This is a genomic window from Rhizobium sp. BE258 (genome assembly GCF_031457345.1).
In the GTDB taxonomy this organism is placed as follows: Bacteria; Pseudomonadota; Alphaproteobacteria; order Rhizobiales; family Rhizobiaceae; genus Rhizobium.
On the sequence record NZ_JAVDWL010000009.1, the window covers coordinates 166,892 to 224,562 of the forward strand.

The 57,671-nt window shown below is 62.0% G+C and carries 49 protein-coding genes and 1 riboswitch (2 of these 50 running past the window's edge); of the genes, 21 read left to right on the plus strand and 28 right to left on the minus strand.

From position 1 onward, the window contains the following. The 3 genes from J2X43_RS27305 to J2X43_RS27315 all read right to left on the minus strand — a co-directional run. On the minus strand, positions 1–257 hold the start of the coding sequence (locus J2X43_RS27305) for an RNA methyltransferase (RefSeq protein ID WP_310300050.1). 574 nt of this gene lie to the left of the window's left edge; 257 of the gene's 831 nt are visible here — the first part of the coding sequence; its start codon is at positions 255–257; the stop codon falls past the left edge of the window. A 56-nt stretch (positions 258–313) separates the two neighbouring features. After that, positions 314–2,308, minus strand: coding sequence for an FUSC family protein (locus J2X43_RS27310; protein ID WP_310300053.1), 1,995 nt, complete (start codon positions 2,306–2,308; stop codon positions 314–316). Between the two features lie 73 nt (positions 2,309–2,381). Continuing rightward, positions 2,382–2,906, minus strand: a complete 525-nt coding sequence (locus J2X43_RS27315) for a hypothetical protein (protein ID WP_310300056.1) — start codon at positions 2,904–2,906, stop codon at positions 2,382–2,384. Between the two features lie 189 nt (positions 2,907–3,095). On the opposite strand from J2X43_RS27315, the gene J2X43_RS27320 reads away from it, so the two are divergent. The 3 genes from J2X43_RS27320 to J2X43_RS27330 all read left to right on the plus strand — a co-directional run bounded on the left by J2X43_RS27320 (position 3,096) and on the right by J2X43_RS27330 (position 5,556). Then, a complete protein-coding gene (locus J2X43_RS27320; protein ID WP_112387238.1) occupies positions 3,096–4,310 on the plus strand; it encodes an NADP-dependent isocitrate dehydrogenase in 1,215 nt (404 codons plus the stop codon). A 75-nt stretch (positions 4,311–4,385) separates the two neighbouring features. Beyond that, positions 4,386–4,829 (plus strand): GNAT family N-acetyltransferase, encoded by a 444-nt coding sequence (locus J2X43_RS27325; RefSeq protein WP_310300063.1) that lies wholly within the window; start codon positions 4,386–4,388, stop codon positions 4,827–4,829. A gap of 88 nt (positions 4,830–4,917) precedes the next feature. Further along, positions 4,918–5,556: a glutathione S-transferase family protein gene (locus J2X43_RS27330; RefSeq protein WP_310300066.1), complete on the plus strand. Its 639-nt coding sequence runs from the start codon at positions 4,918–4,920 to the stop codon at positions 5,554–5,556. Here the strand turns inward: J2X43_RS27330 and J2X43_RS27335 are convergent. The 3 genes from J2X43_RS27335 to recA form a co-directional block, all read right to left on the minus strand. Continuing rightward, positions 5,548–6,399, minus strand: a complete 852-nt coding sequence (locus tag J2X43_RS27335; RefSeq protein WP_310300069.1) for an AraC family transcriptional regulator — start codon at positions 6,397–6,399, stop codon at positions 5,548–5,550. The genes J2X43_RS27330 and J2X43_RS27335 overlap by 9 nt on opposite strands. A gap of 132 nt (positions 6,400–6,531) precedes the next feature. After that, complete coding sequence (alaS, locus tag J2X43_RS27340) at positions 6,532–9,195, minus strand: alanine--tRNA ligase (RefSeq protein ID WP_310300072.1); 2,664 nt, start codon at positions 9,193–9,195, stop codon at positions 6,532–6,534. A 160-nt stretch (positions 9,196–9,355) separates the two neighbouring features. Continuing rightward, complete coding sequence (gene recA, locus J2X43_RS27345) at positions 9,356–10,441, minus strand: recombinase RecA (RefSeq protein ID WP_112387234.1); 1,086 nt, start codon at positions 10,439–10,441, stop codon at positions 9,356–9,358. Positions 10,442–10,682: 241 nt separating this feature from the next. Here recA and J2X43_RS27350 point away from each other — a divergent pair, with 241 nt between their 5' ends. After that, positions 10,683–11,627 carry a carbohydrate kinase family protein gene (locus tag J2X43_RS27350; RefSeq protein ID WP_310300076.1) on the plus strand — a complete coding sequence of 315 codons (945 nt, stop codon included), beginning with the start codon at positions 10,683–10,685 and terminating at the stop codon, positions 11,625–11,627. A 30-nt stretch (positions 11,628–11,657) separates the two neighbouring features. Further along, positions 11,658–12,584 carry a pseudouridine-5'-phosphate glycosidase gene (locus J2X43_RS27355; RefSeq protein ID WP_310300080.1) on the plus strand — a complete coding sequence of 309 codons (927 nt, stop codon included), beginning with the start codon at positions 11,658–11,660 and terminating at the stop codon, positions 12,582–12,584. 36 nt (positions 12,585–12,620) lie between these two features. Here the strand turns inward: J2X43_RS27355 and cckA are convergent, their stop codons facing one another. Further along, positions 12,621–15,227, minus strand: a complete 2,607-nt coding sequence (gene cckA / locus J2X43_RS27360) for a cell cycle histidine kinase CckA (protein ID WP_310300083.1) — start codon at positions 15,225–15,227, stop codon at positions 12,621–12,623. A gap of 277 nt (positions 15,228–15,504) precedes the next feature. Between cckA and J2X43_RS27365 the strand changes: the two genes are divergently transcribed. After that, positions 15,505–16,611: a flagellar biosynthetic protein FliO gene (locus J2X43_RS27365; RefSeq protein WP_310300086.1), complete on the plus strand. Its 1,107-nt coding sequence runs from the start codon at positions 15,505–15,507 to the stop codon at positions 16,609–16,611. Between the two features lie 76 nt (positions 16,612–16,687). Here J2X43_RS27365 and dksA read toward each other — a convergent pair whose 3' ends face one another. Then, positions 16,688–17,107 (minus strand): RNA polymerase-binding protein DksA, encoded by a 420-nt coding sequence (gene dksA / locus J2X43_RS27370; protein ID WP_112387229.1) that lies wholly within the window; start codon positions 17,105–17,107, stop codon positions 16,688–16,690. Between the two features lie 275 nt (positions 17,108–17,382). Here dksA and J2X43_RS27375 point away from each other — a divergent pair, with 275 nt between their 5' ends. The 4 genes from J2X43_RS27375 to J2X43_RS27390 all read left to right on the plus strand — a co-directional run bounded on the left by J2X43_RS27375 (position 17,383) and on the right by J2X43_RS27390 (position 21,269). Then, positions 17,383–17,877, plus strand: a complete 495-nt coding sequence (locus tag J2X43_RS27375) for a histidine phosphatase family protein (RefSeq protein WP_310300089.1) — start codon at positions 17,383–17,385, stop codon at positions 17,875–17,877. A gap of 76 nt (positions 17,878–17,953) precedes the next feature. Further along, positions 17,954–19,429 (plus strand): YcjX family protein, encoded by a 1,476-nt coding sequence (locus J2X43_RS27380; protein WP_310300091.1) that lies wholly within the window; start codon positions 17,954–17,956, stop codon positions 19,427–19,429. Continuing rightward, positions 19,426–20,508: a TIGR01620 family protein gene (locus tag J2X43_RS27385; protein ID WP_310300094.1), complete on the plus strand. Its 1,083-nt coding sequence runs from the start codon at positions 19,426–19,428 to the stop codon at positions 20,506–20,508. Before J2X43_RS27380 ends, J2X43_RS27385 begins: the two co-directional genes overlap by 4 nt. A 212-nt stretch (positions 20,509–20,720) precedes the next feature. Further along, complete coding sequence (locus J2X43_RS27390) at positions 20,721–21,269, plus strand: hypothetical protein (protein WP_310300096.1); 549 nt, start codon at positions 20,721–20,723, stop codon at positions 21,267–21,269. A gap of 54 nt (positions 21,270–21,323) precedes the next feature. Here the strand turns inward: J2X43_RS27390 and folK are convergent, their stop codons facing one another. Genes folK through folP form a run of 3 tightly spaced genes read right to left on the minus strand, consistent with a single transcriptional unit; the run spans position 21,324 to position 23,069 of the window. After that, a complete protein-coding gene (gene folK / locus J2X43_RS27395; protein ID WP_310300099.1) occupies positions 21,324–21,842 on the minus strand; it encodes a 2-amino-4-hydroxy-6-hydroxymethyldihydropteridine diphosphokinase in 519 nt (172 codons plus the stop codon). Continuing rightward, positions 21,832–22,203, minus strand: coding sequence for a dihydroneopterin aldolase (folB, locus tag J2X43_RS27400; RefSeq protein ID WP_112387225.1), 372 nt, complete (start codon positions 22,201–22,203; stop codon positions 21,832–21,834). The genes folK and folB overlap by 11 nt, the downstream gene beginning before the upstream one ends. Beyond that, entirely contained in the window at positions 22,200–23,069 is an 870-nt protein-coding gene (folP, locus tag J2X43_RS27405) for a dihydropteroate synthase (protein ID WP_310300102.1), read from the minus strand. Before folP ends, folB begins: the two co-directional genes overlap by 4 nt. Positions 23,070–23,169: 100 nt before the next feature. Here folP and J2X43_RS27410 point away from each other — a divergent pair, with 100 nt between their 5' ends. Continuing rightward, the gene (locus tag J2X43_RS27410) at positions 23,170–23,796 is read left to right on the plus strand and encodes a DUF922 domain-containing protein (protein WP_310300106.1); all 627 of its coding nucleotides are present in this window, start codon (positions 23,170–23,172) and stop codon (positions 23,794–23,796) included. 291 nt (positions 23,797–24,087) lie between these two features. On the opposite strand, the gene J2X43_RS27415 is transcribed toward J2X43_RS27410, so the two are convergent. From J2X43_RS27415 to J2X43_RS27430, 4 genes are all read right to left on the minus strand, one after another. Then, a complete protein-coding gene (locus J2X43_RS27415; RefSeq protein WP_112516136.1) occupies positions 24,088–24,282 on the minus strand; it encodes a type II toxin-antitoxin system HicA family toxin in 195 nt (64 codons plus the stop codon). Positions 24,283–24,287: 5 nt separating this feature from the next. Beyond that, on the minus strand, positions 24,288–24,530 hold the full coding sequence (locus J2X43_RS27420) for a DUF1902 domain-containing protein (RefSeq protein WP_112516135.1): 243 nt from the start codon (positions 24,528–24,530) through the stop codon (positions 24,288–24,290). A gap of 92 nt (positions 24,531–24,622) precedes the next feature. Continuing rightward, positions 24,623–24,943, minus strand: coding sequence for a 2Fe-2S iron-sulfur cluster-binding protein (locus J2X43_RS27425; protein ID WP_112387222.1), 321 nt, complete (start codon positions 24,941–24,943; stop codon positions 24,623–24,625). A 228-nt stretch (positions 24,944–25,171) separates the two neighbouring features. Continuing rightward, a complete protein-coding gene (locus J2X43_RS27430) occupies positions 25,172–25,540 on the minus strand; it encodes an Hpt domain-containing protein (RefSeq protein WP_310300111.1) in 369 nt (122 codons plus the stop codon). 464 nt (positions 25,541–26,004) lie between these two features. Here J2X43_RS27430 and J2X43_RS27435 point away from each other — a divergent pair, with 464 nt between their 5' ends. Further along, positions 26,005–32,397 carry a hypothetical protein gene (locus J2X43_RS27435; RefSeq protein ID WP_310300113.1) on the plus strand — a complete coding sequence of 2,131 codons (6,393 nt, stop codon included), beginning with the start codon at positions 26,005–26,007 and terminating at the stop codon, positions 32,395–32,397. A gap of 242 nt (positions 32,398–32,639) precedes the next feature. Beyond that, entirely contained in the window at positions 32,640–33,503 is an 864-nt protein-coding gene (locus J2X43_RS27440) for a D-alanyl-D-alanine carboxypeptidase family protein (RefSeq protein ID WP_310300115.1), read from the plus strand. A gap of 3 nt (positions 33,504–33,506) precedes the next feature. Here J2X43_RS27440 and J2X43_RS27445 read toward each other — a convergent pair whose 3' ends face one another. The 5 genes from J2X43_RS27445 to J2X43_RS27465 all read right to left on the minus strand — a co-directional run bounded on the left by J2X43_RS27445 (position 33,507) and on the right by J2X43_RS27465 (position 38,326). Next, positions 33,507–34,160, minus strand: coding sequence for a glutathione S-transferase family protein (locus tag J2X43_RS27445; RefSeq protein WP_310300118.1), 654 nt, complete (start codon positions 34,158–34,160; stop codon positions 33,507–33,509). Between the two features lie 99 nt (positions 34,161–34,259). Further along, entirely contained in the window at positions 34,260–34,874 is a 615-nt protein-coding gene (locus tag J2X43_RS27450) for an ABC-type transport auxiliary lipoprotein family protein (RefSeq protein WP_310300122.1), read from the minus strand. Positions 34,875–34,906: 32 nt separating this feature from the next. Continuing rightward, positions 34,907–36,277, minus strand: coding sequence for an MlaD family protein (locus J2X43_RS27455; protein ID WP_112387216.1), 1,371 nt, complete (start codon positions 36,275–36,277; stop codon positions 34,907–34,909). A gap of 9 nt (positions 36,278–36,286) precedes the next feature. Continuing rightward, entirely contained in the window at positions 36,287–37,135 is an 849-nt protein-coding gene (locus tag J2X43_RS27460; protein ID WP_112387477.1) for an ABC transporter ATP-binding protein, read from the minus strand. Positions 37,136–37,144: 9 nt separating this feature from the next. Next, positions 37,145–38,326, minus strand: a complete 1,182-nt coding sequence (locus J2X43_RS27465; RefSeq protein WP_405049649.1) for an ABC transporter permease — start codon at positions 38,324–38,326, stop codon at positions 37,145–37,147. A gap of 83 nt (positions 38,327–38,409) precedes the next feature. Here J2X43_RS27465 and dgcA point away from each other — a divergent pair, with 83 nt between their 5' ends. After that, the gene (dgcA, locus tag J2X43_RS27470; RefSeq protein WP_310300128.1) at positions 38,410–39,393 is read left to right on the plus strand and encodes an N-acetyl-D-Glu racemase DgcA; all 984 of its coding nucleotides are present in this window, start codon (positions 38,410–38,412) and stop codon (positions 39,391–39,393) included. On the opposite strand, the gene J2X43_RS27475 is transcribed toward dgcA, so the two are convergent. Both J2X43_RS27475 and J2X43_RS27480 read right to left on the minus strand, forming a co-directional pair. After that, positions 39,345–40,565, minus strand: a complete 1,221-nt coding sequence (locus J2X43_RS27475; protein ID WP_310300131.1) for an MFS transporter — start codon at positions 40,563–40,565, stop codon at positions 39,345–39,347. The genes dgcA and J2X43_RS27475 overlap by 49 nt on opposite strands. Before the next feature lie 150 nt (positions 40,566–40,715). Then, positions 40,716–41,519 carry a UDP-2,3-diacylglucosamine diphosphatase gene (locus tag J2X43_RS27480; protein WP_112387475.1) on the minus strand — a complete coding sequence of 268 codons (804 nt, stop codon included), beginning with the start codon at positions 41,517–41,519 and terminating at the stop codon, positions 40,716–40,718. Positions 41,520–41,732: 213 nt separating this feature from the next. Between J2X43_RS27480 and J2X43_RS27485 the strand changes: the two genes are divergently transcribed. After that, positions 41,733–44,045, plus strand: coding sequence for an NADP-dependent malic enzyme (locus tag J2X43_RS27485; protein ID WP_112539269.1), 2,313 nt, complete (start codon positions 41,733–41,735; stop codon positions 44,043–44,045). A gap of 124 nt (positions 44,046–44,169) precedes the next feature. Continuing rightward, on the plus strand, positions 44,170–45,267 hold the full coding sequence (locus J2X43_RS27490; protein ID WP_310300137.1) for a DUF2865 domain-containing protein: 1,098 nt from the start codon (positions 44,170–44,172) through the stop codon (positions 45,265–45,267). Here the strand turns inward: J2X43_RS27490 and bluB are convergent. The 4 genes from bluB to J2X43_RS27510 all read right to left on the minus strand — a co-directional run bounded on the left by bluB (position 45,264) and on the right by J2X43_RS27510 (position 49,527). Beyond that, positions 45,264–45,947, minus strand: a complete 684-nt coding sequence (gene bluB, locus J2X43_RS27495) for a 5,6-dimethylbenzimidazole synthase (protein WP_310300140.1) — start codon at positions 45,945–45,947, stop codon at positions 45,264–45,266. The genes J2X43_RS27490 and bluB overlap by 4 nt on opposite strands. A 42-nt stretch (positions 45,948–45,989) precedes the next feature. Beyond that, a riboswitch (cobalamin riboswitch) is annotated at positions 45,990–46,172 on the minus strand. Between the two features lie 17 nt (positions 46,173–46,189). Beyond that, on the minus strand, positions 46,190–47,020 hold the full coding sequence (locus tag J2X43_RS27500; protein WP_310300143.1) for a hypothetical protein: 831 nt from the start codon (positions 47,018–47,020) through the stop codon (positions 46,190–46,192). 32 nt (positions 47,021–47,052) lie between these two features. Continuing rightward, positions 47,053–47,760 (minus strand): NYN domain-containing protein, encoded by a 708-nt coding sequence (locus tag J2X43_RS27505; RefSeq protein WP_310300146.1) that lies wholly within the window; start codon positions 47,758–47,760, stop codon positions 47,053–47,055. Between the two features lie 84 nt (positions 47,761–47,844). After that, complete coding sequence (locus J2X43_RS27510) at positions 47,845–49,527, minus strand: NAD+ synthase (RefSeq protein WP_112387209.1); 1,683 nt, start codon at positions 49,525–49,527, stop codon at positions 47,845–47,847. A gap of 242 nt (positions 49,528–49,769) precedes the next feature. On the opposite strand from J2X43_RS27510, the gene J2X43_RS27515 reads away from it, so the two are divergent. Together J2X43_RS27515 and J2X43_RS27520 are read left to right on the plus strand one after the other, a co-directional pair. After that, positions 49,770–51,659, plus strand: a complete 1,890-nt coding sequence (locus J2X43_RS27515) for an LTA synthase family protein (RefSeq protein ID WP_310300149.1) — start codon at positions 49,770–49,772, stop codon at positions 51,657–51,659. A gap of 82 nt (positions 51,660–51,741) precedes the next feature. Next, positions 51,742–52,275 (plus strand): DUF1003 domain-containing protein, encoded by a 534-nt coding sequence (locus J2X43_RS27520; protein WP_112387207.1) that lies wholly within the window; start codon positions 51,742–51,744, stop codon positions 52,273–52,275. Here the strand turns inward: J2X43_RS27520 and J2X43_RS27525 are convergent. Then, a complete protein-coding gene (locus J2X43_RS27525) occupies positions 52,272–52,667 on the minus strand; it encodes a GFA family protein (protein ID WP_112539398.1) in 396 nt (131 codons plus the stop codon). The two genes, J2X43_RS27520 and J2X43_RS27525, sit on opposite strands and share 4 nt — an antisense overlap. Positions 52,668–52,967: 300 nt before the next feature. Between J2X43_RS27525 and J2X43_RS27530 the strand changes: the two genes are divergently transcribed. Both J2X43_RS27530 and J2X43_RS27535 read left to right on the plus strand, forming a co-directional pair. Next, on the plus strand, positions 52,968–53,390 hold the full coding sequence (locus tag J2X43_RS27530) for a TadE/TadG family type IV pilus assembly protein (RefSeq protein ID WP_112387206.1): 423 nt from the start codon (positions 52,968–52,970) through the stop codon (positions 53,388–53,390). After that, positions 53,391–55,118, plus strand: coding sequence for a pilus assembly protein TadG-related protein (locus J2X43_RS27535; RefSeq protein ID WP_310300157.1), 1,728 nt, complete (start codon positions 53,391–53,393; stop codon positions 55,116–55,118). A 45-nt stretch (positions 55,119–55,163) separates the two neighbouring features. Here the strand turns inward: J2X43_RS27535 and J2X43_RS27540 are convergent, their stop codons facing one another. After that, positions 55,164–56,537 carry a class II 3-deoxy-7-phosphoheptulonate synthase gene (locus J2X43_RS27540; RefSeq protein WP_112387204.1) on the minus strand — a complete coding sequence of 458 codons (1,374 nt, stop codon included), beginning with the start codon at positions 56,535–56,537 and terminating at the stop codon, positions 55,164–55,166. 315 nt (positions 56,538–56,852) lie between these two features. On the opposite strand from J2X43_RS27540, the gene J2X43_RS27545 reads away from it, so the two are divergent. After that, a protein-coding gene (locus J2X43_RS27545) for a pilus assembly protein TadG-related protein (RefSeq protein ID WP_310300325.1) crosses the window boundary here: on the plus strand, positions 56,853–57,671 show its 5' portion. The gene runs 471 nt beyond the window's last position; 819 of the gene's 1,290 nt are visible here — the first part of the coding sequence; its start codon is at positions 56,853–56,855; its stop codon lies beyond the right edge, outside the window.

The following is a 57,671-nucleotide window of genomic DNA, read 5'->3' on the forward strand; positions in this document are numbered from 1 at the left end:
AAGTTGAGGTCGGCGATCGCCTCCTCCAGCGTGTCGTAGACCTTCGTGCCGGCGATGACGTGATCGGCCTTCGACGCCGTCGCCTGCGCCCTCTCGTTCGGCCAGCCGTCGCGCGGGTTGACGAGCCGCAGCTCCGCAAGGCCGAAATTCGCCATGGCGCGCGCCACCATGCCGATATTTTCGCCCATCTGCGGTTCGACCAGAACGATCGCCGGTCCTTCGGTCAGAAGTTCCCGCTCGCTGTTTGTGCCTGCCATGAATGCCGTCCTTGCTTTCGAGCCGGAATAACCTTGCGCGCGGCAAACGGCAAGACTTATGCGGCCGGATAGAGCCGGTCGAGGACGCCGCCGACCATCTCAACGCCGAGCCTCGCGCCGCTCATCGAGATCGGCAGATGCCGTGCGGCGGAAGCTGCCGACTGGCGCTCGACGAAGAAACACTCCGAACCGCGCGGCGCCACCGCCGAGAGCCGCGTCCGCGCAGCCGCCAGCGCCGCCCTCACCTTTTCACGGTCCGCATCGCTCAGACCCTCGCCATAAGAGCTGGCGACGATCCTGGCCCAATAGGTGCCCGACAGAAAGATCGCCAGCGTCTGCCGGATCCGGCCGGGACGTGTCACCACCGACCAGGCCGACCCGAGAGGCCGTGCGGCGACGGTGACATCGCGATAGGCACCATCGAGCGTCTGAGAAAGCGAGATGAGCTCGTAGCGCGGCTTGCCGTCGAGGATCGCCGAGAGCAGCGCATCGAGCGCGTCGAACCATTTCTGAAGTGCGGCATCCAGTGCGCCACGGGTGCGCGCCGGGAAAACCAGGAAGGCGACCGCCGTCCCGGCCAGAGTGCCGATCAATGTCTCTTCTATGCGCAGCGCCAGCAGATCAACAGTCAACGCACCGGTCATCCCGTAAACGAGACAGAGTACGATCGACACGAAGAAGGTCATCGTCGCATAGGAAATCTGCAGGAAGTAGAAGGCCAGGAAGATGCAGACGACCGCGACGGGGATGGCGATCGCGTCATGGCCGGTCAGCAGCGTCGCAAGCCCGAGGCCCACGACGATGCCGAACAGCGTGCCGAGCGACCTCTGCAGCGCCTTCATCGCCGTGTCGCCGCGGGAATTTGTATTGGTGAAGACCAGAAACGAGGCGAGCACCGCCCAGAACCATCGTTCGCGCGACAGCATCAGCCCGAAGCTCATGGCCAGCGCGGCAGCGAGCGTGATCTGCAAGGCGGATTTGATCAAAGGATTGGCAAAGGAAAAGTCGATCGCCGCAGCGGTCGGCTCGTCATCGGCGGGCTCCACACCGGCGAATGCGGTCATCTGCGCCTGCGCGATTGTCTCCACGAGGTGACGTCTGGCGTCACCGAGCCAGAAAAGCGCCCGCCTGGTCTCGGCTGCCGGGTCGGACGATGTGTCATCCTGTTGAGCAAGGCTTCCTTGCTTGCCTTCGATGACGGCGTGAACGAGCGCGAAATCCGGCAGGCTCTGCTGGCTGAGCACGATGGCGCTTTCCGCGGCGAGATGCAGATCGAAAAGACGGATCGCCAGTTCGGCTGCCGGATCGCCACCCTTGTCGAAGACGCCGCCGGCCGGCCGTGGAATGAAGCTCTCCGCCATCAGCACCACTTCCTTCAGCCGATCTTCCAGCTGGCGCAGTTCCTGCCGGTCGTGCTCCCCGACCTGTCCGTCCGAAGCAAGCGCTGCCAGCTTGAAGAGGATCTGGTTGACCCTGCCCCGCACGCTTTCCAGCGATCGCAGTAGATCGCGGCGCCAGTTATCGGGCAGCAGCATCGCGCGGACGACATGGCCGGTCAGCGCCGAAACCACGGGACCGACCGCGATCAGCGACAACTCGCCGATGTCTGGGTGGAAATAGGCCCCCATGAAATAGGAGGTAAAGGCAAACATGCCGATGGCAAACCCGCGCGGACCGAAGACGCGCGCCGAGGCAGCAAGGCAGATCACCACCAGAAAGACCAGATCGGTCAGCACCCGATGATCTTCCAGCGCCGCGGCGATCGCAACGACGGCAAGACTGGCCAGGCATCCGAGCAGCCGCGTGATCAGCTGGCGCGAATTGCCCTTGTCGCGCACGGCGACGCCCCCCTCGATCGACAGCACGATGCCGAGACCATAGGAGGCGGTCGGTAGCGGCACAGCAAAGAGATGGATCAAGAATAGGATCGCGAACGAGATGACGATCGTCAGCGTCACCCGCGATGCCATGCGAAAGCGTGACAGCGCCGGGTCGTTGGCAAGCAGCCAGTCACGAAGATCGAAGCCCGAAAACAACCGATGAACCCTCATCCGGCGCAGTCACGAAACATGCCCTCTCAGGACATACCGCCAAATCGGGCAAATTCAAACGCCGGGCCGGCCCTCACTGGCCCTTGGCGATCTCGTCCATCGTCGCCTTCAGCGAACTGGTGGCCTTGGTCTCGGGATCCTCGAGCATAATGTCGTCGATCACGGCCTTGCCGCCTTCCGTCGCCATCTCGAACCGCACGGTGGAGACCGCCTGGGCCTCTTCACCCTCGCCGCATGCCATCTTGCGGAACGACGCCACGACCTCATCCTGACCATCGACCGTCTTCTGCGGCGTCAGTTTCAGATCTTCCAACGGGCAGGCATCCTGCCCGTTGACGATGACGTCGTAATCGAAGGGTGAAATGCCGTCGTCCACGGCGGGATGCTTGGCCGCCTCGCGGTACTTGGCGGCGAAATCCTTGCTGTAGCGCGTGTCGAGTTTGCCGGGGTCGAAGATGTCGACCCATTCGATGTCGTCGCCCGACCAGTTGTTGACCGTGGCGTCCATGACCTCCTGAACCGGCGCCGGGATTTCGGCAGCTTTTGCAAGGGTTGGAAGACCGGCGAATACGGTAAAAAGCAAGGCAATCGTCTTCATGATGAAATGTCCGTTAACGAAGCAATTGCCGCGGACACTAATCAAATCCGCGGACTTGGCAATGGCCCCAAAATGCTCTTTCCGGGGTGCTTGCGGCTTTGCGTTCCAAGCACACAATGCTATAGCGCTCGGGATTTCAAAAATCACCCGCCACGGGACCTAGTCCCCACCAGCTTACGAGGCAGATACATGAAAAAGATCAAGGTCGCTAACCCCGTCGCCGATCTCGACGGCGATGAAATGACGCGTATCATCTGGCAGCTTATCAAGGACAAGCTGATCCATCCGTATCTCGACCTCGATATCGACTATTTCGACCTTTCGGTCGAAAACCGCGACGCCACCAACGACCAAGTGACCGTAGACGCCGCCAACGCCATCAAGAAGCACGGCGTCGGCATCAAGTGCGCGACGATCACGCCGGACGAAGACCGCGTCAAGGAATTCAACCTCAAGCAGATGTGGAAGAGCCCGAACGGCACGATCCGCAACATCCTCGGCGGCGTGATCTTCCGCGAGCCGATCATCTGCCAGAACGTTCCGCGCCTCGTTCCCGGCTGGACCAAGCCGATCGTCGTCGGTCGTCACGCTTTCGGCGACCAGTACAAGGCAACCGATTTCAAATTCCCGGGCAAGGGCAAGCTCTCGATCAAGTTCGTCGGTGAAGACGGCGCAGTCATCGAGAAGGACGTTTTCGACGCTCCCGGCGCCGGCGTTGCCATGGCGATGTACAACCTCGACGAGTCGATCCGCGAATTCGCCCGCGCCTCGATGAACTACGGCATCATGCGCGGCTGGCCGGTCTACCTGTCGACTAAGAACACCATCCTGAAGGCCTATGACGGCCGCTTCAAGGACATCTTCGAGGAAGTCTACCAGGCCGAATTCAAGGCCAAGTTCGTCGAGCTCGGCATCACCTATGAACACCGCCTGATCGACGACATGGTCGCCTCGGCGCTGAAGTGGTCCGGCGGTTACGTCTGGGCCTGCAAGAACTACGACGGCGACGTCCAGTCCGACACGGTCGCACAGGGCTTCGGCTCGCTCGGCCTCATGACCTCCGTCCTGCTCTCGCCGGACGGCCGCACGGTCGAAGCGGAAGCCGCGCACGGCACGGTGACCCGCCACTACCGCCAGCACCAGAAGGGCCAGGAAACCTCGACGAACTCGATCGCCTCGATCTTCGCCTGGACCCGCGGCCTCGCACACCGCGCCAAGCTCGACGACAATGCGGAACTCGCAAAGTTCGCGGCAACGCTCGAAAAGGTTTGCGTCGACACTGTTGAGGCTGGCTTCATGACCAAGGACCTGGCGCTGCTCATCGGCCCGGATCAGCCGTGGCTGTCGACGACTGCCTTCCTCGACAAGATCGACGAGAACCTCAAGAAGGCCATGGGCGCCTGAGGCGGCCAGAACCAGAGAACAGCAGAACGGCGGGATCTTCCCGCCGTTTTCATTTCAACAACAAGGGAACAGCACATGACGACGATCCGCCTGCTTGAGCCATCCGACCGCTCGCAATGGGAGCCCTTGTGGAAGGGCTATCAAACCTTTTACGAAGTCGTCATTCCGCCTGAGACCACTGAACTGACCTGGGCGCGCTTCCACGCTGCAAACGAGCCGATGCATGCCTTTGGCGCCTTCGATGACGACGGCAAGCTGAAGGGTATCGTCCACACCATCTTCCATCGCTCCACCTGGCTGCCGAAATGGACCTGCTACCTGCAGGATCTCTATGTCGAGGCGGACCAGCGCGGTCTTGGCACCGGTGCGGCGCTGATCGAGCGCGTTGCCGATCTTGCCCGCGAACAGGGTGCCGGCCGGCTCTACTGGATGACGCACGAGAGCAACGAGCGTGCCCGTCGCCTCTACGATCAGATCGCCGAACGCTCCGGCTTCATCCAGTACCGAAAGCAGCTCTGACTGCTGACAGAAATTGGCAGCATCCTCCCCTAGACGTTGCCGCGTCGCTGGCCTGCGCCAGATATCAGCAATCGATGAGGAGACAATGATGACCGAAGAGCTGGTGTTCTACACAAACCCGATGTCGCGCGGCCGGATCGCGCGCTGGATGCTGGAGGAAACAGGCGTTCCCTACCGCACGGAGATCAAGACGTTCGACGGTACGATCAAGGGAACGGACTATCTCTCGGTCAATCCGATGGGCAAGGTCCCGGCGATCTCGCATCGCGGCACCATCGTCACCGAATGCGCCGCGATCTGCGCCTATCTGGCCGATACCTTTCCGGAGAAGGAGCTGGCGCCGCGCCCTAAAGAGCGCGGCTCCTATTACCGCTGGATGTTCTTCGCCGCCGGTCCGCTGGAATCGGTCGTCACCATCCGTATGCTCGGCTTCGTCACCCCTGCCGACAAGGCCCGAAGCGTCGGATATGGCAGCTTCGGCAATGTCATGGACACGCTGGAAAAAGCCGTGACCGACAACCCCTATATCGCCGGCGACCGCTTCACGGCCGCCGATGTCTATGTTGGTTCGCATATCGGCTGGGGCCTGAATTTCGGTTCGCTCGAGCAGCGGCCGGCATTTGCCGATTATCTCGGCCGTGTCGCCAACCGGGATGCCTACCAGCGGGCCAACGCACTGGATGATGAAGCGATGCAGGACATGCAGCTGAAGGCCCACTCACACTAGCGGCATGTAGATATCCGTCAGCAGCCCGGTCGGCGCTGTGTCGCGCGGGTTGTTCAGATATTCCTCGAACATCAGCCCGTCGCGCAGCTGCCGGCCGGAAACCGGCAGCCATTCAGCATAGAGCCACTGATAGGCCTTGTGCATGTCCGCATAGGGACCCTTGTGGCGCAGCACTGCATACTCGCCGCCGCTGAGAGACTGCCGGACGAAAGGCGGCTCGGCGGCGATGGTCTCATCAGCACTGACGCAGGCGACCGACCGCAGTTTTTCAGCCGGAACAATATCGGGATCGTCAAAATAGACACCGATCATCCGCATGCCGGGTGACGCCAGCCCACGGGCATAGAGCGTTCCGAACAGTGTCTCGAACGCCTTGCTGATCTGCATGTAGGAACCGGTATGCGGCACGCCGATCAATTCGATCGGCTCGATGGTTTTCAATGTCACGTCAAACATGGCTGTCGCCTTTCCTGAAATCGAGGGTTCGAAGACTGTGTGGCTTCCCTCTTTCCGGTAGCGTGCCGGCGGCATGCCGTAGACCGATTTGAAGATGCGGTTGAAGGATTGGAGATTGGGATAGCCCGATCGCTTGGCAATCTCGCTGATATCAAGACCGGTGCGGACGATATCGCCCGCCGCGCGATGCAGCCGCAGCCGCTTGACGGTCGCCGCCAGCGTCTCGCCGTAGATCGCCCGGTAGATCCTGTGCCAGTGATAGCTCGACATGCAGGCGATATCGGCCAGCCGCTCCATATCCAGCTCCTCGTCGAGGTGGTCGTGGATATAGGCCGAAACCCGTCTCAGGCGGTTTTCATAGAGAGACCAAGCCGTTTGCCCGTTCATGTCAGACCTCATGCAAATCGATCACCTGCAGACAACCATAGTCCGGTTTGACAAATCCTGCGGAGTTCAGGCGTAAAACAAAAAAAGCGGAGACCGAAGTCTCCGCCTTTCATTATCACCATCCGGTGACGATCAACCGGCGAGCGCTGCCGCAACGGCTTCGATCGCCTCGTCAGCCTTCGATCCATCCGGACCGCCGGCCTGGGCCATATCGGGACGGCCGCCGCCGCCCTTGCCGCCGAGTGCTGCAGAAGCGATGCGCACCAGATCGACGGCGCTGAAGCGGCCGACAAGATCTTCGGTAACGGCAACCACGGCGCTGGCCTTCCCGTCGTCGGAAACGCCGATCAGCGTCACGACGCCGGAGCCGAGGCTGGCCTTGCCGTCGTCGGCAATGCCCTTCAGATCCTTCGGATCGACGCCGGTAATGGCCTTGCCGAGGAACTTGACGCCTCCGATTTCGCGGGCTGCGTCATCCGCCGAACCGCTTTGGCCGCCGCCCATGGCGAGCTTGCGCTTGGCATCGGCCAGTTCGCGTTCCAGCTTGCGGCGCTCGTCCATCAGCGCTTCGACGCGCGAAACCACATCGCCTGCCTGCACCTTGAGGGCCGACGCCAGCGTCTTCACGCGGTCGTCCTGTTCCGCCAGATAGACACGGGCCGCTTCACCGGTGACTGCTTCGAGACGGCGTACGCCGGAGCTGACGGCACTGTCGCCGAGAATGCGCACCAGCCCGATGTCACCGGTCGCAGACACATGCGTGCCGCCGCAGAGCTCGATCGAATAAGGCTTGCCGGTCTTGGCGCCATGCAGGCCTTGGCCCATGGCGACCACACGAACCTCGTCACCGTATTTCTCGCCGAACAGCGCCATTGCGCCCTCGGCACGGGCATCATCGACGCTCATCAGACGCGTCGTGACAGGCGAATTCTGCAAAATGATTTCATTGGCCATATCCTCGACCACCTTCAGCTCTTCTGAAGACATTGGTTTGGGATGCGACACATCGAAGCGCAGACGATCCGGCGTCACCAGCGAGCCCTTCTGGGCAACATGGTGGCCGAGCACTTCGCGCAGCGCCTCATGCAGCAGATGCGTTGCCGAATGGTTGGCGCGGATCTGCGAGCGGCGGGCGTGATCCACGGTCATCGCAACCGCGTCGCCGGTCTTGATCGTGCCTTCGACGACGGTGCCGATATGCACGAACAGCCCCTCGCCGCGCTTCTGCGTATCGGTGATCTCGATCTTGGCGTTGTCGGAAGAGATGATGCCGGCATCACCCACCTGACCACCGGATTCGCCGTAGAACGGCGTCTGGTTGACGACGATCTGCACCTTGTCGCCGCTGACGGCCTGGGGAGCAGAGGCGCCATCCTTGACGATCGCCTGGACAACGCCTTCGGCGCTTTCCGTGGCATAACCGAGGAATTCGGTTGCGCCATGCGCCTCACGCAGCTCGAACCAGATGGTCTCGGTCGCCTTGTCGCCGGAGCCGGCCCAATGCGAGCGTGCCTCCGCCTTCTGGCGCTCCATGGCATCGGTGAAGCCGGCGAGATCGACGTTGATCTCGCGGGCGCGCAGGGCATCCTGCGTCAGGTCGAGCGGGAAGCCGTAGGTATCGTAGAGCTTGAAGGCGGTCTCGCCGTCGAGCATGTCGCCCTTGGCGAGCGTCGTCGTGGCTTCCGACAGCAGCGACAGGCCGCGCTTCAGCGTTGTGCGGAACTTGGTTTCCTCGAGCTTCAGCGTTTCGGTGATCAGCGCTTCGGCGCGCACCAGTTCCGGATAGGCGCGGCCCATCTGCTGGATCAGCGCCGGCAGCAGCTTCCACATCAGCGGTTCGCGGGCGCCAAGCAACTCTGCATGGCGCATGGCGCGGCGCATGATGCGGCGAAGCACGTAGCCGCGGCCTTCTGCGGACGGTAGAACGCCGTCGGCGATCAGGAATGCGGACGAGCGCAGATGGTCGGCGATGACGCGGTGGCTGGCGCGCTGGTCGCCCTCAGCCTTTACGCCGGTCGCCTCCTCGGAGGCCTCGATCAGCGCGCGGAACAGGTCGATATCGTAATTGTCGTGCTTGCCCTGCAGCAGTGCCGCGACGCGCTCGAGGCCCATGCCGGTATCGATCGACGGGCGCGGAAGATCGACGCGCTCTTCCTTGGTGATCTGCTCGTACTGCATGAAGACGAGGTTCCAGATCTCGATGAAGCGGTCGCCGTCTTCCTCCGGCGAGCCGGGAGGGCCGCCCCAGATATGATCGCCGTGATCGTAGAAGATTTCCGAGCACGGACCGCAGGGACCGGTATCGCCCATCGCCCAGAAATTGTCGCTGGTCGGAATGCGGATGATCCGGTCCTCCGACAGACCGGCGATCTTCTTCCAGAGACCGAAGGCTTCGTCGTCGGTGTGATAGACGGTGACCAGCAGGCGCTTGGCGTCGATGCCGAATTCCTTGGTGATCAGGTTCCAGGCAAGCTCGATCGCCCGTTCCTTGAAATAATCGCCGAAGGAGAAGTTGCCGAGCATCTCGAAGAAGGTGTGGTGGCGCGCGGTGTAACCGACATTGTCGAGGTCGTTATGCTTGCCGCCGGCGCGCACGCATTTCTGCGCCGTCGTCGCCGTCGAATAAGGGCGCTTTTCAAGACCGGTGAAGACGTTCTTGAACTGCACCATGCCGGCGTTGGTGAACATCAGCGTCGGGTCGTTGCGCGGCACGAGCGGGCTCGACGGAACGACTTCGTGGCCGTTGGTCTTGAAATAGTCGAGGAAGGTCGACCGGATATCATTCACACCGCTCATGCTATGCCCTTCAATGCTGCCCACGGCAGGTCAAATCTTAAATCCAGTGGCTTTTATCGTCCGCATTAACCACTGTCCAGCAGGCAAACCCGCCTGCAAAACGAAACGGCCGCATTCCTTGCGAAATGCGGCCGTTTCGAACTCATAACTGCGCTGATGATTAGGGTTCGCCGTCACCATCGCCGTCATTGGCATCGGGACCGCCGTTCTGAAGTTTCTCTGCAAGCAGGCCGGCATTCTGGCGGATCGAAGTCTCGATCTCACGCATCGTATCCGGATTGTCGCGCAGGAAAATCTTGGCGTTCTCACGCCCCTGCCCGAGCCGCTGGCTGTTATAGGAGAACCAGGCACCTGACTTCTCGACGATGCCTGCCTTGACGCCGAGATCGACCAGTTCGCCGGTCTTAGATACGCCTTCGCCATACATGATGTCGAATTCAACCTGCTTGAAGGGAGGCGCCATCTTGTTCTTGACGACCTTGACGCGCGTCTGGTTGCCGATCACCTCTTCACGCTCCTTGACCGCGCCTATACGGCGGATGTCGAGGCGAACCGAGGCGTAGAATTTCAACGCGTTGCCGCCCGTCGTGGTTTCAGGTGAGCCGAACATCACGCCGATCTTCATGCGGATCTGGTTGATGAAGATGACCATGGTCTTCGACTTCGAGATCGATGCGGTCAGCTTGCGCAATGCCTGGCTCATCAGACGCGCCTGGAGACCCGGCAGGCTGTCGCCCATCTCGCCTTCGATTTCAGCGCGCGGCGTCAGTGCAGCGACCGAGTCGACGACGAGAACATCGACGGCACCGGAACGAACCAGCGTATCGGTGATTTCAAGCGCCTGCTCCCCGGTATCCGGCTGCGAGATGAGGAGATTGTGCAGATCGACGCCGAGCTTGCGGGCATAGACCGGATCGAGCGCATGTTCCGCATCGACGAAGGCGCAGATGCCACCCTTCTTCTGGGCTTCCGCAATGGTCTGCAGCGCCAATGTCGTCTTGCCGGAGCTTTCCGGTCCGTAAATCTCGATGATGCGGCCCTTGGGAAGACCGCCAATGCCGAGTGCGATATCCAGTCCGAGAGAGCCCGTCGAAACAGTCTCGATCTCGACCACGCTCTCATTCGAGCCGAGCTTCATGATAGAGCCCTTGCCGAACGACCGCTCGATCTGAGAGAGTGCCGCTTCAAGTGCCTTGCTTTTGTCCACCGATTTGTCCTCTACAAGCCGCAATGTATTCTGTGACATTCGATCCACCTTTAGGTTATTGAAGCCGCTCTAGCAATGTCGCCGCCGATGCCGATTTTGTACGTGATTTGTTCTCATTGTGCAAGTGGCGTTCAAATGATTGAAACGAAAAGGTAAATCAGTACGTGTTCTACATTTGTTTTATTGATGCGGCGCAAGGGCTTAGAAGCGTGACACGGCCTGACGGCGAGCTGCAGCAGATGGCTCGATTCGGCGAAATCGCCCCCTCTGGAGCTCGCGCATGAAGCGCAAGATTCTCGTGCTCGGCGGCGCCCATATCGACCGGCGCGGACGCATATCCGGCGACACCGCGCTGGGATCCAGCAATCCGGGCTCCTGGTTCGAGGAAGCCGGCGGCGGCGGCTTCAATGCGGCGCGCAATCTTGCCCGCCTCGGCTTCGACGTGACGATGATTTCACCGCGCGGCGGTGATCCGACCGGCGAGATGGTGACGGAGGCTGCCTGTGCCGCCGGTGTCAACGACCGCCCGTTCGTCTTCCTCGATCGCAAGACGCCGAGCTACACCGCGATCATCGAGCGCGACGGCAATCTCGTCATCGCGCTCGCCGATATGGACCTCTACCGCTATTTCTCGCCCCGCCGCCTCGCCATCCGCGCAGTGCGCGAGGCCTTTGCCGACAACGATCTGATCCTCTTCGACGCCAACCTGCCGGAAGACACGATTGCGGCCATCGTCACCCGGGCAAACAGCCTCGGCAAACCGGTGGCGGCGATTGCCATTTCGCCGGCCAAGGTGGTCAAGCTGAAGGCCTGCGCCGAAGGCATCGACTTCCTGTTCCTCAACGAGGCGGAAGCCACGGCACTCGCCGGAGGACGCCCCGACGATGCCGCAGGCTGGGTGTCGCTGCTCGGTGACACGGGATTGAAGGGCGGCGTCGTCACCCGCGGACAGCGCGAACTGATCGCCTTTGCCGGCAAGCAGTCAATCGCGCTGCAGCCGCCGGCCGTCGATAGCGTGGCCGACGTCACGGGCGCCGGGGATTCGCTTGCCGCCGGAGTACTATCTGCATTCATGCACGGTTTGCCGCTGGAGGAAGCCGTGCGCCACGGCGCTGCGGCAGCAGCCGTCACCGTCCAATCGCCGCTTGCCGTCAGCGAAAAACTGACGCCGGAGCTCCTCCGCGACACGCTGGCCCTTGTTCCGGCCGCCAGAATTCTGCATTGAAGCGCGCTTATCGATGAACTGGAAACGACAATGACGAAACCGATCTCCCCTCTGCTGCCGATCTCCTATTCGAAGGAAGTTGCCGCCGCCAAGCAGCGCGGTGCACCGCTGGTCGCGCTGGAATCGACCATCATTACTCATGGCATGCCCTACCCTGGCAATATCGAGATGGCCCGCAGCGTCGAGGCGATCATTCGCGAACAGGGCGCCATTCCGGCGACCATCGCGGTCATGCACGGTGTCCTGCATATCGGCCTCGAGCCTGAAGAGCTTGAAAGGCTCGCCAAGGAAAAGGACGTCATGAAGGTGTCGCGCGCCGACCTCGCCTTCTCGATCGCCGAGCGCCGCACCGGCGCCACGACCGTGGCTGCGACAATGATTGCGGCGGCGCGTGCCGGCATCAAGGTCTTCGCCACCGGTGGCATCGGCGGCGTGCATCGCGGCGCCGAAGAGAGCTTCGACATTTCGGCCGACCTGCAGGAGCTCGCCCGCACCGGCGTCATCGTCGTCTGCGCCGGCGCCAAGGCGATCCTCGACATTCCGAAAACACTGGAAGTGCTGGAAACCTCCGGCGTTCCCGTCGTCACCTATGAGAACGAAGAATTCCCGGCCTTCTGGTCGCGCAAGTCGGGCCTCAAGAGCCCTCTGACGCTGAACAGCCCGGCGGCGATCGCCAATTTCCAGACGACGCGCGAACAGCTCGGCATCGACGGCGGCTTGCTGATCGCCAATCCGGTTCCGGAAGCCGACGAGATTCCGCGCGAGGAGATGGAAATCTATATCGAGCGGGCACTCGACAGCGCCGAGCGCGACGAAATCACCGGCAAGGCGGTCACGCCCTACCTGCTCAGCACCATCTTCGACCTGACCGACGGCCAGAGCCTGAAGACCAATATTGCGCTGGTTGAAAACAACGCGCGGCTGGCGGCCGAAATCGCCGTGGCGCTGGACGCCTGAATGAATTGAGAATCCGGGAGGCGGAAACGCCTCCCGTCATTTGCTGTCGAGCGTTTCCTTGACGACGACGGCCAGCTGCTTCAGCGAGAACGGCTTCGGCAGGAAGCCGAATTTCGAGCCCTCCGGCAGGTTGCGCGCAAACGCATCTTCGGCATAACCGGAAACGAAGACAAACTTCATATCAGGATATGTCTTGCGCAGCTCGCGCAGCAGGCTCGGTCCGTCCATCTCCGGCATGACGACATCGGAAACGACGATATCCACCTTGCCGTCGAGCTCTTCCAGAATATCAAGCGCCTCGATGCCCGATCCCGCCTCGTGAACGGTATAGCCGCGGGTCTCAAGCATCCGCTTGCCGCCGCGGCGCACCGCTTCCTCGTCCTCGACAAGCAGAATGACCGCATTGCCGGTCAGGTCTTCCGGCTGCTCCGGCTGCGCCGCGACAGGCATCTGCACGACATTGCTGGCAACAGAGCCGTCCGCGCTCCCCTCGGCAGCGATGACCGGCTCGACGATATGGCGCGGCAGGAACACCCGGAAGGTGGTTCCCTTACCGACTTCTGATTCCGGCTGGATATAGCCGCCGGATTGCTTGACGATGCCATAGACCATCGCCAGCCCGAGGCCTGTCCCCTTGCCCACTTCCTTGGTGGTGAAGAACGGCTCGAAGATCTTGTCCATGATCTCGGGCGCGATACCGGTGCCGGTGTCCTTGACTTCGACCAGAACCATCTCTTCGTTCGGCATATAGGAATAGTTGAAGGCCGCGACTTCGTCCGCTGTCACGTTGCGTGTCCGCACCGTCAACTTGCCGCCCTCGGGCATGGCGTCGCGGGCGTTGACGCAGAGGTTGATCAGCACCTGTTCGAACTGAGAGAGGTCGGTTTTGACGGGCCAGAGATCGCGGCCATATTCGACATCAAGCTTGACGTTGGTGCCCGACAGCAACCGGTCGACCAGCATGCGGAGGTCGCCGACGACATCGGTCAGATTGAGCACCGACGGCCGCATCGTCTGCTTGCGCGAGAAGGCCAGCAGCTGGCGCACCAGCACCGCCGCGCGGTTCGCGTTGCGCTTGATTTCCATCAGATCGGCGAAGCTCGCATCGGCCGGCCTCGCCTGCAGCAGCAGGTGGTCGGAGGATAGCAAGATCGCCGTCAGCACGTTGTTGAAGTCATGTGCGATGCCGCCCGCCAGGGTGCCGACCGCGTTCATCTTCTGCGTCTGCGCCATCTGCGCCTCGAGCGCCTTCTGCTCGGTCACCTCGACGGCATAGACGATCGCCGCCTCTTCCGGCGCCTCGTCGCTCTGGTCGATGACGGCATTGATATAGAAGCGGAAATGGCGCGCATCGTCGTCAGGCGTGCGGGAATCGATCGGCGGAATGTCGCCCTGCCGGTCCTTGGCGGCGTCGAGCGCGCTCTGCAGCCGTTCACGGTCGCTTTGCTGGACGATCGCCTCAAGCCGTGCACCATTGTCCACGTCATCGCGCGATACCAAGCCGGAGAACAGCTTCAGGAACGGCGCATTGGTGCGCAGGATCCGGCCTTCGCCATCGACGGACGCGATCGCCATCGGCGTATTGTTGAAGAAACGGGTAAAGCGCATGACCGCGGCGGAGGCGGATTGCTCGCTCTCGGTGCCCGGCTCGCGCCGCAGCACGATCGTCCGGCTTTCGCCCGGCGCACCGTCGCGCATCGACGTGACGCTGTGGACGATCTGCACCGGCAGGCTCTGTCCGTTCGACTTTTTCAGATCGAGATCCAGCGTATCGGTTTTCTTCAGACCCGGCTCGGCCTGGACGGACTGGATCAATGCCAGCCCCTCGCCCGCCACCACGTCGCCGATGGTCATCGAGCCCGGAATGAATTTCGTCAGGTCGAGACCGAGCCATTCGGCCAGCGTCGCGTTGAGATAGAAAATCTCGCCCTTGCGCCCGGCGGAAAAGAAGCCGGCCGGTGCATGGTCGAGATAGTCGATGGCGTTCTGCAATTCCTTGAAGAAGCGCTCCTGATCGTCGCGCTCCGAAGTGATGTCGCTGATCTGCCAGATATGCAGCGGCTTGCTGCCGCTCTCTTCGGTCTTCAGCGTCCGCGCCTTCAGGCGGTACCAGTGCGCCCCGGAACCATTCGGCGATGGTCCGAGCGCCCGCAGCAGCCGGAACTCTTCCTGCCCCTCGCGGCCCTCGCGCAGCCCGTTCGACAGACGGTAGAGCGCCTCATTGGACTCGCGGTGACGGGACAGCAGCGCTTCCAGCGTCTGCACCTCGGTTGCCTTGCGCGCGCCGGTCAGCTTTCCGTAGGCGCCGTTGGCATAGATGATCCGGCCCTTGTCGTCTGTAATCAGCGAACCATCCGGGTGACTGTTGAGAAACGAGCGGGCCAGGCTGTCGGACTGGCGCTGCGGCATCACTTCTATGAAGCCGATCACCGAAGACACCAGAAAGAAGATGCCGACCATGGCCAGCACGCCGAGAACGCCGAGCACCATCTCGTTGTCGAGCGAACTCTTGAACACCACGAAGGCGGCGGCCGCCGCAATCAGCACCAGCGCCAGGAGGATGATGCGGATAGCCGTGCCGGAACGTCCTCCTCGATCCACGATCGGGGAATTGTAGTCGTCAGCCTGACGCGGTGTCGTCATCTAGTCCTCGCATGCGCCGATCCGGCATGGCGCTTTGTCACCGGAAGACAAAGCAGGAATCAGGCGTTCGTTCCTTCTTAGCAATTTGTAGGCCTTGCAAAAACAGTGCCGTACCGCCGGAACGCTTGAATTCACAAGGAACAGCGCCAGTTTCGCAAGCCATCGGGCTTCTGAGGCGATCTTCTCGCACGGGCGTGACTGGACAAGCACACAGCCTATTGCCTAAGGAACTGAAAAGCCTTCATGATGCGGCCTGCGTATAGGGGAGTTTAAGATCATGTTTGACAGCGTAGTGAGCGACTACGGCAGCCGTTTCCTCCTAGCAGCAGGTGGCGTCGGCCTTGGCCTGATCGTCCTGATCGGCGTACTCTGGCTGATGCGCAACCGCGCACCCTCGCCTTTCGTGCGCGGCGGCAAGAACCGCCAGCCGCGTCTGCAGGTTCTGGACGCCGCTGCCGTCGACACCCGCCGCCGCCTCGTGCTGGTGCGCCGCGACGACGTCGAGCACCTGATCATGATCGGCGGCCCCAGCGATATCGTCATCGAAAGCCGCATCCTGCCTGAGGGCGCCGAACAGGCGAAACCGTCGTCGGAGCTCCGCCCGGCGCCGGTTGCACCACCGGCAGCTCCCGTAATCGAACGGCGCCCGGCCGTGGCCGAACGCCCTGCACTCCGCGCCGTCCCCGAACAGCGGCCGGAGCCCCGGGTTGAACCGAAGCCGGAACCGGTGGCCATCTTCGAAGAGGAAGAGGCCGAGCCCTACATCCCTGCCCCTGCGCCCGCTCCGGCACCTTTCATCGAGCCCCGCCGCCCGCAACCCATCGCACCCGCCGCCGCAGCACCCGCCTTCGTTCCTGCTCCCCCTGCACCGGCTCCCACTCCGGCCATCACCGTTCCTCCGGTCATTGCCGCGGCAGAAAACCGTGTCCCGCCGACGATCACCATCCGCCCGATGGAGCAGCCGCAACCGGCACCGTCGCTCGAAACCACCAATGCCGCCGATATCCTGGATGCCGCTCGCGCCCGCGTCCTGCCGCAAAAGGCGCGTATCGAACCCGAAGTGCTGACGCCGCCGGCACAAAGCCTTCCGACGGTTTCGGAGGGCCATCCGGTGGTGACCGCCGACGCGGGAGCGCCGCCACAGCAGCCGAAAGGCGATTTTCAGCGCATTCTCGAAGAAGAGATGAACACCACGCTGGCCGCCGAACGCGTCGTCCAGCCGGTGCAATCCATTCAGAGCGCGCCGATCCGCACCATTGCGCCGCAGCCGGTCAACCTGCAGCGCCGCGACCCGGAAGCACCGCCGGTCACCGGCGCCGATGCCGAACTGCAGAAAGAAGTCGCGCGCATCTTTGGCGAGATGAGCGTCAACCGAGACAAGTAATCGGTCAGCCGGAGCACCAAAACGAAAAAGGCACCGCAATGCGGTGCCTTTTATTTTATGCCTGCTCCCAGGACGCTTATTCGTCGCGGTAAACCTTTTCGCGGCGCTCGTGGCGTTCCTGCGCTTCGATCGACAGTGTGGCGATCGGGCGGGCGTCGAGACGCTTGAGGCCGATCGGCTCGCCGGTTTCTTCGCAGTAGCCGTAAGTGCCTTCCTCGATCCGCTGCAGGGCAGCATCGATCTTGGAAATCAGTTTTCTCTGACGGTCGCGCGCCCGAAGTTCGATAGCGCGGTCTGTTTCGGAAGATGCCCGATCCGCGAGGTCGGGATGGTTGGCGCTTTCTTCAGCGAGATGATCCAGTGTCTCGCGCGCTTCTCTAAGGATGTCATTTCGCCATGCGACCAGCTTCGTGCGGAAGTATGCTCGCTGGTTTACGTTCATGAACTCCTCGTCTTCCGAGGGAACGTAGCTGCTAAGATCGATCTTCTCACTCAACGCGATTCTCCTGAAGAACATCTCATGTGGCGGGCTGTATATCTCATGCGCCAATATCGATTCAAGCCAAATACGACATGTAAACAGATTTTTAAATCTGTCATATTTTTAGGCTAACAGTCTATTTTCTCACCACTATTCCAGATTCGCTTTCTCACCCCGCCTTCAACAAGCCGTGTAGGCCCAGCGCTTTTGCACCACCACGGCACGTCACCGGTTGACGCCGGCAATACCCGGCGGCTACTGAAAAGGCTCCTTCGCACGTGGATTTTTCTATGGCCGCAACCTTGCATACGCCTTCACGAATCTACCTGTTGCGGCATGCCGAAGCCGCGTGGGCGCAGTCCGGAGAACGCGATTTCGACCGCGCGCTGAGCGAAAAGGGATACGGCGATGCCGAGATGCTCGCCGACCGCGCAGCGGACAAGGGCTACCGTCCGGACATTATCCTGAGCTCGACGGCGAAGCGCTGCCGCCAGACGGCCGATGCCGTCCATCGCGCCATGGGCCTGTCTCTGGAGCTGCGTTATATCGACGAACTCTATAACGCTGCCCCCAATGTCTATCTCGAGCTCCTCGATACGCAGGAAAGCAATGCGGTGATGCTGGTCGGCCATAATCCGACGATCGAGCAGACGCTGGAGGCGCTGATCGGCCACGAACAGCTGCTGCGCGCCCTGCCCGGCGGCTTTCCCGCAGGCGGCCTCGCGGTTCTGGATTTCGACGCCGCGGCGGCAGCGTGGAAGCTGCGTGAATTTCTGAGCGGCTGACGCCATTGCATGCCGGTTCTTTTTCCGGCGGCCTCGCCATCCTATATGCTTGAGCAATGACAACCGGGACACCGCCTTGCCGCCAAGCTTGACCTCCTTCGCTGACGATGCCCGCATCGCACTCGATAACCTCACCGACCGCGCCACGGGTCTGGTCAATCCGACCGTCCGTCTCGGCGTCACCGGTCTATCCCGTTCCGGCAAGACGGTCTTCATCTCCTCCCTGGTCCATAACCTCCTCCATGGCGGCCGCCTGCCGCTATTCGAACCGGTGCAATCGGGCCGTGTTTCGGCGATACGCCTCGAAGAGCAGCCTGATGACGGCGTTCCGCGCTTTCAGTACGAAGATCACATCCGCGCGCTGGTGAAGGATCGCGTCTGGCCGGATTCCACCCGCGCCATCTCAGAACTGCGGGTCACCATCGACTATCAGAGCGCCAGCGGCTGGAACCGCATGTTTTCGCCAGGGCGCCTGTCGATCGATATCGTCGACTATCCGGGCGAATGGCTGCTCGACCTGCCGCTGCTCGCCAAGGATTTCCGGACTTTCAGCGAGGATACCCTGGCGCTCGCCCGCACCGGCATCCGCGCCGAACTCTCGAAGACCTGGCTCGAGCTGACACAGGCAGCCGATCTTCACGCGGCGGCCGATGAGATGCAGGCCCGAGACCTCGCAACGTCCTTTGCCGCCTATCTGAAGGCCTGCAAGGCCGACGAGCGCTCCCTATCGACGCTGCCGCCCGGCCGTTTCCTGCTGCCGGGCGATCTCGACGGCTCACCGGCACTGACCTTCGCGCCGCTGCTCCTGCCGCCCGAAGGCCGGGCCGAAAAGGGCTCGCTCTGGGCGATGATGGAGCGGCGCTACGAGGCCTACAAATCGGTCGTCGTCAAACCGTTCTTCCGCGAGCACTTTGCCCGTCTCGACCGCCAGATCGTGCTTGTCGATGCGCTGCAGGCAATCAACCGCGGCCCCGAAGCCGTGCAGGATCTCGAACGGGCGTTGACAGACGTGCTGGCCTGCTTCCGCCCGGGAACCAACTCGCTCCTCTCCTCGCTTCTAGGCCGCCGCATAGACCGCGTGCTGGTCGCCGCCACCAAGGCCGACCACCTGCATCACGAAAGCCACGACCGGCTCGACGCCTTGACGCGGCGCCTCGTCGAACGCGCCGTCCACCGCATCGGCATGGCGGGCGCGGGCATCGACGTCATGGCGCTTGCCTCGGTGCGCGCCACCCGCGAGGCGACCGTCAGGCGCGACGGGCACGACCTGCCTGTGATCGTCGGCACGCCGATCGATGGCGAGACGATCGGCGGCGAGCGTTTCGATGGGATACGCAAGACCGCAATCTTTCCAGGAGACCTGCCCGAGAACCCTGAAAGCCTGTTCGCAGCCATTGAATCCAATGCCGGAGATATCCACCTCCCGGATGTCAACGTCGTCCGCTTCAGGCCGCCACAGCTCGAGGAAACCGGTGGCGGCATCAAACTCTCGGTGCCGCATATCCGCCTCGACCGCGCCATGCAGTTCCTGTTTGGAGACCGTCTCGCATGAGCAAGTCCAGTCCAGAAAATGCCGCTGGCAACACGCGCAAACCTGCAGCCTTCGTTTACGAAGACGAGCCTCGCCCGCTGGAAACGGCTGTGCCGGCCCAGCGCCGCAAGCCGTCCAGCTTCGAGGCCGATGTCGTCCTGACACCGGATGAAGATGATCCCTTCATCAACCCCGATAAGGATGCTGCGCCGCTTCCGGTCGCAATGCCGCGTAGACGCCGCACATCCTTCGCAAAGATCGCCGGAGCGGCTTTCGGCGTGCTTTTGTCGCTCGCCTTCGGTCTCTGGACCGACAGCCTGATCCGCGACCTCTTTTCCCGCGCCGACTGGCTGGGTTACGCCGCCCTCACCGCCCTTGCGATCGGCATCCTTGCCGTGATCGGTATCGTCATCCGCGAAACCGCGGGCATGATACGGCTCGCCGCCGTCCAGACGATCAAGGCGGAGGCCGAGGCGGCAATTCTGGAAACCAGGCCGGCCAAGGCGCGCAGTCTCGTCAACCGGCTGACGGCGATGCTCTCGGCCAAACCGGAGACAGCCAAGGGCCGAGCCACGCTGAAGGCCTCCGAAAACGACATCATCGATGCCCCGCATCTGGTGGCGCTTGCCGAACGCGAGCTGCTCGGGCCGCTCGACCGTCAGGCGCGCGCATTGATCGTCAATTCTTCGAAGCGCGTCTCAATCGTCACCGCCGTCAGCCCCCGCGCCATCGTCGATCTGCTCTACGTGCTCTATGAGGCATCGCGGCTGATCCGCGCCATGGCGGAACTCTATGGCGGCCGGCCGGGCACGCTCGGCATGGCCAGACTGATGCGCGACGTCCTTGCCCATCTCGCGGTGACCGGCTCGATCGCCGTCGGCGACAGTCTAGTGCAGCAGGTTCTCGGCCATGGACTGGCGTCGAAGCTGTCAGCGCGCCTTGGCGAAGGCGTCATCAACGGCCTGATGACCGCCCGCATCGGAATCGCCGCCATGGATCTCTGCCGCCCGCTGGCATTTCACGCCCTGAAGCGGCCGGGAATCAGCGATTTCATAGGCGATCTCACGCCTTCGATATCGGGCCGCGACCAGCAGAAGTGATCCCCACGGGTTTTTCTCAGCTTTCTCGCCTGACGCAACGGAAGCAATCAGGAAACGTATATTTTTCATAGGCGTAGCTACCCAGGTTGAAGTCTATCCAGACGCCGAAAATCCCTATTTTCCAGAGCCTTTCGCCAGCCCGGAAACCAACCATTAACCATTATTCGGCAAAACTCTGAGGCAGTAGCGGGTAGGTGTGCCGAGGAAAATCCATGTATTTGCGCAAGCTTCTTTTCGTCTGCGGTCTAGCCGCCGTGGCTCTGTCGCCGATGGCTGACGTCACCCCTGCAGCAACCGCTGCCACACGCGATAAGGCCTTCTTCGAATCGGTGGCCGGATCCTGGCGTGGACCGGGCGAAATCGTTGCCGGCAAGTACAAGGGCACGAAGTTCACCTGCAACCTTGTGGGATCTTCGGTCAGCGACAGCACAGGCATCAAGCTCGATGGCTCCTGCCGCGTCGGCGTCTTCAAACAGCCGATGACCGCGACGATCACCCAGTCGGGCAGCAGCTACAAGGGACAGTTCCTGGATGGCGCCGCCGGCAAGGGTCTGGACGTTGTATCCGGTACCGTTACCCCGGATACCGTCGTCGTTGGTCTCAACCGCTCGAAGCTGAATGGCGCGATGATTGCCCGCATCCGCGACGACAAGACGATGAATGTCACCGTCTCGGTCAAGGTCGAAGACCGCATGATCCCGGTGATCGGCCTCACCCTTACCCGTCAGCTGGACGAGATGACGGTCGGCTCGGTCCAGTAAGACAGATCATCCTCAGGACACACCCAGGCGGCGGATTTTCCGCCGCTTTTCGTTTCAAGGCTTCCGCCACCACTCGAAGCTGGCATCAGCGATTTCGATGCCCTGCACATCGGCAGTAGCGAGCCAATCCCGAACCGTCCGCCCCTTCACCAGAAGATCTCCCGCGAAATCAGCAAGCGGCATCAGCACGAAGCCGCGATCCGTCATGCGTGGATGCGGTAGCTCCAGCCGCGGCGCTTCCTGCTCGACACCTTCGTAGGTCAGGACGTCAATATCCAGCGTGCGCGGCCCCCAGCGCTCGATCCGCTCGCGCTTCATTTCCCGCTCGATCTCAAGACAGACATCGAGCAGTGCCTCCGGCGCCAGCGTCGTCTCGACCCCTGCGCAGGCATTGAAGAAGAAGGATTGATCAGTCTTTCCCCAGGGCGGCGTCCGGTAAAGCCTGGACACCGCAGTCAGCCGGCAATCGTCCCGCGCATCGAGGTGCTGCAGTGCCGAGGCCATCGCGTTGACGGGATCGCCGATATTACCGCCGAGACCGAGCGTGGCCGCCTTGAAACGATCAGTGTGCAAAGTGTTCGACGCTCACCTGAACGAAATCGAGCACGCCCGGAACCGGCGCGCTCGGCTTGCGCACCGTGATCTTCGCCCGCGTGATCTGGTGGAAGCGCTCACATAGCCCCTTGGCGATATCGAGCGCCAGTGCCTCGATCAAATAACGCCGCTTGCCGACGACGATCTCCTCGATGACGGTGAAGGCGATACCGTAATTGACGGTATCCTCGATCGAGTCGCTTTCCAGCGCCTTGCCGGCAGTCACGTCGAGTTCGGCATCGACGAAGAAGCGTTGCCCGAGAAACTCTTCCTCGTCATGCACGCCGTGGCGCGCGAAGAACGCACAGTTCTGCATCAGGATCGTATATTTCATAGTCATTGGCCCCGGCGTCCTTCGTAATTTCGGCGTGCCGCCAGCATAGCATCGGCAACAGCCAGCGCATCCCTGTTGATTGCGACATTGTGGACCCGGAAAACCGCAGCCCCCGCCAATCTGAGCAGCGCGCTGCTGGCTGCCGTCGCCGCGTCGCGATCGGCAGCATCCCGACCCGTCACAGCGCCGATGAAGCGCTTGCGCGAGGTCCCGGCGAGCAGCGGAAAGCCGAAGCGCGACAGCTCCGCAAACCGCGCCATCAACTCGAAATTCTCGTCAGCCGTTTCCTTGGCGAAACCGAAGCCTGGATCGAGAACGATCTGCTCGTTGGCAATCCCCGCCTCGCTTGCCAGTGCCAGCGACCGCTCCAGGAACACTGCCTGGTCGGCGACCATATCGGGCAGCTTCTCGCGCTCGCGGCCAGTATGCATGATGCACACGCCGGCATTCGCCTTCGCAACAACGCCGGGCATCGCCAGATCCTTCTGCAGCCCGAACACGTCGTTGACGATATGGGCGCCGGCTTGGATGGCGAGCTTTGCAGTCTCCGCCCGGTAGGTATCGACAGAAATCAGCGCCTCGGTCTTGCCGCGCAGCGCCTCGATGACGGGTAGCACGCGCCGCTGCTCCTCGGCCGCATCGACCTTGGCGGCACCCGGCCGCGTCGACTCGCCGCCGATGTCGATGATCTCAGCACCTTCGGCCACCGCCGCCAGCGCGTGCGCGACGGCCGCATCGGCGTGATCGTACTTCCCGCCGTCGGAGAACGAGTCCGGCGTCACGTTGACGATCGCCATGATCACGCTCGTTGCGCCGAGCGCCAATTCGCGGTCATGGGCGACTCGCCATCGGCTGACCTGAAGCTCACTCACCGGCGTTTATCCTATTGATAATAAAAAATCCTGCGCCTATTGCGCTCGCGGTGGCTATGCCCCAAGCTCCGCCAAACTTCAACATGGGTCACCGTCTAGAATGCCTTCCGCATCGCCGAATATGCGTCTTCTCCTTGCTTTTTCCATGACGATTGCCCTTTGCACCTCAGCGTCGGCCGAAGTGGTCGCCACGAAGAGCTATTCCTATTTCGACATCCGCGGCAAAACCGCCGACGAACTCGACCAGCAGCTCAGCACCCGCGGCCCGACCGCAAACGGTTCATCGGCCCGCCACCCGGGTGCCACCAAGATCCGCTTCGGCGGCGAAGCCACCTATATCCAGCACGACGGACGCTGCAAGGTCGGCAGCGCCAAGGTCACCGTTCACACGCAGATCATCCTGCCGCGCTGGCGTAACCGCAAGGGCGCGACGAAGGACCTGTCGATGATCTGGGATGCGCTATCGAGCGATATCAAGCGCCACGAGGAGCGCCACGCAGAAATCGCCAGAACACAGGCACGCGCCATGGAGCGCGGCATTCTCGCGCTTCCCGCACAGCGCAACTGCGAGGCAATGCAGGAGTTGGTATCGGAAGAATCCACTCGCGGCATAGACGAGCACGACCGCCTTCAAGCGCGCTTCGACAAGGTCGAGGCGGTCAATTTCCAGAATCGGATGATGCGGCTGCTCAACAACCGACTCAAATCATCCGGCGGCAAAAACTAGCGCATTTGCGGGCAAAATACGATGCAAGATCGTTAGCTGCACAACGAAACCTGTGCGAAACTTGCGTCCTCCCCAGCCTCTCAATGGTGAAAATTAGCGATAGGCGACTCAACTGAGGCGCGCTAATATGAACACATTCGAAAGTTCAGGACTGAACAGCCTGATCTTTCCGTCGCTGGGTTCTCCTGGCGCGTTCCAAGCCGCGGACGGTCCTCCCTCGTCCGATGGTTATGCGCCCGCCTCGCCTCGCTCGTCATCCGGCGCGCGAGGCTTTTTTTGGCTCTTCCCTGTTCAGAAAGCCTTCGGCAAACCGGCTTGCTTCAGTGTCTCATTTGCGGTGTGGCGCGATTTTACGCCATGATCGACAGTGAAGTGCCGCTTAGAAATCGGGCTGTACCAGATCTCGTGGTCGCCTTTACCCGGCCGGACATATTGGCAGCCTGCCTTCTGCAACAACTCCTTGAGCTCGCGAAGATAGCCGCCCATGAGGGTCAGAAATGAGGATTGGGAACGCGAGCAAGCTGCTCGGCCATGATGTGGACGGGAATTTCAGCAAGGTCGGACGAAATTCCGTTTAACTCCAGCAGATCGGCAATAGCCGACAGAACCTTGCTATTGAGGACTTCGAGCGTCTCGGCCTCGACAGCGAGCCCCTCGACATCCGCACTGCTGGCAACCCAAACCGCCGCTTCAGCATCCCAATCGGCGCGAACCAAAATCGACACGTGTTTCATAGGCTGACCTCACTTCGGCCGTTTCCAGCCATAACCGCTCGAACACTGCTATTCAGGCTAATATAAACGCGCCGAAGTGAATTTTCAGTATGTCAGGCCTGGCGTTCCGGCACGTGAACCGTCAGCCCATCCAGCACAGCCTTCATGCGGATCTGACAGGAAAGGCGCGAGGTCGGGCGGACGTCGAAGGCGAAGTCCAGCATGTCTTCTTCCATCGCCTCGGGCGGGCCGACGCGCTCGACCCATTCTTCGTCGATGTAGACGTGACAGGTGGCGCAGGCACAGGCGCCGCCGCATTCGGCTTCGATGCCCGGGACGGAATTGCGCACGGCATTTTCCATGACGGTGGAACCCTGATCGACGTCAAGGTCAAAGCGCGTGCCGTCGAAGGCGACAATGGTCAGTTTGGGCATTGTGATTTCCGGTAACCGTATTGAGGGAGGATCAGAATTTTTCTTCCAACAAATCTGCGAGGCAGTCAACATCGACAGCCCCGGCAGTGTCATCCCATACTTAAAAGCGACAGGCTTGCTTGATTGCGGCATGCCGCTGGTCACAAAAAGACCCGCTGCTCATCGGAAACAGATAGGCCTGTTCCGGAATGATGCAGCGGGTCCAGCTTTGCGACTGATGCCTGGCTCTTAACGGCTCAGCTTCAGGATGAAATTCTCGGCCTCGACGACAGCAGCACCGACGGCTGCCATCGATGCAGCGTCACCGGTATTGAACTCGAGCGTCTCCGCCGTCTCGGACACCCGGAAGGCGCCGACGGCGCTTGCTGCACCCTTCAGCCGGTGCGCGGCGGCAACGACCTTCTGCGCCTCTCCAGAGGCGATCTCTCCGAGACACGCGCGTGCCTGGCGCGCGAACATCTGGAGGACTTCGATTTCGAGGGCCTTGTCGCCCATCGTCTGCTTTGCAAGATGCACCAGGTCGATCGGACGGACCTTGGAGGGGCACGGCCCCTTCGAATTATCCGGCGCCTCGAACGCGATACTGACTGCTGCCATGTGCCAAACTCCCGTCTTTATCCCCGCGGTTGAACTCTACAGTGCGGTTGGAGAGTGGCGATCGCGTTAAATTCCGGCACATTGAGGGCGGGATTCTGGCGCTATGGTTAATATCCGTTAAACATCGCTAAATTATTGGTTTTTCAACAGGCTCTGCCGTTAAATCATGTTAACAACCCATTAACGACAGGTGATTAGCAAGCCTTCGTTAATTGTCTACGAAGCCCGGATGTGTCACTACGATACTGGTACAGTGGGTTTGTGCTACGCGCCTTTGCGGGCCAAGTGGATAATGGTAATGTTTTGATACCGTCCGTTTGAAAAAGCGGCTATCCACTCTGAAATGACATGCTTATCCGTCCGTCGTCTTGGATGGGAAGGTCAGAGGCAAAAGGTTGACGTCCGGACGCGGCGATGTCCGGACCAGCGGCTGAACCGGCTGAGATGTAACGAGGCGTAACGGAATGGCGAACAACAAGTACAACGAGTCGATCGAGGACAAGGCGTTCAAGGCATTGGACGAGGCGCTCCAGATCGATTTCAGCCAGCAGAAAGCGCCGTCTCGCAGCGGCAAAACGCCCGACGCCCCGGAGGCCAATGTGTCTGAGAACCCATCTGCGCGTAATCAGCAGGACCAGGACGACAGCCAGCGCCGCCGCGGCCGCTCAAAGGCTGCAGAGCCGCAGGCACCCCGCGCTCCGGCCTTTGCCCCGGCAAACGATGCCAATCGCAACACGCCCGCTTCGCTTCTGAAGTCGCTCGACGGCAGCTCGACGCGCGTCGCCGTGCGCAACGCCACCCTGTTTTCGCTGATCTGGATTGTCGGCGGCATCGGTCTGATGTCCCTGCTCTATTCGCCTCAGATCTGGCAGATCCGTTCCGTCGCCGATCTGGTCGGCCTGCCTGGCGTGATCGCCGGCATCGTCGGCATCATCGTGCCCGTACTGCTGTTCTACGCTTTCGCGATCATGATTTCGCGTGCCCAGGACATGCGCAATGCCGCCCGCTCCATGGCAGAAGTCGCCCTGCGCCTCTCCGAACCTGAGACGATCGCCTCCGAGCGCATCATGACCGTCGGTCAGGCCGTGCGCCGCGAAGTCTCCGCCATGAACGAAGGCATCGAGCGCACCATTGCGCGCGCCTCTGAGCTGGAAACCCTCGTTCATTCCGAGGTCAACGCGCTTGAGCGCAGCTACGCCGATAACGAACTGCGCGTGCGCGGCCTCGTCCACGAACTCGGCTCCGAACGCGAAGCGATCGTCAATCACGCCGAGCGCATTCGCAGCTCGATCGTCGGTGTTCACGACCAGCTGAAGGAAGACCTGTCGCTGGCGACGGAAGAAATCGCCGTCCGCCTCTCGACTTCAGGCGAAGCCTTCGCCTCGATGATCGACACGCGCGCCGCGACGCTGACCGAAAAGTCGGAAGCCGCCATCCAGTCGCTTGGCTCGCTGCTGGCCGCCAAGACCGATTCCCTGCTGCAGACCCTGACCTCGTCGGGCTTTGCGCTGGCCCATGAATTCGACACCCGCCTGGACACGTTGACATCCAGCCTCAGCGAACGCGGTGAGCACCTGCTCAGCCAGTTCGAGACGCGCGCTTCCACCATGGACAGCAGCGCCGAGAAGCTGAACGCGGCGCTCAACGACCGCGCCCGCCAGCTGAACGAAATCCTGATTGCCCGCACCCGCGAGATCAACGAGACGCTGACGGGCAGCGAACGTGAGATCACCGGCTCGCTGGATGGCGTGCTTGCCAAGCTTAACAGCGCTCTCGACGAGCGTGGCCAGAGCTTCCGCCAGAGCCTGCAGTCCAGCGCCGACGACGCGATCATGGATCTCGACCTGCGTTCGGGCTTCTTCGAAGAGCGCCTGCAGAGCACGGTCGCGCAGATGTCCACCGCTTTCGACGAGCGCGTCGCCGAATTCGCCACCGCCTTCGACAAACGCGCAGGTTCTCTCGACACCAAACTGATGGAAAGCCTTGCCCGCATCAACGAAACGCTGGCTGGCGGTTCGGAATCGCTGGATGGCATCCTGACCTCGAGCATCGAGCGTCTCGGCGCATCGCTGACCGACCAGTCCTTCGCGCTGGCAACGGCATTTGGCACCGGCCAGGAAGTTCTCGAAAGCTCGCTCGGCAGCAAGGTCGATGAGATTTCCGAAGCGCTGGCCGCCCGCACCAAGGAAATCAACCAGACGCTGAAGAGCGCCTCTGGTGAAGTCAACGAAGCGCTGGCAGCAGGCATGGCCGATTTCCACGGCAGCCTCGCAGGCCGCACCGGTGAATTCTCCGCAGCGCTGCAGGGCGCTACCGGCGAGATCACCAACGCGCTGGCCACCGGCACGTCCGAGCTGCATGCCGGCCTTGCCGACCGTACAGCAGCCCTGTCGTCTGCCCTCCACAACGCCACCGGCGAAATCTCGCTGGCACTGGCAGCGGGCACCTCGGAACTGCACAACAACCTTAAGGCCCGCTCGACCGAATTCCGCGACACGCTGCTGTCGACGACATCGGAACTGACGGCAGCGGTCTCCTCGGGCACCGAGCAGATCACCTCGGCCTTCGGCCGCGCCGACGACCTGAACACCGTCATCTCCGAGCGCGCCGCAGCGATCACCACGGCCCTCGATTCCGCCCATGAACGCATCGACAGCGCCATGGCCGAACGCGCCAACGCTCTGGAAAGCACGCTCTCCGGTCACCACGATCGTGTTGCCGACGCTCTCGACGAACGCACAATGGCTCTCGCCATCTCGCTCGACTCCGCTCAGGAGCGCTTTGAGAACACCATGTCCGAACGCAGCAATGCGCTCGTCGATGCCATGGCAGGTCATCATGACCGTCTGTCGGACTCGCTCGACGAGAAGACGATGGCAATGGCGATTTCGTTGGATGACAGCCAGAGCCGTTTCGACAGCGCCCTGGAAGCCCGCGCCAATGCCATGCTGGACACGGTTGCCGGCGCCGAAGCCCGCGTTGCCGGCGCCTTCGCCGACAAGTCGGAAGCCATCCGCAGCGCCTATATCGACAGCCAGGAACGCCTCGAACGCTCGCTGAGCGACCACGCGGCCGCCCTGCACTCTTCGCTGTCGAGCAACAGTGACCGTATCGAGACCGTCACCGGCGATGCAGCCGCGCGCCTGCAGACGCTGACCGGCGAAGCCGCCGATCGTATCGAGGCCGTTACCGGTGATGCCGCTGCCCGCATGCAGTCGCTGACGGGAGAAGCTGCCGATCGCATCGAAGCCGTCACCGGCGATGCTGCGCAGCGCCTGCGGACATTGACCGGCGAGGCCGCCGACCGCATCGAGGGTGGTCTGGCATCGGCGCATGACCGCATCCGCTCGACCCTCGAAGACCGCACTAACGCCATCAGCCTGGCGCTCGGCGAAGCCCATGCGCAGATCAGCGATACGCTGTCGGAGCAGGCAACGACGATCAGCGCCTCTGTCGCCGCCAGCGCCAGCATGCTGGAAATGTCGCTCGAAGATCACGAAGCTTCGCTGCGCCAGACCATCGACAACAGCGCACGCGCCCTCGACGAACGCCTGCGCGATGGCGCGGGCCAGATCGCCGGACGCTTCCAGGGAGCAGCCGACGAGATCTCGCGCTCGGCTGAAACCTTCTCCACCCATCTCGACCAGTCGGTCGGCAGCATGACGGAACGCTTCTCCGAAACCGGCTCGCGCGTCGAAGCCGGCCTCTCGGCGCTCGAAAACCGCATCCGCGATGGCGTCGGTGGTGTTGCCGAACAGGTCGATGCCGCCGGTACGCGCCTCTCGGAGACGCTCTCCGACAGCATCAACCAGCTCCGCGAACTCGGCGACGACGCCGCCCTGCGCGTCACCACCGTTCTCGAAAGCACCAGCGACACGCTGTCTGGCGCAATCGACGAGCGCACCGCCAATCTTGCAGCCACGCTCGATGAGCGCGCACGCAGCCTTTCCGCGTCGATCGATGCACAGGCCGCAGGTCTTACGTCGAGCCTCGACGGCCGCGCATCGCAGCTGACGTCGTCGATCGAAAGCAGCTCGGCCAGTCTGACCGCAGCCTTGGACGAGCGCACCGCGCGTCTTGCCTCCTCGCTTGACGATCGCACCAACCGCCTCGCCACCTCGCTCGATGAGCGCACGGCGACGCTTTCGTCGTCGATCGACGAGCGCACCGCCAATCTCGGCGACACCATGGACCGCGGCGGCGAACGTCTCGGCGAACGCCTGTCCACCATGGACCGGGCGCTGACCATGGGTCTCGAAGCCGTCAACCAGACGATCGAAGGCAAGGCTGCCGGCCTCGCCTCGACGCTGCGCAACGCCGTTGCCGATGCCGCCCAGGGCATGGATGCCGAAGCACAGCGCACCGCCGACCTGATGGGCCGCACTGGCCAGCAGTTCACGGAAACGCTTGACAACAAGACCGGCGAGTTCGCCCGCTCCATGGACGAGCGTTCCGAGCAGATCGTCGGCCGCGTTTCCGAGGCGCAGAACCGCCTCGCAGGCCAGGCCGCTGCGGTCGCCCAGACCTTCTCCGAAGCCGGCAACGCCATCGTCAACAAGGTTGCCGAAGCCGAGACGCTGGTCAGCGGCCAGGTCAACGCCATCTCGCAGGCTCTCTCCGAGGCACAGTCGTCGCTCGAGACCCGCGGCGACGCCATCCGCACGACGATCACCAGCGCCAGCGAAGGCATCGCCAGCACCATGTCGAATGTCGACCGTGCGCTCGAAGCCCGCAGCACAGCGATCCGCACCGGTCTGGAAGATCGTGCCCGCGAAATCGATGCATCGCTGACCGACGTCGAGAGGGCTCTCGAAGCCCGCGGCACCTCGATCCGCGCAACGCTCGACGAACGCACCCGCGAACTGAACTCGATGCTGGCCGGCCGCTCCTCCGAGCTGTCGCGCCTCATCGACGAGACCGCCCGCCCGATGATCGAGCGCTATGCCGAGACCGGCCACGAGGCCGCTGCCCGCATCGCCGCTGCCGCCGAGCAGAGCGCCGATCGCCTGCGTGCCGAAAATGCCGCTCTCGCCAACGCCATTGCCGCTCGCACGGAAAGCGCCTCGACGGCCGTCAACGCCATCGAGACCAGCCTGCTTGCCAACGTCAATTCGCTGATCGAGCGCCTCTCTGATAACAGCGCCTCGATGGCCCTGATGATGAACCGCGCCGCCCAGGATCTGACCGATGTCGACGGCCGCCTCGGCGACACGACTTCGCGCTTCACGGACTCGGCTGCCAAGGCTGCCGAAATGGTCTCCGCCTCCACCCGCCTTCTCGAAGGCAAGGTCGATCGCCTGTCGGATATCTCCGGCCAGACGCTCGCCCAGGTCGGCTCGATCATCGGCCGCTTCGACGAACACTCCAAGGTTCTGACGCAGGCCTCCGGTCTGCTGGGTGCCGCTCAGTCGAACCTCGTTTCGACGCTCGAAGAGCGCGAAGGCGCTCTCCAGAGCCTGTCGATCGGCCTCGTGCAGCGTTCGGAAGAAATCGAAAAGACGATGCGTGCGCTTGGCACCATGGTCGAAGGCGCCTTCGAGCGAGCCGAACAGCGTTCCAATCAGGTCAGCGGCAATCTGCGCCAGAGCGTGCAGTCCTCCTTCGCCGATATCGGCCGCGTGCTCTCCGACACCGAGAAGCGTGCCGAAGAAGCCGCCGAGGCCATGCGCAGCTCGATCGTCAAGGCTGGCGAAGAAGCCAATGCCACGATCGACGGCACCTTCGGCAATGCCGAACGCCGCTCCGCCGAACTGTCGAACCGCCTGCGCGGTGGCCTCACGGCCTCCCTCTCGGATGTCGAGCGCATGCTCGGCGAAGCAGGCCGCGCCTCGGATGGCGCTGCCCAGCAGCTGCGTGAATCGCTGCGCGAAGCCGTCGACGAGGCGGTTGCCCGCTTCTCGGGTGCGACGGAAGAAATCCGCCGCTCGGCTGGCGATATCCGCAAGGAACTCGACATGACCCGCAGCGAGCTGAAGCGCGGTGCCTTCGATCTTCCCGAGGAAGCCAAGGAAAGCGCTGCCGCCATGCGCCGTGCCGTCGCCGAACAGATCAAGGCGCTTCAGGATATCTCGCATATCGTCGGCCGCTCGGTGCAGCAGTTCGAAGTCTCCGAACCGGCTCCGCGTGCCGCACAGCCGGCACCGGCGCCCGCGCCTCGTCAGGCTCCGCCAGCACCTGCTCCGGCTCCTGTTGCGGCACCTGTTGTTGCTGCACAGCCGGCCCCTCAGCCTGTCGCAGCTCCGGCACCCCGTCCCCAGATCGAAGATGGCTTCGCACTTCGCGGCACCATCGCTCCGGCACCGGCGGCAGCGCCGCAGCGCGCTGCTCCCGTTGCGCCCGCACCCGTAGCCGCAACACCAGCGCGCCAGGAATCCGGTGGCTGGATCAGCGATCTGCTGCGTGGCGCCTCGCGTGACGAAGATGCCGAGGAAGCGCCTGCCCGTTCGGCAGCACCGCGCGCCGAAGCAGCCGCTCCGGCACAGCAGCGCGCCGCCGACAGCCGCAATCCGCGCCACGTCGTCGAGTCGCTCAACTCGCTCTCGGTCGATATCGCCCGCGCCATCGATCACGACGCCTCGGTCGATCTCTGGCGCCGTTACCAGCGTGGCGAGCGCGACGTCTTCACCCGCCGCCTCTATACGCTGAAGGGCCAACAGACCTTCGACGAGATCAAGCGCAAGTATGACCGCGAGCCGGAATTCCGCACCGCCGTCGATCGCTACATCGCCGACTTCGAAAAGCTGCTTGCCGACGTTGCCCGCAGCGACCGCGACCGGACGATCACCCAATCCTATCTGACGTCGGATACCGGCAAGGTCTACACCATGCTGGCCCACGCCGCGGGCCGCCTGACCTAACAGAAGAAAACCCGGACTTCGCTACACAAAGGGCCGCTTCACCAGCGGCCCTTTTTCATTCGGCATGAAGCGCCTCACGGCAAAGTGAGACAAACGGCCGCCGCAAATCCGGGCTTATAAGCAAGACACGCTTGTCATAATGCCGTAGATTTGCTCAATCCGGTGGTCAGACAACGTCACTCCGTCACGACCCTATTCAGGTTGCCAACGCGCTGCCGCCGTTTTTGAAGAGACCACATTCGATGCCAAAGACCATGCCGCTGCTTCTCTCCGCAGCGTTCTCCGCTTCCCTGTTCCTCGGCCTCTCCTCCACATCCTCGGCCGGACAGGCGAGTTTCCTGATCGACGCGCAGACGGGCCAGGTGCTGGCAAGCGCCAATCAGGACGAGCTGAACTATCCGGCGTCTCTGACCAAGATGATGACGCTCTACCTGGCATTCGAAGCCATGCATGCCGGCCGCCTCGGCTGGGATCAGAAGCTCACCATGTCCGAGAATGCCGAGAGCAAGGAGCCCTTCAAGCTCGCCGTCGGCGCCGGCCGCAAGGTTACCGTCCGCGAAGCCGTCGAGGGCATCATCGTTCTCTCCGCGAATGATGCGGCTGTGGCGATCGCCGAACAGCTCGGCGGTTCGGAAGATGCCTTCGGCAAGCTGATGACCGCCAAGGCGCACCAGCTCGGCATGACCAACACCACCTTCAAGAACCCGTCCGGCCTGCCCGATCCGGAACAGATGACGACGGCGCGCGACATGGCGACGCTCGGCGCCGCGCTGATCCGCGACTATCCGGAAGAGTTCAAGATGTTCTCCATGCGCGGCTTCCAGTTCCGCGGCATGAAGCTGCGCGGCCACAACAACGTCATGTATCGCTACCAGGGCGCCGATGGCATCAAGACCGGCTACACGGATGCATCCGGCTATAACGTCGTGACCTCGGTCAACAAGGACGGCCGCCACGTCGTCGGCGTTGTCATGGGCGAAAAGACCGCAGCGATCCGCGACGACAAGATGGCCGCCATGCTGGACGCTGCATTGATCGGCGCTCCCGTCGCGGCGACAGCCTCGGCCGATCCGGCGGCAGCCACCGCCGCCGTTCCCGAGAACTGATCGCTACGCCGGCTGCTTCACATCGGCAGCCGCGAAATGTGCGAGCTGGTCCGCATGGGCCTTCGCAAAAGCCGGCCGCGCCGTCGCGCGCTTGACATAGGCGCGGCAGGCCGGAAAGGCCGACAGCCCGTCGAAACGATCGACGAGGCGCAGCACATCCGCCATCAGGATATCGGCGACGGAAAACTGCCCGGCCAGCCATTCGCGCGCGGCAAGCACCGGCTCCATATGCTTCAGTCTGGCCTTCAGGAAGGAATCCAGGCTTTTCCAGGCCGGCGTATCGCCGTCCTGCCCGGAGAAGATCATGATCGTCCAGGGCAGGCTTGCCGCCTCGACGGAATTGAGCGCCGCAAACAGCCATTCCAGCGCCTCACTGCGGCCCTTCGCGTCACCTGGCATCAGCGCTTCGCTCTTGCTGTCGAGATGCAGCAGGATCGCGCCGCTTTCGAAGATCGAGAGATCGCCATCGGTCAGCCACGGCACCTGGCCGAATGGCTGATGCGCGAAATGCTGCGCATCGCGCTTTGCAAAGGGTATGCCCGCGACGCGGTAAGGCAATCCCGCCTCCTCCAGCGCCCAGCGTACGCGGATATCGCGCACATAGCCGCGCGGCAGATCGGGAACCCAATCGAAAGTGGTGAGGACGAGGCCGGTCATTCTCTGTCTCCTTGCTATATCCTTAGCAAAGGACGTCCCGGCACTTCATGTTCCGACACCGGCAGGTGATTTTTCTCGCTCGCCCGCCGGTCTCCGGTATCAGATCGACTGCAGCGTCCAGTCGACGATCTCGGTTGTTACTGCCGAGAAGGACCGGTCGAGCGACTTAATCATGCCCTCGGCTGCACCTCCAGCCGGAGCAGCAGCCCGGAACACCTTCTGGGCGCGCACCGTGCCGTTGCGATCGTTGAGGATCTTCGCAGAGATCTCGACCACCGCCTGGCTGCCCTTGCTGCTATCGATCTCGAAGGCGCGGATATCTGTCACGACCTGATAGTCGATCGCCAGTCCCTGGCCGGGCTTGCCGACACCACCGAACTTGCCGGAGTTTTCATAGGCCTCGACCAGCTTCGACTGCACCATGCGGGGCAGCTTGTCGCTCCATTGCGAGCGGGCCAGATACTGGATCTCAGACGGTGATACGCGAACGACGATCTGCTCGCTGTTCAGCGCTGCCAGCGCCGTTGGCTCCGGCACAAGGATCTGGCTGCGCTTGGCGGCCGGACCGGCACCGCTGCCGGCGGCCGCCGACAGATCGTAGGTGTCGTTCTTGGCGCCCGTGCCGCAACCGGCAAGGGTCAGCGCCACCAGCGGCAGCGTCAAGGCTGCTCTCGCCAGCAATGAACGGCGCGCCAACAGATGCGATACGGCCATATTATGCTTCCCCTGCTTTTCTCATATCGAAATCAACGGCGCGAGCGGCCGTCGGTCTGTTTGACCGTATCGCCACCGAAGATCAGGCGCTGCGGGTTTCTGTCGAAATTGCTGATCGCGTCGTTGAGGTTCTGCACCGTGTTGCGCGTATCGTTGACCAGCGACTGCACGTCGCGCAGCCCGCCGCTCGAGAACTTCTGCAGATTGTCGGCGATCGGCCCGATACGGGCGTTCAGATTGTCGGCAACCTTCTTGAAGGATTCCAACGTGTCGCGCGCTTCGGCAAACAGCGACTGCGAATTGTCGGTGCCGAGCAGCGCGTCGAGCTTGATCAGGATGCCGTCGACGCGCGTCGAAGCCGAGTTCAGCTTGTTCGCCATCTGCGAGACGTCCTGGATCGTCTGGTTGATGTCCTTCTGATGCGACGAGACGGTATTGGCCACATCGCGGATTGAGGCGACGGCAACGCGTGCGTCCTTGGTCGCCTGCGAGATATCGTCGACCGAGCCCTTCAGTTTCTGCGGGTCGATTTGCGCCACCAGCGTATCGACCCGATCAAGTGCCGACTGCGCCTTCTTGCCGACATCGTTGAAGGTCGTTGCCGTCTGGTCGAACTTGTCGATCGCGCCCTTCAGACCGCCAGAGGCATCGGCAATGTCCTTGCTGACCTTCTCGGCATTGGCAAGGATCGTATCGATCTTCTTTGCATCGACGGCCTTCACCAGCGCCTCGACGGCAGCCAGTGTCGAATCCACCTTGCCGGAAACGTTGCGAACGGTCTCGGAAAGCTGACCCACACTCTGCAGGAAGCTGTCGATATTGCCGGAATTCTTGGCAAGCGCATCGGAGAAGGTCTCGGCATTCTGCAACGTCTTGGTCAGCGGCCCGCGCGCATCCTGCACGAAGCCCTGAACCTGGCCGACGGCGTCATTGGCGCGGTCGAGGATCTTGTCGGCAGTGGCGAGCAGGTTGGTCACGCTCGACTGGTCGGCGACGATCACCGCCCGCTTGCCTGAATCGATCGACTTCTGGAGAATGTTCTCTTCACCCACCTTGCCGCCCGACATTTCGATATAGGCAGCACCGGTCAGACCCTGGATTTCAAGGATCGCCTTGGTGGACGGGTAGATCGGCGCATCGACGCGCACCTCGGTGAAGGCCAGTGAATATTGCGGATCGTCGGCATCGATCGACAGCGACTTCACCGAGCCGACCTGAATACCGTTGAAGCGCACCGGCGAACCGACGCTGAGACCGTTTGCCGACCCCGGAATACGCACGACAAGCTCGGCCATCGGGCCGCTGCGGCCATATTCCGCCATCCAGTAGACGAAGCCGAACGCCGCTGCGATCACCAGAACGGTGAAGATGCCGACAATCGTATAGTTCGCTTTGGTTTCCATCGTCTCCGGTCACTTCCCGCGGCTGTCGTGACTGCCCGCGCGCGAGGCGCCGGCGGTCTCTTCCTGCGGCACGATCGAGCGTGCGCGCTTGCCCTTGAAATAGGACTGAACCCACGGATCATCGTAGGCCAGCATATCGTCGATCGTCCCTTCCACCATTACCCGCTTCTTTCCAAGCACGGCAATACGGTCGCAGACGGAAAACAGGCTGTCGAGGTCGTGGGTCACCATGTAGACGGTGAGACCCAGCGTATCGCGCAGCCTGGCAATGAGATCGTCGAATTCGGCGGCACCGATCGGATCGAGACCCGATGTCGGCTCGTCGAGAAAAACGAGGTCCGGATCGAGCGCCAAGGCGCGGGCAAGCGCCGCGCGCTTGATCATGCCACCAGAGAGTTCGGACGGATATTTGTCGGCAGCGTCAGCCGCCAGACCCACCAGCTTGATCTTCAGATGCGCCAGCTCGTCCATCAATGACTTCGGCAGATCCAGATATTCGCGCATCGGAACCTGGATGTTTTCCTTGACGGTCAGCGACGAGAACAGCGCGCCCTGCTGGAAGAGAACGCCGAGCCGCATGTCGAGCGAATTGCGCTCGCTCTCGTTCAGCTCGTCGAAATTCTGCCCGAGGATCTCGATCGAGCCGGAACGGCGCGGCAAGAGACGCAGGATCGTGCGCATCAGCACCGACTTGCCGGTACCGGAGGCGCCGACGAAGCCGAGGATCTCGCCGCGGTAGATATCGAGGTTCAGCTTGTCGAGGACGATCTTCGAGCCGAATCCGACCGTGACATCGCGCGCCGAAAGCACGATGTCACGCTCCTTTTCTCCGCCCGTTTCCGTCTGTTGCTCGTTCACGCTCAAACCCTAGAAATTGATGGCCGCATAGAAGATGGCGAAAAGCCCGTCCATGAGGATGACAACGAAAATCGCCTTAACGACCGCAGCCGTCACATGCTGGCCCAGCGATTCGGCACTGCCGCCGACCTTAAGCCCTTCGACAGCGGCGACAATGCCGATAACCAGCGCCATGAACGGCGCCTTGATCATCCCGGCAAGCACGGTGGACAGCGTCACCGCCTCGTGGAGGCGCGACGTGAAGGTCGCGAAGGTGATGCCGGAATAGGCCCAGGCAACGGTCGCGGCACCAAGAAGCGATGCGAAATTGGCGAGCACGGTCAGCAGCGGCAGTGCAACAGTCAGCGCCACCAGACGCGGAAAGATCAGCACGCCGACCGGATTGAGGCCCATGACCTTCAGCGCATCAACCTCTTCGCGCATCTTCATCGAGCCGATTTCAGCAGTGATCGCGCTGCCCGAGCGGCCGGCGATCATGATCGCCGTCAGGAGCACGCCGATTTCACGAAGCTGCAGAATGCCGACGAGATCGACGACGAAGACCTCGGCGCCGAAATAGCGAAGCTGGAAGGCGCCCTGCTGCGCGATGATCGCGCCGATCAGGAACGACATCAGCAGGATGATCGGCACGGCCCGAACGCCCATGTGGTCGATCTGGTTGACGATCGAGGCCGGCGAAACGCCGCTACCGCGGCCGAACTTCATCTGCGCGCCGCGCACCGCGGAACCGAGAATATACATCGCTGCCGCAAAATTATCCCACAGATCGTAGGCCATCTTGCCGATAGGCGCAAAAATCCTCTCAGCGAGCGATCGCTTCTTCGCGGGCTCGGCTTCCTGCTTTTCCGGCCGCTGCGAGAATTCCTCGATCATCTCGTTGATGTGCTGATTGGTGCCCTCGAAATGCACCTGGCGGCCGGCGGCCTCCTCTTCGAGCTTCAGCCGCACCAGCAGCCAGACACCGGCAGTATCGATATCGGTGACATCGGAAAGATCGAGCGTCAGGTCGCCGTTACCGCGAGACAGCGCTTCGAAATCCTTGAGAACGGTGTGGATGTTGCCGCTGCGCCAATTGCCTTCGAGACGCACCAATCGCCCGGAGCCGTTGGCTTGGTCGTCCACGTGGAGTGAGGCGGCTTTGCTGGGCTCGGGCTTCAAAATGCTTGTGTCTTTCAGGGCTTGCAGCGACATTGCCGACTCGCGAACATCTCGCGCGCCCGGCGGGTTAATATACTCAAGCCCCGCAGAATTTCCATGCTTTCAGGATTGCAAATATGCCACGGTCCCTCGAAATCCAAATGAATTCATTCCCGATCGCGGGCACTTTCACGATATCGCGCGGCGCAAAGACCTCCGCGGAGGTGATCAGCGTCACGCTGAGGGAAAATGGCAGAATCGGTTGGGGCGAATGCGTGCCCTATCGGCGCTATGGCGAGACGATGGAAAGTGTCGAGGCACAGATCGAAGCGGCACGGCCGCTGATCGAGGCCGGTATTTCAAGAGATGACCTGCAGTTGGCGATGGCGCCCGGTGCTGCCCGCAACGCCGTCGATTGCGCCCTTTGGGATCTGGAGGCCAAGCTGACCGGTGCCACCGTCGCCGCCACGATAGGCCTTGCGGCGGCAAGGCCGCTGACGACTGCGTATACGATATCGCTCGGCGAGCCCGAGGTGATGGCGGCACAGGCGCGGGAACATGCCGGACGGGCACTGTTGAAAGTGAAAGTCGGCACCGGCGATGACGAAAGCCGTATCCGCGCCGTTCGCGCCGCCGCCCCCAGCTCGGCTATCATTCTCGATGCCAATGAGGGCTGGCCGGAGGCGACACTCGAACATCACCTACGGATCTCCGCCGAAATGAACATCGCACTCGTCGAGCAGCCGCTACCGGCCGGCAAGGACGAAATGCTCGCGGTGATCAGGCGGCCTGTCATCGTCTGCGCCGACGAGAGCGTTCATCACACCGGCGATCTCGCCAGCCTCCGCGACCGCTACGACGCGATCAACATCAAGCTCGACAAGACAGGCGGTCTCACGGAGGCACTGGCGATGAAGCGCGAGGCGCAGCGGCTGGGCTTCCAGATCATGCTCGGCTGCATGGTCGGCACATCGCTCGCCATGGCGCCGGCGGTGCTGCTGGCGCAGGATGCCGAATTCGTCGATCTCGACGGACCTTTGCTGCTCGCCAGGGATCGTGAGCCCGGCCTGCGCTACGAGGCTTCCCTCGTCTTCCCGCCGGACAAAGAGCTCTGGGGCTGAAGGTAATAGCCGACGAACACCAGCGCCATGCCGATGGCCGCGACGAGCGCCATGACGTAGTAGCTGGCGAGGCCGAGCCAGGCATACAGATAGCCTGAAGCGAGCGTCATCAGGCCCAGGAACATGCCGTTGTAGAAGAAATAGGCGCCCTGCGCCGAGGATTCCTGCGTCGCCTGCACCGAAGCCACGATCCGCCGCTGCACGCCCGTATGAACGAAGGCGTAGGTGCAGGAATGGAAACATTGCAGGAAGAAGAAGCCGGCGAAGTCCCAATGCATCGGGAACAGGATCCAGCGGCAGATGCACATGGCGCAGCCGAAGCGGATCAGCGTCCAGGCATTGAAGCGGCGGCTGAGATGCTTCGAGACGAAAAACACCAGCACCTCGGAGGCCACGCCGGCACTCCAGAGAATACCGACCTGCGTGCCGGTAAAGCCGAGCTGATGCCAATAGATCGATGCGAAGGCATAAAGCAGCGCGTGGCTGGACTGCTGGATCGCCACGCCCCAGAGCAGCACCAGCAGATGCGGCTGACGCAGCGAGCTGCCCGTTGCCTGCTGCAGATCGACGGGCGTATTGCGCCGCCGCGTCGGTCCGATACGCGGACAATAGATCGCCATCGCCATGGTCATCGCAAAGCCAAAGATCATGACCGGCAGCACCATATCGCCGCCCCACAGGCCGATCATCTCGCCACCGATCATCGTCGAGACGATGAAGGCGATCGATCCCCAGACGCGCATCGATCCGTAATCCAGCCCCCAGCGCCGGACGCCCGAAATGACGATTGATTCGACGATCGGCACATAGGGCGCAAAGGTGGCGCCCTGGACGCTGTAGACGATCAGCACCGGCCAGAAGCTCGTCGTCCAGTAAAGCGCGATCGCGGTCAACAGCGACAGTCCGCCAGACCATAGGAGCACATCGGCGCGCTCCTTCATCCGGTCGGCATACATCGCCACAACCGGCGCCACGAGGACGCGTACGACCATCGGCACGGCAAGGATGACGCCGATCTCATGATCGGTGAATTTGTGAACCGCAAGCCAGACAGGGAAGAATGGAAGCGCGACGCCGTTGACGATCAGCGGGGCGCAGTAAGACAGGGCGCTGAGCAGCCGGAAACGCGGCGGAGCCCCCTCATCGACAGAGGCATTCTGGGCGGGAATCATGGTGGACCTGCAGGAAACTGTGCGCTGCCTAACACATCAACCTAGGGGCGACTATGGCGAGAAATAGCCCATTTGAAACGTTTTAAAAAATAAATAGGGCCGTTGCCCGGAGGCAACGGCTAAATGTCTTGCAATATGGCCGTTTGAAAATCAGGCAGCCTGCGGCGCGCGCTCGGGCTGGTGCGTCAGCTTCAAAGTCACCGGCTCGCTGCTGGCGATCGCATTCCAGGTGATCAGTTCGAAAGTGCCGTCCTCATGCTCGGCAATCGCCGTGCAGCTTTCGACCCAGTCGCCGGTATTGATATAGCGCACGCCGTCCATCTCCTCGATGACGGCATGGTGGATATGGCCGCAGATGACGCCATCGGCACCGCACTTGCGGGCCTCGTCGGCGACGACGCGCTGGAACTCGCCGATGAAGTTGACGGCATGCTTGACCTGCAGCTTGGCCCAGGCCGAGAACGACCAGTAAGGCATGCCCATGCGGCGGCGGATGGCGGCCAGAACGATATTGATGCGGATCGCCATGTCATAGGCCCAGTCGCCGAGATAGGCGAGCAGGCGGGCATTGCGGACGACGACGTCGAATTCGTCGCCATGCAGCACCAGATATTTCTTGCCGTCGGCGCCCTCGTGCATCATTCGCTCGGCCACTTCGATGCCGCCGAAATGCATGCCGGGGAAGTCGCGGAGGAATTCGTCGTGATTACCGGGAATGTAGACGACGCGCGTACCCTTGCGCGCCTGGCGCAGCAGTTTCTGGATGACGTCGTTGCAGACCTGCGGCCAGTACCAGCTGCGCTTCAGGCGCCAGCCATCGACGATATCGCCGACGAGGACGATCGTGTCTGCCTCGTGGTGGCGCAGAAAGTCGATCAGGAAGTCGGCCTTGGCAGCCTTGGAACCGAGATGCACATCGGAAATGAAGAGCGTACGGAAGTGTCGCGTATCCATGTAATCCATCACAGGCATCCTGCCCGTGCCCCATCGTTCATCTGGCCTTCCAAAATCAGACTCGTGTTTCAGGAAGATGACAGCGCGGTTGTTTGACGCATGCCCCGGGCATGAGAGTTTTCCGCTTTCAACCTCAAATTCCCGCTGTCCCGCCGCACCGATTGTTGTATGGAGAAGGCTTCAAACGACATGACTGCGGTATTGGAGAAGGCAATGGATAATCAGGACAAATCCAAGACGGAGAAGAACCTGACAGGTGGAACTCTTGACGAACAGGCGCTGTTCTTCCACCGCTATCCCCGCCCCGGCAAACTCGAAATTCAGGCGACCAAGCCGCTTGGCAACCAGCGCGATCTGGCGCTCGCCTATTCGCCCGGTGTCGCCGCGCCGTGTCTCGCGATCCGTGACGATCCGGAGACGGCCGCCGACTATACCTCGCGCGCCAATCTGGTCGCCGTCATCTCCAACGGAACCGCCGTTCTCGGCCTCGGCAATATCGGCCCTCTCGCCTCCAAGCCGGTGATGGAAGGCAAGGCCGTTCTCTTCAAGAAATTCGCCAATATCGACGTCTTCGATATCGAGGTCGATGCCTCGACCGTCGAGCAGATGGTCTCGACCGTCGCCTCGCTTGAGCCAACCTTCGGCGGCATCAACCTCGAAGACATCAAGGCGCCGGAATGCTTCGAGATCGAACAGCAGCTGCGCGCAAAGATGCGCATTCCCGTCTTCCATGACGACCAGCACGGCACCGCGATCATCGTCGCCGCCGCCATCCTTAACGGCCTGGAACTGGCCGGCAAGTCGATCAGCAACGTCAAGATCGTCACGTCTGGCGCCGGTGCTGCTGCACTCGCCTGTCTCAATCTGCTCGTCGAACTCGGCGCGAAGCGCGAAAACATCTGGGTCCATGACATCGAAGGCCTCGTCTACGAGGACCGCAACGTGCTGATGGACCAATGGAAAGCCGTCTATGCGCAGAAGAGCGATACCCGCACGCTCGCCGAAAACATCGGCGGCGCCGATGTGTTCCTCGGCCTCTCCGCTGCCGGCGTCCTGAAGCCGGAACTGCTCGAGCAGATGGCCGAAAAGCCGCTGATCATGGCGCTCGCCAACCCGACGCCGGAGATCATGCCGGAACTCGCCCGTGCCGCCCGGCCGGACGCGATGATCTGCACCGGACGCTCGGACTTCCCGAACCAGGTCAACAACGTTCTCTGCTTCCCCTTCATCTTCCGCGGCGCGCTGGATTGCGGCGCCGAGGAGATCAACGAAGCGATGAAGATGGCAGCCGTCCGCGCCATCGCCGGCCTCGCCCGCGAAGAGCCGTCCGATGTCGCCGCCCGCGCCTATTCCGGCGAAACCCCGATCTTCGGACCGAACTACCTCATCCCCTCGCCCTTCGATCCGCGCCTGATCCTGCGCATCGCGCCTGCTGTCGCGAAGGCAGCGGCCGAGAGCGGCGTTGCACGCCGTCCGATCACCGATTTCGACGCCTATCTCGACCAGCTGAACCGCTTCGTCTTCCGCTCCGGCTTCATCATGAAGCCGATCTTTACGGCCGCCAAGGCTGCCGAAAAGAAGCGGGTGATCTTCTCCGAAGGTGAAGACGAACGCGTACTCCGCGCTGCCCAGGTGTTGATCGAAGAAGGCATTGCCGAACCGATCCTGATCGGCCGTCCGCAGGTCATCGAGACCCGCCTGCAACGCTACGGCCTGCGCATCCGCCCGCTCTCCGACTTCGCCGTCATCAATCCGGAAGACGATCCGCGTTTCCGCGAATATGTCGATCTCTATCTGTCGCTCGTCGGCCGCCGGGGCGTCATCCCGGAAGCGGCCCGCACGATCGTGCGTACCAACACCACCGTCATCGGTGCGCTGGCGCTGCGCCGCGGCGAAGCAGACGCGCTGATCTGCGGCCTCGAAGGCCGTTACGAGAAGCACCTGCGCGACGTTCGCCAGATCATCGGCAAGCGCAAGGATGTCCGCGATTTTTCAGCGCTCAGCCTGCTGATCTCGCAGCGTGGCGCCACCTTCTTCACCGACACCTACGTGACATTCAATCCGAGCGCCGAGGAAGTGGCTGAATCCGCCGTTCTGGCTGCCGAGGAAATCAAGCGCTTCGGCATCACGCCGCGCGCCGCCCTCGTCTCGCATTCCAACTTCGGCTCGCGCGAAAGCGAAAGCGCCACGAAGATGCGCGGTGCCCTGCAGCTGATCCGTGACGCCGCGCCCGATCTCGAGGTCGATGGTGAAATGCATGGCGAGAGCGCAATCGCCGACGAAATCCGCAAGCGCGTCATGCCCTCCACCACGCTGCACGGCGAAGCCAACCTGCTGGTCTTCCCGAACCTCGATGCGGCCAACATCACGCTCGGCGTCGTCAAGTCGATGACCGACGGCCTGCATGTCGGCCCGATCCTGCTCGGCACGGCGCTCCCGGCACACATCCTGGCACCGTCGGTGACCTCGCGCGGCGTCGTCAATATGGCGGCTCTCGCCGTGGTCGAGGCCCAGCAGCCGGCGTGATTTGCCGTAGATCGGAAAAATGCGTTAGAATTCCTTCGTTAGCTTGTTAACGGAAGGCAGTTAGACAGAACGGATGCGGCAAATGCTCTGCCGCTTCCGGTTTACTATGCTGCGGGATGATACCGTGAAACGCCGAAGCCTGACCCTTGCTCTCTTTCTCGCTGCTGCCGCGCCCGCCGCGGCGCAGACCAGCGCGATCTGCGAAGATCTGCGCGGACGCCTTGCCGACCTGCCGCAGGTGATCGGTAACGGCCCGGAGATCCGCCAATATGCAAGCGCCATAGCCGAGCAGAACCTCGAGCTCCGCAAGCTTCGCAACGACCTGCGCAGCAACGGCTGCAGTGTCGACAGCATGGTCGTCATCGGCGGCGAGAACGACCGCTACTGCAGCGACCTGCAGGAATCGGAATCGCGGATGATCGACAACATCCACTACCTCCAAGACCGCCGCAATCAACTGCGGGAGGCTGGCGGCAGCGGTGTCAACGAACGCCGCGAACTGATGGCCGCCCTCGACGATAACGGCTGCAACGACGATCCGGGCTATCAGCCGGACGAGCGCGCCTATGTCCCAGCGCCAAGCACCGAAGAACAGGCGATGCGCGGCGATACCTTCATTCCGCTCGGCAACGGCGAGGAAGGCAACACCCAATATGGCGTGCCGCGCGGCGAGATGATGTCGCATGTCAGCACCATGTGCGTGCGCAGCTGCGACGGCGGCTTCTTCCCGATCAGCACCAATGCGACCTCGATCGATTTCAGCCGCGACGCCTCGACCTGCTCGAAAATGTGCCCGGGCATCGAGACCGAGCTTTTCTATCAGGACGTCTCCAACACCGACGCGGACAACATGATCTCGGCCGCGACCGGCGCGCGCTACAGCGCCATGCCAAACGCCTTCGCCTACAAGAACCGGGCGCCCGGCGAGAAATCCTCCTGCAGCTGCAATCTGACCGCCTATTACGAACAGATGCGCAAGAACCAGACGGTCAGCGCGCCGCCGCCGAAGGGCTCGATCACGACAATCACCACCAAGCCGCCGACAACTGCAGCCCCCGCACCGGCTGCGCCGCAGGCACAGGTACCCGACCGCCCCTACGAGCCCGGCAACAGCAAGGTCCGCCAGGTAGGCCCGCAATTTCTCGCAGGCGACCAGGGCAGTATCGACCTGAAGAACCCGGCGACGTCAGGTCCGCAGCCGCAACAGCAGCAGCAGAATTAGCGCTTGCCCCAACCATCGCGGAAGATCAGCTCGTCGAGCGGCAGCCGCTGCCGCCAGCCTTTGACGGCCAGCTCCGGCTCGCCGTAGAGCGCATCGACATAGCCGACGCAAAGCCAGGCGACGATCTCGACATGCTCGGGCACGCCGAGAATGTCCTTGAGTTCGCTCTCATGGAAAATGCTGACCCAACCGACGCCGATGCCTTCGGCCCGTGCCGCGAGCCAGAGGTTCTGCACCGCACAGACGGTTGAATAGCTATCCATCCGCGGATTATGCGTGCGCCCCAGCACGACGTCACCGCTGCGTGACGGATCGCAGGTGATGCAGATGCCGAGCGGCGCCTTGAGGATGCCCTCCAGCTTCAGGGAACGGTATGTCGCCTGCCGCTCACCGTCGAACATCCCGGCCGCGTCGCGGTTCGCCCTGTCGAAGGCGTTCCAGACGCGCTGACGCACACCGGCATCTTCGACAACGATAAAATTCCAGGGCTGCATGAAGCCGACCGAGGGCGCGTGATGCGCGGCTTCGAGCAGCCGCCTCAGCACATCCGGAGGCACAGTATCGGGCAGAAACTGGTCGCGCACATCGCGCCGGGTCATGATCGCCCGGTAGACGGCGTCGCGCTCGTCAGCGGAAAAGGCGGACGCGCCTTCAAGCGCATCCTTGTTCATGGGCCGCATCGTCAAATCCCCAACAACGCAACCGCCCCGCCGTCCGCGCGGGATCAGTCTATGATGCCAGGCCGGTCTTCTGACTTGGCGTCATCCGCCCGCCGCGGCCTTCCCGGTGTCAACCAGTGGCATGATGCGGCAGGCGTCGGCCTTACAGCGTTGGGCACGTTCCGGGCTTGCACCGGATTCCCGATTCTCCCGCGGCAAGCGGGCACCTGACCCATGCCTCTTGCCCGCTTTTCAGAGAAGCTTCAAGTAGCCGGGAAATACCGGACATAGGCAAACTCATCACCATCGGGTGACCAGCAGGGAACATTGATCGTGCCCTGCCCGCCGAACAGCTCGAACAGCGTCGTCAGATTGCCGCCGTCCATATCCATCAACCGCAGCCGCACATGCAGATCGCGCGGATGATCGAAGACGTCAGGGTCGTAGGAAAGCAGCAGCACCTTGTCGTTGGTAGGCGCCGGATGGGCAAACCAGTTGCCGTAATTGTCATGCGTGACCTGCTCCAAACCGGTCCCATCGGGATGAATGCGCCAAATCTGCATCAGCCCGGTACGGCTGGAATTGAAATAGATCCACTGGCCGTCGAAGGAATAGTCAGGCCCGTCATTGCGCCCCTCGCCATGCGTCAGCCGCCGCTCGGCGCCGCCATCGACGGAAATCGTGTAGATATCGAAGAGATCGCCGCGAATGCCGCAATAGGCGAGTTCCTTCCCGTCGGGCGACCAGCCATGCCAGTAGGACGGCAGGTTTTCGGTGATCTGCTTTGGCGCGCCGCCTTCCGACGGTAGCGTATAGATGCAGGATTTGCCATGCTCGGTCTTGTCGGAAATCACATAGTGGCGGCCATCAGGCGAGATGCCATGGTCGTTGTTACAGGCCGTGGCAAAGCCGGTATCGACTTGCTGCAGGCCGCCCTTGCCATCCGGTGACAAGCGATAGAGAAGGCCATCACCGTTCAGCAGCAGGTAGCGGCCATCGGGCGAGAAATTCGGCGCCTCGATCAGCTGCTCCGTCTGGAACACGACCCGGCTCTGACCGGTGCGGATATTGTAGATCTCGACCGAACTGCGCATCCATGCCTCCCGCATTTGCTGCGGCCCGGCGCTTAGCCGTTCCGCTTCATTCTGATTTGCATGCGGTTTGTGCCATGCATCTGCGTTTCGATAAAGGCGCATCGCTTCAAAAGCGAGCTGAGGTTCGGAGCGCCGAAATGCTGCGCCTTGAACTCCGGATAGACCTGCCGCAACAGCGTCCCGAGTTCAGCGATATCGAGCCAGCCTTCGCCCTGCAGCTTGGCCGCCTGCAGCGCCTGGGTGATATAGGGCCGGATATTTGGAGAGGGCTGCAGCGCAATCACCTTCGGCAACGCAAAGGCGGGATTCGCCTCACCGGCATTGAGCTCGAAGAAATCATCGAAGGACTGGCGCAACAGCACCGATGCGTTGGGTGCACCCAGTCCGATCGCCTGCTTGCCGCGCATGCGGATACGCATCGCCAGATGGCCGACATCGCGGTCGCTGCTGGCAATGCAGAAAAGATCGGTCGCCGAACCGGCCAGATATTCCATTGCATCGATGGCAAGCAGGATATCCGCGCCGTTCTTGCCGGAATGCGAGCTGACAGCCGTCTGCAGGCTGAGTGCCTGACGTCCGGCCTCCGCAATCCACGGCTGCGCCGCCTCTTTCGTGAAGTCGCCGTAAGCCCGGCGCTCGATGAGGCGTCCATATCCGCCGGCGATGCTGATGATCTCTCCCGCACAGCGCGCCGGCAGGTTTTCCGTATCGATGAAGACGGCGACCTTGGTTTCCCGCATGCTCAAACCTCCCGCGTTTCCAAAGCATAGAAACGCGAGAAGAGACTGCCGTCAGCAGCTTTCGGTTGATCGGGTTAACGATCGCTAACCACGATCCCTAAAACGGTTGGTGATCGGATAGCGGCGGTCGCGGCCGAAATTCTTCTTGGTGATCTTCACGCCGGGCGCCGACTGGCGGCGCTTGTACTCAGCGAGATAGAGCAGATGCTCGATCCGGTGCACGGTCGCGACATCGTGGCCGCGCGCGACGATCTCGTCGACGCCCATTTCCTTTTCGACGAGGCATTCGAGAATGTCGTCGAGAACGGGATAAGGCGGCAGCGAATCCTGGTCGGTCTGATCGGGGCGCAGTTCGGCAGAGGGCGCCTTGTCGATGATGTTCTGCGGGATAACCACGCCTGAAGGTCCAAGCGCATCCGGCGGCACATGCGCATTGCGCCAGCGCGAGATCGCATAGACCTGCATCTTGTAGAGGTCCTTGATCGGATTGAAGCCGCCGTTCATGTCGCCGTAAAGCGTCGCATAGCCGACCGACATTTCCGACTTGTTGCCCGTGGTCACCACCATCGAGCCGAACTTGTTAGAAATCGCCATCAGGATCGTGCCGCGGGCGCGGCTCTGCAGGTTTTCTTCGGTGATACCGCTATCGGTGCCTTCGAAGAGGTCCGATAGCGCCGAGGTGAAGCCCGTCACCGGCGCCTCGATCGGCACGATGTCGTAGCGGCAGCCGAGCGCCTTGGCGCATTCGGCAGCGTCCTTCAGCGAATCCTCGGACGTGTAGCGGTAGGGCAGCATGACGGTGCGGACCCGCTCCTCGCCCAGCGCATCGACGGCGATTGCCGCACAGATCGCCGAGTCGATGCCGCCGGAGAGGCCAAGCACGACATTCTTGAAGCCGTTCTTGTTGACGTAGTCGCGGAAGCCGAGCAGGCAGGCGCGGTAATCGGCCTCCTCCTTCTCCGGAATATGCGACATCGGCCCTTCGCTGCAACGCCAGCCGTTGTCGCCGCGCTTCCAGGTGGTGACGGCAAGCGCCGGTTCGAACTGGCTCATCTGGAAGGCCAGCGACTTGTCGCCGTTGAAGGCAAAGCTCGCACCGTCGAAGACCAGTTCGTCCTGGCCGCCGAGCTGGTTGGCGAAGATCAGCGGCAGGCCTGTTTCGATCACCTGACGCAACGCCACCTGATGGCGCACATCCACCTTGCCGCGGTAATAGGGTGAACCATTCGGCACCAGCAGGATTTCGGCGCCGCTTTCGGCCAGCGTCTCGCAGACGCCGAGATCGTTCCAGATCTCCTCGCAAATCGGCACGCCGATCCTGACACCGCGGAAATTCACCGGCCCCGGCATCGAGCCTTCGGCAAAGACGCGCTTCTCATCGAACTCGCCGTAATTCGGCAGATCGATCTTGTCCCGGAACACCAGGATCTTGCCGCCATCGAGCACCGCGACGGAATTGTGCCGCCCTGTCTCGCCCTGCCGCGGGAAGCCGACGATCAGGCCCGGTCCGCCATCCGCGGTATCGGCTGCGAGGTCCTCGATAGCCTTGAGGCAAGCCTTCAGGAATGCCGGTTTCAGCACCAGATCCTCGGGCGGATAGCCGGAAATGAACAGCTCGGTCAGAAGCAGCAAATCCGCGCCCTGACGGGCCGCATCGGCGCGTGCCTCGCGGGCTTTGGCAAGATTTCCAGCAACATCGCCAACCGTTGGGTTGAGCTGGCCGACGGCAATCCGGAGCGTGTTCAAGGGAGCGTTTTCCTGTGTCATGTCATCTATTTAGCGCGCGCGCGTCCGCCCCGCAACGTGTCCTGCCATGAAAAGCCGCCGGGTCTGCTCAGACGAAAATTCAAATCTTCGGGAAAAGCAAGGAAACATTAACGGTTCATCTAGCGTTCATGGCGGGCATGTGACAGTTCGGTGAAGGTTTTATGACGCCGGGATGACGGCGGGAATGACATTGGAGTCCGCCCTTGATCGCGTTGGTCATGAAGTCCGCGCAGGCCAGAAGAATGGCGCTGCTTTCTGCTGGTCTCGGCGCGAATGTCCGCTCTCCCGCCGCCCGAGCCGCCCTCAGCATTGCATTCACCTTTTCGATGGCACTTCTCAGCGTCATCGCCGTCGAATGGATCGCCCGCAGCACGCTTGCCGATGTCGGCGATTTCCTGACCTCGACGGCCCGCCCCGGCATGACCACCGTCGTCATGCTGACCATCCTGATGCTGACGCTCGATGCCGCCTTCGGCCGCCGCTATCTCTCCGCACTGATCCTCGTTCCGCTTGTCTTGATCCCGGCGTTCGTCTCCAATCAGAAGCAGCATTACCTGTCCGATCCCTTCTATCCCTCGGACATCCTCTTCGGCCGCCAGATCATGGAACTGCTGCCGGTGATGGTGCGCGACCGGCCGTTCACGGCAATCGCGATCGTTGTCGGCCTGGCACTGCTGGCCGCCGGCATGGTGTTCGGCTGGCGCTATGCCTGGCGCACCTTTCCGAAGCTGTCGAACCAGGCGCGCCTGCGCCGCCTTTGCCTCGGCCTGCCGGTGATCGCCGCCTTCGGTTCGCTGATGGACTATTCGCAATATTCCTATATCCGCGACCGCCTGCAGGTCGTGCCGATGATGTGGGACCAGAAGGAAAACTATCGCAGCAACGGCTTCATCCTGGCCTTCATCTTCAATGTGCCGATGGCCGATGTGGCAGCCCCTGCCGGTCTCAACGCCGAAGCGCTCGATGCGATACCGGCCCGCAATTACGGCTATCTCGCCGGTCCGCGTGAAAAGCCGGATGTCATCATGCTGATGAGCGAATCCTTCTGGGATCCGACGCGGCTGAAGAAGCTGAACTTCAGCGCCGACCCGATGCCGACGATCCGCGCCTCCCAGTCCGGCTATGTCTTCTCGCCCGAATTCGGCGGCATGACCGCCAATGTCGAGTTCGAGGCGCTGACGGGGTTCTCCAATGCCTTCCTGCCCTATGGCAGCATTCCCTATCAGCAATATATCCGCCGCGACGTCCCCTCGCTTGCGACCTTCTTCCGCGGCGAAGGCTATACGGCGCGCGCGCTCCATCCTTTCAGCGGCTGGTTCTGGAACCGCAACGAGGTCTACAAGGATTTCGGCTTCGAGGAGTTCCGCACCGAGGAAACCCTGCCGCCGATGGAAAAGCGCGGCATCTTTGCCTCCGACGACTCGCTGATGAAGGAAATCATGCGCGAGGGCGACGGACTGGATAAGCCGTTCTTCTTCTTCGCTGTCACCCTGCAGGGACATGGCCCCTACGAGGCCAACCGTTACGCCCATAACTCGATCGACATCCAGGGCGACATCCCGGAAGCCGACCGCGCAACGCTCGCGACCTATACGCAGGGCGTTAAGGAAGCCGACGACAGCCTGAAGATGCTGATGGACTGGGCCTCGCACCGCGACCGCGAGACGATCATCGTGCTCTGGGGCGACCACCTGCCGCCGCTCGGCAATGTCTATATGAGCGCCGGCTACATGCCGGACCAGGTCGCCACCCGCAAGGCGCCGCTCGACGTGATGAAGCAGCAGCACGAGACGCCGCTGGTGATCTGGTCGAACAAGAAGGGCGTCAAGCAGGATGTCGGCACCATCAGCCCGTCGCTGATCTCCTACAATCTCCTGAAGTTCGCCGGCTTCGAGCATCCCTATTACACCGGCTTCCTCGGCCGGGTGCAGAAGAAATACGACATCATCGACCGCTACCAGCTGGCAACGCGCAAGAACGAGGTGACGCCGGACTGGGTGCTCGATCCGAAGAAGCTCGATCCCTTGGTGCGCGATTACCGCTACCTGCAGCACGACGTCATGTTCGGCAAGGCGCAGACGCTCAACCGCTTCTTCCCGCAGCATGTGATGGTCAACGAAGCCAGCTACTGAGCAGCTAAGACACTAATTCGCATTGCATTCAGGCCATCAGCGGGAATACTGGCTCCGACGCGATACAGCATCGGAGCCTCGCATGTATAACCTCCCCAATTTCATCCACACGCATTTCGGCAAGAGTGCCGACGAACTCGGCGACATCGAGAAGCGCGTGCTGCAGAAGGCGCATGAACGGAAGATCATCTCCACCAACGTCAACGCCGTCCTTTCGGCCGAGTCGTCCTTCGGCCAGCGCATTGCAGATGGCATCGCCCGCGTCGGCGGCTCCTGGTCCTTCATCCTGACCTTTCTGGCCTTCCTGGTGATCTGGACTGTCATCAACACCATCATCCTGGCGACGGGCGCCTTCGACCCCTACCCCTTCGTCTTCCTCAATCTCATCCTCTCGATGCTCGCCGCCATCCAGGCACCGATCATCATGATGTCGCAGAACCGCCAGGCCGAGCGTGACCGGCTGGAGGCAGCCAAGGATTACGAGGTGAACCTGAAGGCCGAGCTGGAAGTGCTGGCGCTGCACCAGAAGATCGACATGCGCGTGCTGACCGAGCTGACCTCTTTGCGCGAGGACGTCGCAAGGCTCAGTGCCGCGCTCGACGCCAAACGCATCTAGGCACTTTCGGGATATTGCGGCAGGCCGTCGTTGATCTCGTAGAAATCGGCCTTGTCGGCGCAGTAGATATGGTAGCCGATGGACAGCCCGCTCGGCTGATCGAAGGCACCGGCAAGGATCGAGACCGTATCAGCACCGGTGCGCTGCCAGAACAGCCCCGATCCGCAATTGCGGCAGAAGCCGCGCTCTGCCGCATCGCTCGACTGATACCAGTGCAAAGCCTCCCGGCCGTCAATGACAAGCCCCTCAAGCGGGACATCGGTTGAGGTAAAGTACAGCCCCGTCTGCCGCCGGCACTGCGAGCAATGGCAGGCAACGACGGGCCCCGGCTTGCCAGTGCCCCGAAACCGCACGGCGCCACAGGCGCATCCTCCAGCATAGTCTCCGCTCATTGCCGCCGTCTCCATTTGAACTCCTGCGGAAACTGACGGCAGACGGCGAAGGGGTCAAATCCAATCTGTTGATGGAAAAGCTCAGTGTTTTTGATGGTTTGAAAGACCGCCCCGCACTGGTCGAGTCAGGCCCTCTCCGGCCGAAAGCCATCGGGAGTTGCATAGAAAGACAGGAGGGCCTTCCCGAAATAGGTCATCTTGCCGCACCAAAACACACGCATTACTTTTATTAGATAATCCAAAATTAATAGTTTCAGGCCTATACAGAACACAGCTTACAAAGCTCGCATGAGGCGCAGTATGACAGTGTTTCGCCGTTTCCGTTCGAACGACAAGGGAGCCGCCGCGATTGAATTTGCGATCATCGCTCCGCTGTTCCTGCTCGTGATGTTGACGCTGATCGCCTACGCGATCTACCTGACCGCCGCCCATTCCGTCCAGCAGATCACCGCCGACGCCGCTCGGACGGCTGTCGCCGGCATTTCCGCCAAGGAGCGCGAAACGCTGGTCGACAATTTCATCACCGCTTCGACGATCAATCATCCTTTGCTGCAGAAGGACAAGATCCACGTTACCGTGACCACGGATCCCGGCAACGTCAACCAGTTCACGGTGACGACGGAATATGATTCCGCCAATCTACCCATATGGAATTTATACACTTTTCCGCTTCCGGACCATACCATCAAGCGCTTCGCGACGATCCGGATGGGAGGCATCTGAATGACATTGAATGCTTTCAGGCTTTGCCGTGACAAGCGCGGCAACATTGCCATCAGTGCCGCTCTCTGCGCGCCCCTCATCATCTACTCCCTTGGCCTCGGGGTCGACTACGGCATGCTGACGCTGCAGCAGCGCCGGCTGCAGCAGATGAGCGACATAGGCGCCATTGCCGCTGCGTCGGACATCAACCGTGCCGCCGACCAAATTCTTGCCAATTTCACAGAGAACGGGATCAACGTGGCGGTGCTTACCGAGAACGGTTACCTGACCGGCAAGGGATCACTACCGACGGGCTCGGATACGTCACAATTCCAGGCTGTCGTCAGCTATTCGCTGGGCGCCTATCTCGCCGACGAAACCGTTGCCCCCGATCAGCGCTTCGTGTCCGGAAAGCAGCCCTACGATGCCGTAAAAGTTGCAGTATCGCAGAAGGGTGAATTGACCTTCGCCAATATCTTCGCCAGTGCCCCGACACTGAGTGCCACCGGTACCGCGTCGGCCGCAAAAGTCGCAGCCTTTTCCGTCGGCTCGCGTCTGGCAAGCGTCAACGACGGCGTGCTGAACGCCCTGCTCAGCGCCCTCCTCGGCACCACTGTCTCGCTGAAAGCGGTCGATTACGAAGGCCTTGCTTCGACCGACATCAACCTGCTCTCCTATCTCGATCTCCTGGCGACCAATCTCAACGCCAACGCCGCCACCTATGACGAGTTGCTGGCGACCGATATCTCCTATCCGCGCCTGCTGAACACGCTTGGCAAGACGCCCGGCCTGCCGGCGGCAGTCAACAAGACGATCACCGCGCTGGAGAAGGGTCTCGGCTCCACCCAGCTCAAGGTGAAGCTTGAAGACATCCTCAATCTCGGCTCCACCGGCGAACGCGCCATCGGCAGCGGTTCGCATCTGCAGGTCGATGCCACGGCGATGGAGCTGATCTCGGCGACCGCTCTCGCCGCCAACCAGAAGAAGCAGGTAGCGGCCAACGTCAACAGCACCGTTCCCGGTCTGCTGAACGTCAAGCTCAGTGTCGCCGTCGGCGAGCGGCCGGTCGGCTATGCGGCGACAGCTGTGGGCTCTGCAGGTTCCGCCGTACGCACCCCTCAAATCCGTCTGGCGATCGAAACCAGCGTGCCGGGTCTCGGCTTGCTCGGCGGCCTGAAACTTCGCGTGCCGCTCTATGTCGAGGTGGCCTATGCGGAAGCCAGGCTTTCCAATATCACCTGCCTTGGCGGCGGCGCCAAGAATACCAGCGTCGGCGTCGAAGCCGTGCCTGGTGTTGCCGAGATCGCGCTCGGCGATGTCGATACGACGGCATTCGCGAATTTCGGCAGCAAGCCGCGCGTCAATCGCGCCACGCTTCTCGATGTCTTCGGACTTCTGAAAGCAAGCGCTATGGCCGACGTGAATGTCACCAACCTCGACAAGAGCAAGCTGACCTTCCAGCCAGCCGACATCGCGGCAAAGACGGTCAAGAACATTTCGACGAAGGATAGCCTGACCTCAACGGTTCAGAGCCTGCTCGGCAACACCGATATCGAGGTGCAGCTGCTGACCCTGACGCTCGGCACACCCAAAGCGGTGACCGCGGCCGTGGCACAGACCCTGACGGGGCTGACAAAGCCGCTCGACGAGCTGCTTTACAACACGCTGATGATGCTCGGCATCAAGATCGGCGAAGCCGATATCCGCGTCACCGATGCGCGCTGCCAGCAATCGGTTCTCGTCCAATAAAAAAGCCCCGCATCGCGGGGCTTTTCCAATTCAGATCATTTGCACTCAGGCGCTGACGGCCAGCCGCTTCTCGTCGCGGCCGCCCTTCATGCGCTCGGCAAGCAGGAAGGCAAGCTCGAGGGCCTGGTCGGCATTGAGACGCGGGTCGCAATGCGTGTGGTAGCGGTCGGACAGCGAGTCCGCCGTCACGGCGCGGGCGCCACCGGTGCATTCCGTGACGTCCTTGCCGGTCATCTCGATATGGATACCGCCCGGATGCGTGCCTTCGGCGCGATGGATCTGGAAGAAGCTCTCGACCTCCGACAGGATCCGTTCGAACGGACGCGTCTTGTAGTGGTTGAGCGTGATCGTGTTGCCATGCATGGGATCGCAGGACCAAACGACCTTCTTGCCTTCCTTCTCGACGGCGCGGATCAGCTTCGGCAGGCTGTCGGCAACCTTGTCGTGGCCGAAGCGGCAGATCAGCGTCAGGCGGCCGGCTTCGTTGGCCGGGTTCAGCGCATCGATCAGCTCGATCAGGTTGTCCGGCGTCAGCGACGGGCCGCACTTCAGACCGATCGGGTTCTTGATGCCGCGGAAATATTCAACATGCGCATGGTCGAGCTGACGTGTGCGGTCGCCGATCCAGAGCATATGGCCCGACGTCGCATACCAGTCGCCCGAGGTCGAATCGACGCGGGTCAACGCCTCCTCGTAGCCGAGAAGCAGCGCTTCATGGCTGGTGAAGAAATCGGTCTCGCGCAGGCTCGGCTGGTTCTCGGCAGTGATACCGATCGCCTTCATGAAGTCCATGGTTTCGGAAATACGGTCGGCCAGCTTGCGGTAACGATCCGCCTGCGGGCTGTCCTTGATGAAGCCGAGCATCCACTTGTGAACGTTTTCGAGGTTGGCGTAGCCACCCATCGCGAAGGCGCGCAAAAGGTTCAGCGTTGCCGCCGACTGACGGTACGCATCGAGCTGGCGCTCCGGGTTCGGAATGCGGGCTTCTTCCGTGAATTCGATACCGTTGATGACATCACCGCGGTAGCTCGGCAGCGACACGCCGTTCATCGTTTCGATGTTCGACGAACGCGGCTTGGCGAACTGACCGGCGATGCGGCCAACCTTGACGACAGGAAGCTGCGCGCCATAGGTCAGGACCACGGCCATCTGCAGGAAGGCGCGGAAGAAGTCGCGGATATTGTCAGCGCCATGTTCGGCGAAGCTTTCGGCGCAGTCGCCACCCTGAAGCAGGAATGCGTCGCCATTGGCAACGCTGGCGAGCTGCTTCTTGAGGCGGCGTGCCTCACCGGCAAAAACCAGCGGCGGATAGGTGGCAAGCGTGGCTTCCGTTGCCGCCAGAGCGGCCTGGTCCGGATATTCCGGAACCTGCTGGATCGGTTTTTGCCGCCAACTGTTCGGGGTCCAAGTCTGTGCCATCTTACTCACCTTTGCTACACCGGATAACGCCGGGCATCGTCCTTGAAGAATAACGGCGGCTTATAAACCTTTAGGCCCGGCTTGCCTAGCGGCGTTTCGGACACTTTCAAGGGCAAAAGGCGACGTTTTTCCTGCATATAAAGGAACGCCGCGCCCGCACTTCAATCCCCGCCATTAAGACAAACTATACCACGTCGTTTTGCTGACGATTTAGCTTTCGCTGTTACAACACCCTTCAATATTAATGGGCCGCACTGGTGCCTTTCCTGAAAATGCAGGCGAGCGGCCGAGACAGGGATTTCGACGCCGATGACCATGCGCCGTTTGCTCGCCGACCGTTCCGGAAACTTCGGTTTGCTGACTGCCCTACTCGCCGTGCCGCTGATCGGCTCGGCCGGCATGGCGATCGATTTCGGCCATGCGATGAGTCTGCGGACACAGCTTTATGCTGCGGCAGACGCCGCAGCTGTCGGCTCCATCTCGCAGCAGTCCAGCGCGGTCACACAGGCGATGACGAGTGGCGATGGCCCGCTTTCGACCGGACTGGCGGATGCGCGCAGCATCTTCCTTGCCCAGATGCAGGGAGAACTGAAGGCAAGCGACGTCAGCCTCGACGTTCAGGTCAACAAGGTCGCCAATCAGCTGAATTCCCAGGTGTCGTTCAGCGCCAGCATTCCGACGACCTTCATGCAGATCTTCGGCCGGAACAGCATCCAGATCGACGGCACGGCAAATGCCGTCTTCCAGACCGCCGCCTTCATGAATTTCTACATCCTGCTCGATAACACGCCGTCCATGGGCGTCGGCGCGACGCCGACCGATGTCGCGACAATGGAAAAGAAGACGTCGGATACCTGTGCCTTCGCCTGCCACGTCGTTTCTGACGCCGGCGTCGAAGACCCGAACAGCTATTACAATCTCGCCAAGAAGAACAACGTCACCCTGCGCATCGACGTCGTGCGCCAGGCAACACAGCAACTGACGCAGACAGCGAAAGTCCAGCGCGTCACCGATAACCAGTTCGCCATGGGCGTCTATACCTTCGGCAAGCGCGCGCAGGATGCCAACCTGACGACGATTTCCGACCCGATCACCGATCTCGACAAGGTGGCGAACTACACGAATGCCGTCGAT

What these genes read in the sequence shown, in the direction of transcription:
- J2X43_RS27310 (WP_310300053.1), bottom strand. Translation starts at nt 2,308, where the DNA reads ATGAGGGTTCATCGGTTGTTTTCGGGCTTCGATCTTCGTGACTGGCTG.
- J2X43_RS27315 (WP_310300056.1), bottom strand. Translation starts at nt 2,906, where the DNA reads ATGAAGACGATTGCCTTGCTTTTTACCGTATTCGCCGGTCTTCCAACC.
- J2X43_RS27320 (WP_112387238.1), top strand. Translation starts at nt 3,096, where the DNA reads ATGAAAAAGATCAAGGTCGCTAACCCCGTCGCCGATCTCGACGGCGAT.
- J2X43_RS27325 (WP_310300063.1), top strand. Translation starts at nt 4,386, where the DNA reads ATGACGACGATCCGCCTGCTTGAGCCATCCGACCGCTCGCAATGGGAG.
- J2X43_RS27330 (WP_310300066.1), top strand. Translation starts at nt 4,918, where the DNA reads ATGACCGAAGAGCTGGTGTTCTACACAAACCCGATGTCGCGCGGCCGG.
- J2X43_RS27335 (WP_310300069.1), bottom strand. Translation starts at nt 6,399, where the DNA reads ATGAACGGGCAAACGGCTTGGTCTCTCTATGAAAACCGCCTGAGACGG.
- alaS (WP_310300072.1), bottom strand. Translation starts at nt 9,195, where the DNA reads ATGAGCGGTGTGAATGATATCCGGTCGACCTTCCTCGACTATTTCAAG.
- recA (WP_112387234.1), bottom strand. Translation starts at nt 10,441, where the DNA reads ATGTCACAGAATACATTGCGGCTTGTAGAGGACAAATCGGTGGACAAA.
- J2X43_RS27350 (WP_310300076.1), top strand. Translation starts at nt 10,683, where the DNA reads ATGAAGCGCAAGATTCTCGTGCTCGGCGGCGCCCATATCGACCGGCGC.
- J2X43_RS27355 (WP_310300080.1), top strand. Translation starts at nt 11,658, where the DNA reads ATGACGAAACCGATCTCCCCTCTGCTGCCGATCTCCTATTCGAAGGAA.
- cckA (WP_310300083.1), bottom strand. Translation starts at nt 15,227, where the DNA reads ATGACGACACCGCGTCAGGCTGACGACTACAATTCCCCGATCGTGGAT.
- J2X43_RS27365 (WP_310300086.1), top strand. Translation starts at nt 15,505, where the DNA reads ATGTTTGACAGCGTAGTGAGCGACTACGGCAGCCGTTTCCTCCTAGCA.
- J2X43_RS27375 (WP_310300089.1), top strand. Translation starts at nt 17,383, where the DNA reads ATGGCCGCAACCTTGCATACGCCTTCACGAATCTACCTGTTGCGGCAT.
- J2X43_RS27385 (WP_310300094.1), top strand. Translation starts at nt 19,426, where the DNA reads ATGAGCAAGTCCAGTCCAGAAAATGCCGCTGGCAACACGCGCAAACCT.
- J2X43_RS27390 (WP_310300096.1), top strand. Translation starts at nt 20,721, where the DNA reads ATGTATTTGCGCAAGCTTCTTTTCGTCTGCGGTCTAGCCGCCGTGGCT.
- folB (WP_112387225.1), bottom strand. Translation starts at nt 22,203, where the DNA reads ATGACTATGAAATATACGATCCTGATGCAGAACTGTGCGTTCTTCGCG.
- J2X43_RS27410 (WP_310300106.1), top strand. Translation starts at nt 23,170, where the DNA reads ATGCCTTCCGCATCGCCGAATATGCGTCTTCTCCTTGCTTTTTCCATG.
- J2X43_RS27415 (WP_112516136.1), bottom strand. Translation starts at nt 24,282, where the DNA reads ATGGGCGGCTATCTTCGCGAGCTCAAGGAGTTGTTGCAGAAGGCAGGC.
- J2X43_RS27420 (WP_112516135.1), bottom strand. Translation starts at nt 24,530, where the DNA reads ATGAAACACGTGTCGATTTTGGTTCGCGCCGATTGGGATGCTGAAGCG.
- J2X43_RS27425 (WP_112387222.1), bottom strand. Translation starts at nt 24,943, where the DNA reads ATGCCCAAACTGACCATTGTCGCCTTCGACGGCACGCGCTTTGACCTT.
- J2X43_RS27430 (WP_310300111.1), bottom strand. Translation starts at nt 25,540, where the DNA reads ATGGCAGCAGTCAGTATCGCGTTCGAGGCGCCGGATAATTCGAAGGGG.
- J2X43_RS27435 (WP_310300113.1), top strand. Translation starts at nt 26,005, where the DNA reads ATGGCGAACAACAAGTACAACGAGTCGATCGAGGACAAGGCGTTCAAG.
- J2X43_RS27440 (WP_310300115.1), top strand. Translation starts at nt 32,640, where the DNA reads ATGCCAAAGACCATGCCGCTGCTTCTCTCCGCAGCGTTCTCCGCTTCC.
- J2X43_RS27445 (WP_310300118.1), bottom strand. Translation starts at nt 34,160, where the DNA reads ATGACCGGCCTCGTCCTCACCACTTTCGATTGGGTTCCCGATCTGCCG.
- J2X43_RS27450 (WP_310300122.1), bottom strand. Translation starts at nt 34,874, where the DNA reads ATGGCCGTATCGCATCTGTTGGCGCGCCGTTCATTGCTGGCGAGAGCA.
- J2X43_RS27455 (WP_112387216.1), bottom strand. Translation starts at nt 36,277, where the DNA reads ATGGAAACCAAAGCGAACTATACGATTGTCGGCATCTTCACCGTTCTG.
- J2X43_RS27465 (WP_405049649.1), bottom strand. Translation starts at nt 38,326, where the DNA reads ATGTCGCTGCAAGCCCTGAAAGACACAAGCATTTTGAAGCCCGAGCCC.
- dgcA (WP_310300128.1), top strand. Translation starts at nt 38,410, where the DNA reads ATGCCACGGTCCCTCGAAATCCAAATGAATTCATTCCCGATCGCGGGC.
- J2X43_RS27475 (WP_310300131.1), bottom strand. Translation starts at nt 40,565, where the DNA reads ATGATTCCCGCCCAGAATGCCTCTGTCGATGAGGGGGCTCCGCCGCGT.
- J2X43_RS27480 (WP_112387475.1), bottom strand. Translation starts at nt 41,519, where the DNA reads ATGGATACGCGACACTTCCGTACGCTCTTCATTTCCGATGTGCATCTC.
- J2X43_RS27485 (WP_112539269.1), top strand. Translation starts at nt 41,733, where the DNA reads ATGGATAATCAGGACAAATCCAAGACGGAGAAGAACCTGACAGGTGGA.
- bluB (WP_310300140.1), bottom strand. Translation starts at nt 45,947, where the DNA reads ATGCGGCCCATGAACAAGGATGCGCTTGAAGGCGCGTCCGCCTTTTCC.
- J2X43_RS27500 (WP_310300143.1), bottom strand. Translation starts at nt 47,020, where the DNA reads ATGCGCAGTTCGGTCGAGATCTACAATATCCGCACCGGTCAGAGCCGG.
- J2X43_RS27505 (WP_310300146.1), bottom strand. Translation starts at nt 47,760, where the DNA reads ATGCGGGAAACCAAGGTCGCCGTCTTCATCGATACGGAAAACCTGCCG.
- J2X43_RS27510 (WP_112387209.1), bottom strand. Translation starts at nt 49,527, where the DNA reads ATGACACAGGAAAACGCTCCCTTGAACACGCTCCGGATTGCCGTCGGC.
- J2X43_RS27515 (WP_310300149.1), top strand. Translation starts at nt 49,770, where the DNA reads ATGGCGCTGCTTTCTGCTGGTCTCGGCGCGAATGTCCGCTCTCCCGCC.
- J2X43_RS27520 (WP_112387207.1), top strand. Translation starts at nt 51,742, where the DNA reads ATGTATAACCTCCCCAATTTCATCCACACGCATTTCGGCAAGAGTGCC.
- J2X43_RS27525 (WP_112539398.1), bottom strand. Translation starts at nt 52,667, where the DNA reads ATGAGCGGAGACTATGCTGGAGGATGCGCCTGTGGCGCCGTGCGGTTT.
- J2X43_RS27530 (WP_112387206.1), top strand. Translation starts at nt 52,968, where the DNA reads ATGACAGTGTTTCGCCGTTTCCGTTCGAACGACAAGGGAGCCGCCGCG.
- J2X43_RS27535 (WP_310300157.1), top strand. Translation starts at nt 53,391, where the DNA reads ATGACATTGAATGCTTTCAGGCTTTGCCGTGACAAGCGCGGCAACATT.
- J2X43_RS27540 (WP_112387204.1), bottom strand. Translation starts at nt 56,537, where the DNA reads ATGGCACAGACTTGGACCCCGAACAGTTGGCGGCAAAAACCGATCCAG.